The sequence below is a fragment of the Arcicella gelida genome (assembly GCF_034931025.1).
GTDB lineage: Bacteria > Bacteroidota > Bacteroidia > Cytophagales > Spirosomataceae > Arcicella > Arcicella gelida.
This window is the reverse complement of record NZ_JAYGIL010000013.1, coordinates 115,344-157,379: the sequence shown is the minus strand read 5'-3', so window position 1 is coordinate 157,379 and position 42,036 is coordinate 115,344. Positions and strand designations below refer to the sequence as shown.

Genomic DNA, 42,036 nt, shown 5'->3' with positions numbered 1-42,036 from the left:
ACTAAACCCATTCATAACTGGGGAATTATTATCAACCAATTTTACCTTATTTTTGACCAAAGAATCAAAAACAAATAATCAATACAAAAAACAACTTACACAAAATTAGGGATAGTGTCAAAAATGGCTTTTACTCTCATTGCTTATTCAATTGTTTAAAAATCTGTTCATCTGCATAATTCCAAGACTGCCATTGTTTGGCTTTATATTGTTTTTCAAAGGCATCAATTTGCTTCAAAATAAATACTCTTTGTGTAATAATGGGTGCAGATTTATAGTATTCATCTTCTTTTAAATAGATGTAATCGAACACTTTAGTATCAAGATTTGCTTTTGGATGTACTAATAATGTTTTTAATGCTGGCAAAGTATTGTCGCTGAGGTTCAGTAAATAAGTTACGTCTAACTGATTGGCTTTATTGATATTATAAGACGCAATGAGGCTATCCCAATTTGTGAAACTGCTAACAATTAATAAAAAGTAAGCAAACCAAGAATTGTTTCGCAACAAAAACCAAATTGTTTTTTGATGAAGTACTTTCCAAAAAGTGCTGATAAGTCCTGCCGTCGTCAATATCAAGAAAACATATACGCCGATTCTTTTATAGGTTAATCCGAATTCGCTGATATACAATTGGTTTTTAAAAATGACCCCAATAAGCAAAAGCGTATTTTGGAAAATCCAGACATAAGCAAGTCTTTTTAACCACTTATTTCTTGAGTAAAAATTCTGATTGGCTCTGAAATAATATAAAATAATGCTGATGGCGAGAATAGCACTAAAAATTAAAGTATTTACTCCTTGATGAACATAAGAAGAATAATGGATTCCTTTAGGTAATTTTTGGTCTGAAAAAATGACAGAGAAATCAACAAAATTGAAAAAAAGTAAGAGTAAATTCAGCATTGAAAAGACGATAATACCTTTTGTATTTTCAATTTTTAGAATTGTTAATTGGAAAATCTTTTTCTCTTTTTGTTTATTTCTGATTAAAGTATTGGGCAAAGAAATGTCCCATTCAGTTAGTTGTTGACCGAAAAATTGGTAGTAAAGACCAACACTCATCATCGTACCAACCAGAAAGAATAAGCAAAACTGTAAGGAAATAATATCTTTTGGTAATTGGAAATAACTGCCAAATTCAGGGTTTGCTGAGGCATATAACAAGTAAAATACAAAAGTGATTAACAGGGGAATAATGTAAAAAGCTGTAGTTTTTTGGATAGAAAAACCTTTCTTTTCCAGCTTTTTTTGACTTAAAATGTATTCATCAAAGTTTTCAAATAAAATTTTGAAAGAAGAGAAAGCAATGGAAACAAAACCCTTCAAGAGACCAACATAAATACTACTATCTTGATGATTACTTACTCCAATTAATAAGATTAAAGAACAAAAAAATGCTATTATAGAGAGATTTGAATGATGAAAAACAATCATTCCTGATGATAAAACACTTCCAAATGCTACAATTTGCCATGCTTTATTCTTGATTAAATCAGGTTGCGTAATTAACATTCCAACGATGACGATAATCGTAAAAATCAAGAAATTAATTCCTGCTGATTGTTGGTAAAACAAGTAGCTAAAAGCTATTGAAGTAAAGGCTAATAATATTTTTTTGTTGTTCATTGTACCTATTACTTAAAGATTTAAAAAAGCGAATAACTGTTATTGGATTTTTAATAATTTGTAGAAAAATAGACAGCTTACCTGTTTAAACAGGCAAGACTGTCCTGTATAGAACTATTCTTCTTTACCATTATAAGCACGATACCAGTCTATATTGCGTGTCAAATACATCACAACCCCTAAAATTATTAACAACCCTATACTTCCAAGTAGTAAAGAATAGTCTTCCAATTGTAATAAAGAGTAGAAGAAACCATAAAGTAAGGTGAGAATTCCATTGAATATCAGTGTGGTACGAGTATTTTTAAAGATGCCAATGGTGTAAAAAGTAACTAAAGTGAGAATAGAAACACATCCGATAAGATAAGCTATGTTGAATGAAAGATGTTCTGAAATTGCCAGTAAAAGCACATAAAATAGACAAATGGCGAAGCCAACCAAAAGGTATTGAATAGGATGGAGGCGTTTTCGATTGAGGATTTCTACGAAGAAAAAAGCAATAAAAGTGATAACAATAAACATCAAATTATACTTGGTTGAACGCATCGTTTTTTGATACTCATCCACGGGTAAAATTAGTTTTACCCCAAATGAACTTTGTAATTCGCCAGTCACTTTTGTAGCAACATTATCTGAAGAAGAAACTGAAGTACGGTCGTGAGTTCCGTTTTCTTGATGACTGGCATCGAAGCCTATAAAACTGCCAACTCCTTGTTGAGGATAATTTCTGTTTAAGTGTAATTCATTCCAAACAGCTTTAAAGCCTTTTTCAGTTACCTCTCGCTCGTCTGGTAAGGACGCTCCTACAAAACTTGGCGTTCCCCAAGCCGATTCGAGCGATACTTTAGTCGTTTTGCCAAAAGGTAAAAAGTCGATTTCTTTGCTACCGTTTAGGTTAATTAAAGCATCAAAATTGATAGTTTCCGCCGCTAAATTGATTGGACAATTGACACCCGAAGTAAATAAATCGTTTGATTCAATTCCAGAATTCATTTCAGCACTTACACCATTAATTTTTAACTGAATAGCTTCCTTAATTCCCTTCATGTCGGTAATGCCAAAAGAGATAAATGCTTCAGAAAACAAAAATCTTTCTTTTGGGATTTTCAACAGCGTAACATCAGGTTTTTTGAAAAAACCTTGCAGATGTAGTTGTGCATTGTAAAGCATTACTACATAAATTCCTCTGTATCTTTTTTCCGGAATTAGCTTCCCAGAAATGTTAAGTTGCTCAGGCAAAAAGTGAGCATATTTAATCACTGTTGATTTTTTTCCATTGTCATCTTCCTCAATAACAGTGTATGGAATCGTTATTACTGCTCCACCGATGGTTTGGTTACCTCCCCATTTAGAAGTAATTTCTTCTACGGCATTATCTCTGGTGGCTTGGCGTTCGAAAACCAAACTTTGTAGCATAGATGAAGGAATCATCAGTAACAAAATGAGGAAAAAAATGGTGATAAGCTTTAGCATTACTGAGCTTTTAATCCAATTATTGAAGCGTTCAAATAGCGATGTTTTTTCAGTTGTTTTCATAATTATTGTTTATTTTATTTACAAATTACTTTGAATTTCAAAGTTTAAATTGATTAAAAAACGAATCTCAAAATTCGTTGAATATTATTTATAAAGTACCTTTAATAAGTGCTTCGAGGGCGTTAAGGTGTTCTTGAAAAGCCTGTTTCCCTTCGGGTGTTGCTTGGAATGAAGTATTAGGTTTTTTGCCAATAAAAGCCTTTCGTACTTGAATGTATTTTTCTTTTTCCAAAGCCGTAATGTGCGAAGCTAAATTCCCATCAGTAACGTTGAGTGTCTCTTTGAATTCATTAAAATCCACCCAATCGTTTACCATCAAGATAGACATTACGCCCAGCCTCACACGGTTTTCAAAGGATTTATTTATGTTAGAAATGATAGTTTGCATAAGAGTCAATTTGATAATTTTACTCAGAAAATAATTACCAAATTTTCAAATCAAGATTCATATTTACGGTACATCACAATGCCGTAAATAATGTGTAATACCCCAAAACCAATTGCCCAAAATAATAAACCAAGCTTCCATTGGTCTAAAATACCGCAAATCAAGCCTAGTATAATTTCAATATAGCCTAAATATCGAATATCATCATAAGTATATTTTGAAGCATTCACAACGGCTAAACCATAGAAAACTAAGGTAGCAGCATCAATTAAATGTGGGGCATGTTTAAGTAAAATCAAGCAGAATAAACCACCCGTAACCAGTGGAATTGCCATATTGAGTAAAAGCCTTCTAGAAGTATTATCCCAAATTTTTAAGCCTTTACGTTTGGCATTTCTTAGACTAAAATAGATTGCAAAACTAAGCGAAAGAATTAAAACAACGATTCCATCAACAATAATATAATTTATCAGTGGGATATTGTCTTGTAAATTCAAATAAGTACTTGGGTGTTCATCAAGGATTCTTTGATAGGCTAAATAAGCACCTATCAAGGCAAAAGTACCTGCGAATATTCCCGATAGTCCACTCAGTGAAATAAATCGGCTTGAACGTTCCATCATTGAACGTATGTCAGAAATATCTTGAAGATGTTGGTTCATATTTTCAAATTACTTTGTAATGCAAAGTACATTTATAAAAAATAAAATTCCAAATGTTTTGTGGAATTTTATTTGAGATACTTACTCACACTTCCGACGAGTATCCGCTAAAGCAATGATTTTCCAGCCATTTTCGGTTTTGTAAAATTGAAAGGCATCTACGCCGCAATGTTGGCGTTTGCCATTTACATATAATTCGTAGGGCGTCCAAGCGGTTGCCATATTTCCATCAATTCTGATTTCGTAACTTAATACTCTTTCTTCAATTTGAACATTGGCGGGCAAAGAACCAATTTGTTTGATAAAACCATCCGCATTTTCTTCAGTAGTTAAAGTCATCAAATTAGTTTTGCGATTGATACCAATTGATTGCATTCTGATAGAAGGATGAAAAGTAGCACGAATCATCGTTGAATCATGTTTTTGCATGCCTGCAAACAATTGTTCAACGACAGCTTGAACAGCTTTTTCTTCAGAATTTTGTGCGGTAAGGGCGAAAGCAATGCCCAAGAAAAGAAGTAAAAAGGAAAGAGATTTTTTTAGCATTGTAGTATCGTTTAATACTGAAGTGAATAAGTAATTTAGAGCTTAATTTACTGAAAATAATCAAAAATTACTTATTCACTCAACACAACTATTAAAATTCTGCCGATTTTGGAGTACGTGGGAAAGGAATTACGTCACGGATGTTGGTCATTCCTGTTACAAACATTACCAAACGTTCGAACCCTATACCGAAACCTGAGTGTGGTGCTGTTCCGAACTGACGAGTTTCTAAATACCACCAAATCGTATCTTCGTGGATACCTACGTCTTTAGTACGTTGTAATAATTTTTCGTAATTATCTTCACGCTGAGAACCACCGATGATTTCGCCAATGCCTGGGAACAATACGTCCATTGCACGAACAGTTTTTCCATCTTCATCCAACTTCATATAGAAAGCCTTGATGTCTTTTGGATAGTTCGTCAAAATCACTGGTTTTTTGAAGTGTTTTTCTACCAAATAACGCTCGTGTTCTGATTGTAAATCAATGCCCCATTGTACTGGATATTGGAATTTACCTTCTTTATGACGTTTTGATGATAATAAAATCTGAATCGCTTCTGTATAAGTCAATTTTACATAATCATTATCAACTACAAAACGAAGTTTTTCAACTAAAGCCAATTCCGAACGTTCTTCAGCTTTTTTCGTTTTCTCTTCATCTTTCAAGCGATTTTCAAGGAAAGCTAAATCGTCAGCACAGTTTTCTAAAGCATAATTAATAACATACTTTGTGAAATCTTCTGCCAAACGCATATTGTCTTCTAATTCATAGAAAGCAACTTCTGGTTCAATCATCCAGAATTCAGCTAAGTGACGAGCCGTGTTTGAGTTTTCAGCACGGAAGGTTGGTCCGAAAGTATAAATTTTCGATAAAGCCATTGCTCCTAATTCGCCTTCCAACTGTCCAGAAACCGTTAAGTTAGTTTCTTTTCCGAAGAAATCTTCTTTGTAATTTACAGAGCCATCTTCGTTCAATGGCGGATTTTTTGGATCTAAAGTAGTTACATGAAACATTTCACCAGCACCTTCTGCATCCGAACCGGTAATGATTGGCGTATGTAAATAGAAGAATCCGTTGTCGTTAAAATATTTATGAATCGCAAATGCCAAAGAGTGACGAATACGAAGAATTGCCGAAAAAGTATTGGTACGTGGACGCAAGTGTGCAATTTCACGTAAGAATTCTAAAGAGTGTTTTTTGGGTTGTAAAGGATATTTCTCTGGGTCGGCTGTGCCATAAACCTGAGCCGTTTTTACTTGTAATTCTACTCTTTGTCCTGAACCTTTTGATTCAATAAGCGTACCCGTAACGGCAACACATGAGCCCGTAGTAATTAATTTAAGCGTATCTTCACCAATTACTCCCGGTTCTGCAACCGCTTGAATATTATGAATTACTGAACCGTCATTGATATTAATAAAAATTACATTTGGTTGTACACGTTTTGTTCTTACCCAACCTTTTACGGTTATTTCTTCGCCAACAAGGGCTTCGGCTAAAATTTGCTTGATTTGCATTGCTATAATTTCGGATTTTGGACTTTCCATTCGTTCTTCAACAAACAAAAATCACACGTACTAATCATTTTCTAAGATTCAAAATTACTTACAATTCTTACAATTACCGAATTAGCGTGTATTTTTCGTGGTTTAATAATTCAAGAGATAGAAATTTTCTTCTCGAACGTTCGTATTTTGAAGTATTTCCTTTTTTAATTTTTTCTTAAAATCGCTTAACAAAGACGGATTCTTTACATGAATGGAAAAGCTAAAAATATGATTGTTAGTATTTTATGTATTTTTGAAGGAAATAAATTAATAATTAGAACCAATTTGTCATTAAATTCAATAATTTTGGCAAGATAGTTGTTAAGAACATCTTCTTGTTTTTGCCAACTGTAATGCCTTACTGTTTTATGAAGCCCAATCACTTTTAATACTTTATGCAAAAACTTAGTCTTAATCAAAGTCTTCAACAAAGGTTATCTCCACAACAAATTCAGTTTATCAAACTGTTACAGATACCGACTTTTGAATTATCCGCTCGGATTGAGGAGGAGTTAGAGATAAATCCTGCTTTGGAAGAAGGTGCTGAAATAGAAGTAAAAGAAAGTGATGAATACGATGATGATTTTGATGATTATGCTGATGAAGAATTTAAGGAGTATGATGATAGAGACATTGATGTAGAGTCGTATTTGAGTGATGATTATAATGGATACAAAATGCAAGGCGATGGAAATTCGGATGATGAAGATAGAGAAATGCCAATAGCCATGACTTCAAGTTTGAATGATCATCTTATCTCGCAATTAGGTTATTTGGAATTAGACGAACAACAAGAAATTATTGGAAAACAATTAATTGGTTCGATTGAATCTGATGGATATATTCGCCGACCATTGCAAGCTGTTGTGAATGACTTGGCTTTTACACAAGGAATTTATACAACCATCGAAGAAATTGAAGTAGTTTTAAAGCAAATTCAAACTTTTGACCCTGCTGGTATTGCTGCTCGTGATTTGCAAGAATGTCTTTTACTACAATTAGATAGAAAAGATATTCACGACCCTTTCGTGCAAGATGCTATCAGAATTATTGAAGATAGTTTTGAAGAATTTTCTAAAAAACATTACGATAAAATTCAAAAACGTTTAGGAATTGATGATGAAGAATTGAAACAAACCATCAAGCTCATCACCAAATTAAATCCTAGACCTGGTGCTGCTGAAGAAGATGGAGGAGTAATTCAATACTTATTGCCAGATTATATTTTAACTAATTCAAATGGGAAATTAGAGCTTTTTTTGAATGCCAAAAATGCTCCAGAGCTAAGAGTAAGTCATTCCTTTCATGAAATGTTGGATACTTATGATAAAGGAGATAAAAATAACAAAGCCATTAAAGAAACGGTTACTTTTATCAAGCAGAAATTAGATTCGGCAAAATGGTTTATTGATGCCATCAAACAAAGACAAAATACTTTACTGAGAACAATGAAAGCTATTTTGGACTACCAAAATGAGTTTTTCTTGACTGGCGATGAATCTAAATTGAGACCGATGATTCTTAAAGACATTGCCACGCAAATTGATATGGATATTTCAACGGTTTCGAGAGTGGCAAGTAGCAAATCTGTTCAAACAGAATTTGGTTTGTATCCTTTAAAATACTTTTTTTCAGAAGGTATCGCTACAGATTCTGGCGAAGATGTTTCAAGCCGAGAAGTAAAAAATATTTTGAAAGAATTGATAGATAATGAATCTAAAAAGAATCCACTTTCGGATGATAAATTAGAAAAATTCTTGAACGAAAAAGGGTATAACATTGCCAGAAGAACCGTTGCCAAATATCGTGAACAATTAAATATACCAGTAGCTAGGCTTAGGAAGCAATTGTAGAGGATGCTTTCAGCTATCGGAAACCAGCCATCGGCTTTATGATTTCGGTAATATAAATACATTAAAAATTTCAATAGCTGAAAGCTGAAGACTGAAAGCCGAAAGCCTAATAAACAACAACCCCTTGAATACACGTTTTGCTCAATTTTTATCGGCTTTGCTTCATCCATTGTTGATGCCGACGATTATATTCTCAATACTTTTTTATGTTGCTCCTGAATCTATTCAGAACCTTGAGCTTTTTAATGGTACTTCAAGAGTAGGCATGATGAGCTTAAAAGTAGGAATTCTTTTATTGATGTTTCTTCAAACCTTTGTATTGCCTGTTTTTTGTATTTATGCACTTCATCGTTTCAAAATCATCAAAGATTTAAAGATGGAAACTTTGGCTGATAGGAGGGTTCCTTATTTGGTAACTGTAGCGATTTATACTTTTGTAGCCGCTTTTTTTACCTTGAAACTTCGTCAATTTCCAGAAATTTCGCTCATTCTTACAAGCATAGCCTTTTCAATTTCAGCGGTAGCATTTATTAGCCTTTACTGGAAAATATCAGCTCATGCAGTTGGTATCAGTGGAACTGTTGGTGCTTTAACCGGCATTGCTATCAAATTTGGAAGTATGACATTGTTCTATCCCATCTTAGCAACCATTCTTGTCGCTGGATTCTTAATGGCCGCTAGGCTTCATCTTAATGCACATACACCCGCACAAATCCTAGCTGGAACCGTACTTGGTTTAACAGTTAGCTTGTCAGTTGTTATCTTCTTTATTTAAAATGTTATGCTTGCATAATAAATAAAAAAATCCCAAATTGGTGCTGATAATCCCAAAAAGCAAATCTCATGTATCAGCATCTCATTTATCAAATTCAGAACGGCATTTGTACTATCACGCTGAATCGCCCAGAAGTTTACAATGCACTAAATACTTTACTTGTTCAAGAAATTACTCAGGCTTTTGAAGCGGCAGAAGTTGATAAATCTATACGAGTAGTTGTATTGACAGGTGCTGGGGAAAAAGCTTTTTGTTCAGGAGCAGATTTGAAAAGTGGAATGACTAACGCTACAAGTTTGGGCGATTCTCTTCGAAAAAATTATAACCCAATGATTTTGGCAATCAGAAATTTACCTAAACCTGTTATCTGTCGATTGAATGGTACTGCTGTTGGTGCAGGTTGTTCTTTGGCATTGGCTTGTGATATAATTATTGCTGCTGAAAATGCTAAAATGTCTCAAATTTTTGTCAGCATTGGTTTAATTATAGATGCTGGTTCTTCGTTCTTCTTACCTAAATTAGTTGGTTCGCAAAAAGCATTTGAGCTTTGTTCTACAGGAAGAGTAGTAGAAGCCCAAGAATGTTTGGCTTTGGGTTTGGTCAATTCGGTAGTTGCTCCTGAAAACCTAGATTTAGTCGTTTCCAACATGGCGAATCAATATGCCAATGCGGCTACTTCTGCCATAGGATTAATCAAAAAAGTATTGAACCAATCTTCTTTTTCTACTTTAGAAGAGATGTTAGAATTGGAAGCCATCAACCAAGATTTAGCTGGAAAAACTCAGGATTTTGAAGAAGGAGTAACCGCTTTTTTGCAAAAAAGAAAGCCAACTTTTAAAGGTTTTTAATAACAGATTGTCTAAAAAAGTAAAAAAGTCGTTAGCATAACCAACGACTTTTTCAATAACCCTAACCCATAAAAAAATCTGTAAAAAAACTAAAATATGTAATCAGCCAATATAATATTTCTAAAGAATAAGCATGAAAAATAATCAGGAAACGATTAAAAGGTTGATTTTGCCAAAGGAAAAGCATAAATCAATCATTAAGATTGATACTTTAATATGAATAATTATATTCAAAAGAATACGATTTAATTCATATCTTCAATCCATTTGACAGAATGTTTTGCTGATACTTAATTCTATTACAAGATGAAAAGGTTTTTTAATAAAAACAAGATAAGTGCGGATTATTTTTGATTTAATAAGAAAATACCTTTTCGGGTTTTTTAAATCGTGAAAGGTATTTCTACTTTAACCTAATTTCATCGTTTCAGGATTCCAAATTACAGGTTTCCCAATCTCTGCACTTTTATTACAAGCCAATGCTGGTGCTGCGGCTCTCAAACCAAAAGTAGCATCTTCCCACACTTTTTTTCCTGTACGGATTGATTCAAAGAAATTAATGAAATGGTCTAATCTCGAATCATAACCATCGGTAGCCTTAAATGTAATTTCTTTGCCATATTGCCATTTGGTATCTTCTTCAGAATACATGGCTTTGTAAGCTTTCATCGATTCTTCTTGCTGAGCTTGCGAAAAAGTAGCCAATGAATCATATCCTCCAATTTCTGGAGCTTTCGGTCGTTTAAAATTCTTTACTTTCAAACCTCCCCACGATAATTCTATTACGCCTTCTGTTCCAATCAAACGAGTTGGTGAGCCTCCACTTCCACCATCAGCTAAATTTACTCTGGTAAAAAATTGAAAAGAAGGATTGGTTTTAGAAGCTGGATAATTCATTAAAGCCGTTACAATATCGTAGGCGTCTCTGCCATCTTTCCATAAGTTTAAATCGCCCAAAGCAAATATTTTATCTGGACCAGTTGAGCCTGTAATGGTGTGTAAATTCGTGAGTAAATGCACAAATAAATCGCCAGCCACGCCTGTTCCATAGTCTTTATAATTTCTCCAACGGAAAAACCTTTTAGCATCAAAAGGTACTTTCGGAGCGTCGCCGATATAAGTATCCCAATCAACTGTTTGGGTAGAAGCGTCAGTTGGAATGGTATATTGCCAAGCACCATTGGCTGAAGTACGGTCGTTGGTAGCTTCTACATAAACTAATTCGCCAATAATGCCCGATTCGTAGATTTTTTTTGCTTCCCAAGTAACGGTACTACTCGCCACTTGCGAACCTACCTGAAATACTTTGCCCGTTTTTTTCTGTGCATCAATAACTGCTTTTCCTTCTTCAATATGATGAACCATTGGTTTTTCGCAATAAACATGCTTGCCAGCGTTCATGGCATCAATTGAAATTTTATCATGCCAATGGTCAGAAGTACAAACCAAAACAGCATCTATGTCTTTTCTGATGAGAATTTCTCGATAATCTTTTGTCGTGAAAATATCTTTTCCCCATTTTTCCTTCGCTCTTTCTAATCGTCCACTATACAAATCACAAACTGTTACGATTTCTACTCCTGGTACTTTTAAAGCTGTATCTGCATCATAATGACCAATGATTCCAGAACCAATCAATGCGATTCTAACAGTATCGTTAGCACTAATTTTTGCAGTTGATTCTAAAGTGAAAGTTTTTCCATAAGCATCACTTAGTGCTGTTCCACCGACGAGTAGTGCTGACGTTCCACTGATTTTTCTAATAAAATCTCTTCTTGAATTTGACATAATTAAATTGGATGTTTGTTTGATTGAATATTTTTAAGCGAGGAATTTCGTTAAATAAATTACTACTTTATTTGAACAAGCGTATGTTACTTTGTCCTGATGCCTAATTTGGCTTTTCGTCTATTTGGAGGTATCTTGCATTATACGTAGGCGTGGGCTATTATTAATTGTACAACAAAAAAATGAACGGGAATCTTAAAGATGGATTAAACTTACTTTCAAAACTTACTCCAAAACGCATTTGGAATGGGTTGAAAGTGGCTACTAGTTTTTATAATTCAAAGCTTTTAGGGAAGCCAACGCAGTGGGGAATGCCCATCAGTATTTCTTTTGAACCTACTACTTCTTGCAATTTGCGTTGTCCCGAATGTCCGAGTGGCTTGCGTTCCTTTACTCGCCCAACGGGAATGTTGGAAGGCGATTTGTTCAAAAAAACGCTCGATGAACTGGAAAGTACTTTACTCTATTTAATCTTTTATTTTCAAGGAGAACCTTATCTGCATCCGCAGTTTTTAGATTTAGTTGGCTATGCTGCTAAGAAAGGAGTTTATACGGCTACGTCCACTAATGCCCATTATTTAACGGATGCAAATGCTAAAAAAACAGTAGAATCTGGCTTGGATAGATTGATAATTTCAATTGATGGAACAAGTCAAGAAACTTACGAACAGTATCGTGTGGGTGGAAAATTGGAGAAAGTATTGGAAGGAACAAAGAACATTATTAAGTGGAAAAAGGAATTGAAATCAAGTACTCCCCATATTGTTTTTCAGTTTTTGGTGGTGAAACCAAACGAACACCAAATAGGAGAAGTACAGCAATTAGCCAAAGATTTGGGCGTAGATGAAGTAGGTTTAAAAACGGCACAGATTTATGATTATGAAAACGGCTCTGACCTGATTCCGACGATTGATAAGTATGCTCGTTATAAAAAACAAGCTGATGGAAGTTACAAAATCAAGAATGAATTAATCAATCATTGTTGGAAAATGTGGCATTCTTGCGTCATTACTTGGGATGGACTAGTTGTTCCTTGCTGTTTTGATAAAGATGCACATCATCGTTTGGGCGATATGAAAACCCAAACTTTCAGAGAATTATGGCATGGAAAATCATATCAACAGTTCAGACAAACCTTAATTCGCTCACGTTCAGAAATTGAAATGTGTAAAAACTGTACGGAAGGAACTCAGGTTTGGGCATAGAACTGTAACACGAGTTTCCAACTCGTAAAGTAAGCGTTAATTTACGAGTTGGAAACTCGTACTACCTTAAAAATCTTCTCTTTTACAAAAAGGAGAAGATTTTTTTGTTTAATTCAAAAAAAGATTTAAAATTTGCGTAATCACTTACGTAATTGATTACATATAATGGATTTAATATCAGAATTAGGCCCTTTGGCTTTTGGTAGTAGGCTTAAACGACTTAGTGAAACCATCATGCGTGGAGGCGAAGATGTTTATCGCTTTTATGGAGTTGATTTTCAACCAAAATGGTTTCCTATTTTTTATTTTCTTTCTCAAAAAAGTGAAGCGGGCATTATGGAAATCGCTGAGGGTTTGAATGTTACGCATCCTGCTGTGATTCAGATGTCGAAAGAATTAGAAAAAAAAGGCTTGATTGTTTCTAAAAAATCGGATGAAGATGCCAGAAAACGTAATCTGAAATTATCCAAAAAAGGAGAGGATTTATTGCCGACACTCCAGAAAATTTGGGAAGAAATAAAGTTAATGAATGCTGAAATTATCGAAAATCAGGAGCATAATTTACTGATTGCTGTCAAAGAAATTGAAGACGCTTGGGCTGCAAAAAGTTACTTAGAACGCTTTAAAGAATTCCATGGGCTATAGGCTATAAGCATTAGGCTATATGCCTTCAATTTTTTACAATCGCAAATTAGAAGACAAGTCAAAGTAAAATATAATACTAACCGCTTATAGCCTAAGGCATATAGCATAAAGCTTCAAAATATGACCCTAACAATCTATCAATTAGACGCATTTACAAGTACTGTATTTGCTGGAAATCCTGCCGCAGTTGTACCACTTTCGGAATGGATTTCGGATGAATTAATGCAAAAAATTGCTGCTGAGAATAATCTCGCCGAAACGGCATTTTATGTCGCCGAAGGAGAGCAATTTCATATACGATGGTTTACGCCCACGGTGGAAGTAAATCTTTGCGGACACGCTACGCTGGCAACGGCTTATACTATTTTTGAATACGCCAATTACCCCAAATCGCTCATTGAATTTACTTCAAAAAGTGGTATTCTGAGGGTAGAAAAGCAAGGTGATTTACTGGAATTAGATTTCCCTGTGGATGTTCCTGCACCAGCCGAAACTCCTGAAGAGTACTTTGAGGGATTGGGCATAAAACCCATAGAAACGCTGAAAGGAATTTCTGACTATTTCTTAGTTTTTGAGAATGAAAGTCAAATCAAGGCAATCAAACCAGATTTCAAAGCGATTGCCAAAGTGCCTTGTCGTGGTGTAATCGTTACTGCCAAAGGTGATGAAGTAGATTTTGTATCCAGATTTTTTGGTCCACAATCTGGGATTGATGAAGACCCTGTAACGGGTTCGGCACATACAACGCTAACACCATTTTGGGCAGAGAAACTCGGTAAAAGTAAGCTGTCAGCCAAACAAATATCAGCCAGAGGAGGAGAACTAACTTGTACTTTGGTAGGTGACAGAGTAAAAATTGCGGGCAAAGTTGCTCCGTATTTAAAAGGTGAAATTTTTGTTTAAAGAAGATTTGCGAATGATACATATACAATCCTTTGAAAATCAATATACTGACCAAGTAGTTGATTTAATTTTAACGATTCAACAAAAAGAATTTCAAGTTCCGATTACCATTAATGAGCAACAAGATTTATTAGATATTCCGAACTTTTACCAGCAAAATCATGGCAATTTTTGGGTTGCTTTGCACGAAAATCAAGTAGTAGGAAGTATCGCTTTGATTGATTGTGGCGAAAATATAGGAGCGATTCGGAAGATGTTTGTAAAGAAAGAGTTTCGTGGAAAAGAGTTTGGCATTGCTCAAAAACTACTGGATTTATTAACCAGCGAAGCCCAAAAAGCAGGAATGACCAATTTGTATTTAGGGACTTTAGAACGTTTGCAAGCCGCTATTCGCTTTTATATCAGAAACAGTTTTACAGCGATTGAAAAGCAAAATATTCCTTCTGTTTTTCCTTTTATGCCTGTTGATACACATTTTTTTGAAAAAAACATTCATCCAATTTCTTAAAATATTATGGACAATAATTTGCAAATCATTGAATACAATTCAGCATATAAAGAGGATTTTAAGAGAATCAATGTAGAATGGATTGAGAAATATTTTAAAGTTGAACCACACGATTTAGAGCAATTAGAAGCTCCAGAAGAGATTATTGCCAATGGCGGACAGATTTTTCTAGCAAAATTAGGCGATGAAATTGTGGGTACTTCTGCTTTAATTCATGATGGCGATGGCGTGTACGAATTGGCTAAAATGGGCGTTACGCCTAAAGCGCAAGGTTTAGGTTTAGGTAAAAAATTGTGCATTATCACCATCGAAGAAGCCAAAGCTCGTAAAGCAAAATCATTATATTTATTGTCGAATACTGCTTTGAAACCAGCTATTTCGATTTATAAAAGTATTGGCTTTGTGGAAGTACCGATTGAAAAGACTTTCTATGAAAGAACCGACATCAAAATGGATTATCCGCTATAAAATGGAAATAAGAGTAATCAAGCAAGAAGAAGATATTAAAACTTATTACCAATTGTTGCATAAAGCAATTACGGAAGAAGCACAATTTTTTAGGGTTTCGCCAACTGATATTGTTGGTGAAACTTTTCCAACAGAAGATACTTTTGATAGTTTTACGTTGGGAGCTTTTGATGAAAATGATGATTTGTTGGGAACAGTCGGTTTTAAAAGAGAAAGTATTTTGAAACTCCGACACAAAGGTTTGATTTTCAGAATGTACGTTGCTCCAGAAGCTAAAGGTTTAGGTTTAGGCAGAAAGTTGCTTCAAGCTGCTGTAGAAAGAGCCAAACAGGGCGAAGGGTTAAAACAAATTGTATTGACTTTAATTGCGGATAATCATCGGGCAAAAAACCTGTATCTTTCGGAAGGTTTTGAAGTATTTAGCTTTGAAAAAAATGCGATTCGGATGAGCGAAGAACTTTTTGTGGACGAAAATGCGATGGTGAAATATCTTTAGAATTTGAAAATTTGAAAATGTGTCAATTTGAAAATGAAGGTATTTTAATGGATAAAGATTTTAAAATGTAAGACGTTTTGACGGTTGATGAAGTAATCTTAAAAATTGTAGATTTACAAGAATCTGCGGATAGAAAGTATTTTCCTGATGGACTTTTTGAGTCGTATCGGGAGAATATTTTGTTACATTATCATCGTCCAGACACCAATGTTTTTTTTACAGCCATTACAGTTTTTACGTTAAATTCCATTAAAGAAAAGTTACCTATTACTTCAAAAATACTTGTTGATAAAATCACTGAAAAAGCCATTGCTACTTATCCACTTTTTCAAAATAAGGATGGCTTGAATACCTATAATTTCTTCCAAACAAAACCTTCTCAGCATTTTCCACATGGCAATATCCTCCACAAACTGAATCACTTTAAAATTCCAGATGATATTGACGATACTTCAATGGTTTTTCTGACCAAAAAACATTCTGATAAAGAAGCTATTTGGCTGAAAAACAAATTGATAATTCATTCGAATACTTATCAAAAAACTATTCAAAATACTTTTCAAGAGTACAAAAGCCTAAAAGCTTATTCTACTTGGTTTGGCAAAAATATGTATATCGAATTTGATGCTTGTGCTTTGTCGAATATGATTTATTGTTTGCTGTCATACAATTTGGAATTAGACGAACATGGACACGATTCAGTGAAATACATTCAGCGAACGATTCTTTCAAATCAGTATTTAGATAAGCCTTTTAAAGTAGCTCATCAATACGCTCGCACGCCTTTGATTATGTATCATGTAGCCAGACTGATGAGTAGATTTTCGATTCCAGCTTTGGAGATTTGTAGAGAGAAACTAGTAGAAGATATGTTGAACTATTTGAAGAAAGCAGATTTGGCTTTGATGGATAGAATACTGATAGAAACCAGTCTTTCAAGATTAAATATCTCCTTTGAAAAAAATAATCTTACTGATTTTTCAAAGGAGATGTTTAATGATTTTTACTTCTTTATTGCGGGTTTTCTGACAGCCTACGAAAATCCAGTTTTGTATAAAATGGCTTCTTCAAAACTCTTTCATATCAATTGGACTTGCGAAGCACATTGCTGGGCTTTGCTGGCAGAATGGATGACTATTTCTTCACAAAAGGATTCATAGCATTTCCTTCAATTCTGATACTTGCCGAATCGCTAAGATTAAAAGTTGGCGATACAATAGAAGTGTTTTTCAACGATAAACTTGCCTTTCCTTTCAAAGTAATATCAGTACTTGCCACTTTAGAATCAACTAAGTGAAAATGGTAATATCTTTGCCAAGAATCCATCCATTTATTCTCAATTACTGCATTTTCGGTAGAGATATTCATACTGGTCAAATCACAATTACTTAGGTTTAAATCTCCAGTAGCGTTGCTATTTACTTGTAATGTATTGTTCGCAAATTTATTGGCATTTCCTTTGATGTTTACTGTAATTTCATGACCTTTTAAAGTAATGGCTGGCAGTTTTGGCATCGTAATAACTACTTTCCCATACACATCTGTAAGGCTATCAATCTTCAAGGTTGAACCAATTACTTTTGCGTTTGGAGCATTTTTGATGCTATAAGTTGTGCCTTCTTCAATACTGATTTCAACACCATTTTCAGACTGTACTTCCAACTTATCAAAAGCCTTTAATTTGATTTCTTTATGAGAAATAAGCGATTTGGCTGCCGCTTTTTTATATTCAGCCTTCAACAAAATTGTGAAGGAAGTCATTCCGATAAAGATAATTATGGCTAAAGCCGCTAATAATTTATTTGATGTTTTCATAAGGTTTATTGCTTAAAAATTAGCTGTTTTATATGCCTCGTATTTCTCTTTAATAAAGTCAAAATCTAGTCCTAGCAAATGAACATTTTTAAAGAATACTGGTAGTTCATTGCCTAGAAATTCATCTTTTCTAAATGCCAATACTTTGTCTTCCGCTTCGTCTGATACAAAAAAGCCCATTCCTCTTTTGGTAAAAATGATTTCCTTTTGTTGTAAGAATTCGTAGGTTCTCACTACAGTATTCGGGTTTACTTCTAACTGAATAGCCAGTTCACGAACAGATGCGATTTTATCGCCAATCTTCCACTGTTTTAGTAAGATACGCTCACAAATATATTCTGCTATTTGGAGGTAAATTGCTTGGTTATCTCTAAATTCCATCTTAAACCTCCTTTTCTTTTAATTTAAAATAGGTAATTACTGCAAAAAATGGGGCCAAAAGATAATAGATATAAATTTTTAGAGTGTTATCTAAAAATTTATATGTACCTGAAAGACTATCTCTATCTGCATGACTCATTCTAATATTATAATCTTCTCCTATGATAAATTTAACTAATAAATAGCCAATAAAAATAAATATAGCAATTGTCAAAAATCCTGAAAATGCAGTCTTGATGTAAGACATTTTGCCAAAGTAAACAGCACCCAACATTGTAAAAATTTGTAGCGTAACCCAGAGGCTTATAAAAAAAGAATACCCTTGATAACTTTCTATAATCAAACTATAAAGTATTTCATTTGATTTATTTCCAGATAATGCTACAAAAGCAAAATCAACTACGCCGAAGACAAACAAGAAAGCAATCGGAAATGCAATAAGTGAATAGAAAAGTCCAACACAAAGTTTCTCAAAATGTGAGGCTGGTGTCATCAAAAAACTCATTGTTTGGATATTATTCCCAAAATCTTTGAAGATATAATTGGTAAAAAGTGTTCCTCCTGCAAAAAGACCCAATACAAACATGGATGTTTGCGCACCTTTATTCAACATAAAATGATTATCTGCATCAAAATTGATGGAATAAATGACAGCGACGATACTTGCGTAAACAACGACGCCCATCATCAATATAAAGTTGTTTTCCGCCCACTGCCGCTTGACAAGTAAAGAAAAACGCTCATAGCTAAAAAAGTTGTTCATAAGATGGTTGTTTAATTGGTTGATAGTCATTTTTTGAAATAACTATTGGGTTAAACAGATAAAGGTTATTGAAAGATGTCTTTAATTGCCTGACGATTCGTTAAAGCAGCGTTGAATAATAATTCTAAATCTACTTTATTGTTTTCGTGTCCGTTGTTGGGCATTACTATCGAAAACCCTCTGATAGAATGTTCTGAGTACAATACTTTTTCATGGTCTGTTACGACTGAAACTGTTTTGAACGATAATTTTTCAGCAATTTCTTCCGTAGTAGCATGCAATAATACTTCCGAACCATCCAAAATGATAATGGGGTCTATCAATGAATCTAAATCACGAACTTGGTGTGTTGAGATAACAATGATACGTTCGTCGGTTGCCACAGAAGCGATGATTTTACGAAACTGACTTTTTGAAGGAATATCCAAACCGTTGGTAGGTTCGTCCATAATCAATACTTTCGTATTTGTTGCCAAACCAAAACCGATTAAAGCTTTCTTCTTTTGTCCTAATGATAATTCTGTAAGCTTCTCGTTTTCAGAAATTTGAAATTCTTCCAAATACTCCAAAAATTGTTTTAAAGAGAAATTTGGGTAAAAAGGAGAGTAAGTCTTTACAAAATCCTTAATCTTTACAGGTGGCGCATAAAATTCTTCTGGTAAGAAATACATTTCCTGTAAAAAACTAGGCAAACGATCTTGGGCATTATATCCATTTACGGTACAAGTACCTTCACTTGGGAAAAGCAAACCTGCCATGTTTCTGAGTAATGAAGATTTACCCGCACCATTCTTTCCCAATAATCCATACACATTTCCAGCTGATAGTTTTAGGTTTAAATGACGGAATACAGGTTTTCGTTTTCCATAATTAAACGAGAGGTTGTTGATTGTTATCATATACTGTATTAGTTTAATAGTACACTACAAATATAGCACAATGACTTTTGTAAAAACAAATGTTGCAGAAAGGAAAAGTAGGAGTGGTTTTTAAAATGGATGAATGGAAAACGGCTTATGAAAAGATACTTGCGAGATAATCTTTCGAGGAGAAGACTTTACTAAATTTTGTAATTGTTTAATCGAGAGATATTTAAGGAGGATAAAAATTAATATCTTTAGTAAACCTTTAACTGTAAGATGTTTTTGTAAGATGTTTTCGGTTAATACTCGTTTAAAAACATTTTACTTACCAACGTAAACTAGAAAAATATGCAAAAGCATGGAGTACCAGCATTACTGTCTGCCTTTATTCCGGGTTTAGGACAATTAATCAAAGGACAAATCATCAAGGCAATTCTTATTTGGGTGATTGGAGGAATAGTATCATTCATTTTTATTTGGACATGGATTATCCCATTCGCCATTTGGGCATGGAATGTTTATGATGCTTATAATGATAATTAGAGCATGAAAAATCAGCTCTTTTTAGCAATTAAAATTAAGAGTTGCAATTAGGGGAATTCTTAACGTCATTGAAAAAAGGTCGTCAGGAGATTTTTCCTGACGACCTTTAAAAAATTAATCTAAAATTCTTACTTTTTGTATCTTAAAGTATCCTAAATAATTACTCTACAGTAACTGACTTCGCCAAGTTTCTAGGTTGGTCAACGTTGCAACCTCTCAACACGGCAATGTGATACGAAAGTAATTGTAATGGAATAGTTGCTACTAATGGAATCAAAGCCTCGTGCATTGCAGGAATTTCAATGGTATAATCTGCCATGGTTGGAATCAATTTGTCACCTTCGGTTACAATGGCAATTACTTTTCCTTTTCTAGCTTTTACTTCTTGAATATTAGAGACTACTTTTTCATAAGAACTATCTTTGGTAGCAATAAAAACTACAGGCATTTCTTCGTCGATTAAGGCGATTGGCCCATGTTTCATTTCTGCCGCAGGATAGCCTTCTGCGTGAATATATGAAATTTCTTTCAATTTAAGTGCACCTTCCAAAGCTACAGGGAAATTGTATCCACGACCTAAATAAATGAAGTTTCTTGAGTCTTTGAATTTTGCTGCAATCTCTTTAATCTTTTCATCAGTTTTCAGAACCGTTTCAATTTTAGAAGGAATTCTTTCTAATTCAAACAACAATCTTCTGAAAGTATCTTCATGTAAAGTTCCTTTTTTACGAGCAACAGCAATTGCCATCATTGCCAATACTGTTACTTGTGCAGTAAAGGCTTTGGTTGAAGCCACACCAATTTCTGGTCCAGCATGTGTATAAGCTCCTGCGTGAGTAGCTCTAGGAATTGATGAACCAACAGCATTACAAACCCCAATAATTGTTGCTCCTTTTGATTTTGCCAATTCAATAGCCGCTAAAGTATCAGCTGTTTCACCAGATTGTGAAATGGCAATCACAAAATCACCTTCTTTGATGATAGGATTACGGTAACGGAATTCAGAAGCGTATTCTACTTCAACGTTGATTCTGGCAAGTTCTTCAAAAATATATTCAGCCACCAAACCAGCATGCCATGAAGTACCACAAGCTACGATGACGATACGTTTTGTTTTTGCTAATTTATCAACGTAATCACGCAAGCCGCCTAATACTAAAAGTCCGCTATCAGCATTCACACGTCCACGCATACAATCTGCTACTGAACGAGGTTGTTCATAGATTTCTTTAAGCATGAAGTGTTCATAACCACCTTTTTCAATCGCTTCAAGTTCTAATTCTACTGTTTGGATATAAGGTGATTGAAGAATATTGTCAACATTTTTAACGGTTAATTCACCATCACGAACTACTGCTAATTCATAGTCGTTCAAATAGATTACTTCATTGGTATATTCTATGATTGGGGTGGCATCAGAAGCAAAAAAGAATTCATTATCGCCAACACCAATTACTAATGGAGACCCTTTGCGAGCCGCAATTAACTGTGAAGGATTAGTGGCATCCATAATAACAATGGCATAAGCACCCACTACTTCTTTCATCGCCAAACGAACAGCTTCTTCTAATAAACAGCCAGTATTTACTTGAATATCTTCAATGAAATGAATGAATACTTCAGAATCTGTATCAGAATAAAAAATATGTCCTTTTTTAATTAGGTTTTTCTTGATAGAAGAATAATTTTCTATAATACCATTATGAATGATAGCTAAATTTTTTGAAGCAGAATAATGTGGGTGAGCATTTACATCATTGGGTTCACCATGGGTAGCCCAACGAGTGTGACCAATGCCTATAGTACTTGTTAGATTTTCGTTTATAAGAGTCGCTTCTAGGTCAACAACCTTTCCTTTCTTTTTATAAATGTTTAGTCCATCGTTCAACAAAGCAATACCCGAACTATCATATCCACGGTATTCTAAACGTTTTAGTCCCTTAATAATTAAAGGATAGGCTTCACGATGCCCAATATAAGCCACAATGCCACACATATATTTATAGTTTATTTGGTTAGCACTATTTCTTTTAAATTGATGATTTAAATTAATAATCAAATCATAGAAGAAATAGTCAGTAATATATTGCCACAAAAATAGAGCGGAGAATCCATATTATGGTTCTCCGCTCCAGAATTATTTCGAGAAATTATATTTTATCTTGCAACGTAAGTATAATAGACTTTAAGTTTAATATTACTATGATCGAAAATTGCACGAGTAATATCAGGATTAATTACACTTTTTCCAAGTGCTGGTCCTCTTGTACCTGTTGTAGAATTGGTCGTAAATAAAGTTGGTGTAATAATCCAACCATTATTTTTGCCTCTACCAGCAATGATATTTTGTAAAGAACTTGTTATGTTGAAAGTAAATAAATTAGTTCGACTTGCATAAGAAGAGACTGTTCCTTCGCCAGTTACAAAAACAAAATTACCTTCACCAGTCGTTGTAGTTCTTAATGGTTGATTCGATGGAGTGGCTTCAACTAGGATTAAATCGCTAGGTAGCGTATAGCCTGCCGTATTTGATTTTGGTTCAAGCACTAATTCAGCTTTATTAATAGCAATGTCGTTACGTTCTTTTAATTTCAATAAATTAGGGAATTTAACTTTCATCGCAATACCTGTACCAGACTGAAGAAAAACTTGGTTATTCGCTTCGCTACTTGTTAAAACATCAGCAGGTTTAGTCAATTTACTCAATGCTCCTGTACGAGCTGCTGTAATTTTATTAAATCTAGCATTGAAATTTGTGCCATCTGCATTGGTAATGGCTACATAGAAATTGTTAGATTTGGTAGTATCTACAGTAATTAAACTATCAGCCGTGTTAGCGGTATTTCTAACAGTATAAGTATATTTATAATGATAGTACAGTTGCATTTGAATGCCACCAGCTGAAAAACCTACAACCGCCGCATTTTTATTACTTTCAGAGACTAATGCTAAACCTTTTACTACTCCTTTGAAACCCGTTCCAACAAGTGCTTCGCTTTTAGCGATGTCTCTTTGACTTTCTAAAAACTTAACAAAAGACGGTTCTGTGATTGGAATCCTTAGTGAATCAAACTTCCCGGCTGTTCCAGAAATTACTCTTTTATCTCGGATTGGGCGAATTTTTACATTGTTTAATTGTCCAATCGGGGTAGGATTCAAAGCAGGAGCTGCACTATTGTTATAATAAACAACTGTAGGGTCAAGACTTGCAGTTGATGCTAATTGATATAATTTGAACGATTGATTTTGAAGTGTATCGCCTTGAACAAAGCTATAAGGTAAAATCAAACGGATAGAATCATTTTTACTTGGATAAGTTATCCATTTTACATTACTTCTACCAGCAGTATCAACATTCGAACGAATGGTATCTGCGGTAAGGTTTGAAATTTGGAAATAACTTACAGCGTTTACATCTCCAAAAACTGGATCCGTAAAACGACCCACCAAAAGATTGCTAGTAGTATATGTTGCGATAGAGTCTAATAAAACGGTAGAAGCATCAACACTTAGCGTATCAGTATAGAGTAAGCCAATGTCTTGTACAAACACATCAGAACCTATTTCTTTAGGGTCTTCACAAGCCGATAAAATTGCGAAAAAAGAAAAGAAAACACCAAAAATGAATGCTTTACGCACTTGCCAACTCCGTGTAAATATTGTAGTAACTGTCAATACTCTCTTCTGGAACGTATTCCAATTTTTTTGCGGGTAATTCATTAAAAATAGTGTTAAATTTCTCTGATACTTCTTCTTCCATCGTAATTACGACGTCGGCATATTCTACGCCAATCTTAACAAAACCTTGATAATCTGCTGATTCTAAACTACCAAGCATATCGTCTTCAACATTTAACATTTTTACTTTGTCATACAGTCCTTCAAAGGCAAATTTATGTGCAAAGTCGTTGTTGAAAACAGAAAATACTGTTTTAGAATCTTTAAACATTGGATCATTTCTGTAAGTAGTCTTTAAATACAAAGGTATTAAAGCTGTCATCCAGTCGTTACAATGCACAATATCAGGAGACCATCCCAATTTCTTTACAGTTTCCAGCGCACCTTTACAGAAAAATATTGCACGCTCGTCATTGTCTGCATAAAATCTATCTTCTTTGTCGGTAAAAACGTACTTTCTTTGAAAATAGTCTTCGTTATCAATAAAATATACCTGTAATTTTGCCGAAGGCAAAGAGGCAACTTTGATGGTTACGGGCTTATCGTCGTCACCAACTGGTACCGTAAACCCAGATAACCTTACTACTTCATGAAGTCGGTTTTTACGTTCATTGATTAACCCAAAACGAGGTACTAAAATTCTGATTTCAAACCCTTTTTCCTGCATGGCAGCAGGGAGTTTTCTTACAAAATTAGCTACTTGAGTCGTAGAGAGAAAAGGGTCAACTTCACTGGCAACGTAAAGGATACGCAATTTAGACATTGTTGTCGTTGTTAGAAGCCTTGATGCTGTTAAAAAGTGTTAAACAACTAAAACAGACAATCAAAGCAAGAAGGATTCACATAAAAATTATGCAAAAATATAAAAAAAATACGGAAATTCCACAAAAAATTGAACGTGAATCTGTTTGGAACGAATAATAACACTTGTAGAGTTATACAAATACCATTCATATTTTACTCATTCAACCTTCAAGAAATTAAAGAATAGAACGTCATGCAAGTATTTTTTGAGATAAAGACTTTACAAGCATATTTACAAAATCAATGTCAGTTAGGTAAATCAGTAGGTTTTGTACCTACAATGGGTGCACTTCATCAAGGGCATTTATCTTTGATTGAAACCGCTAAAAATCAGAATGATATTGTTGTTTGTAGCATTTTTGTAAATCCCACTCAGTTTAATAATCCACACGATTTAGCAGTTTATCCTCGTACTTTAGAAGCAGATTGCGAAATGCTTCAAGGGGTAAATTGCGATGTTGTATTTGCACCAAGTGCTACTGAAATGTACCCAAGTTTGCCAACATTAAAGTTTGATTTTGGTACTTTAGAAAATGTAATGGAAGGGAAATTTAGACCCGGACATTTTAATGGAGTTGGAATTGTTGTTTCTAAATTATTTAACATTGTTCAGCCCAATAAAGCATATTTTGGACAAAAAGATTTACAGCAATGTGCCGTCATTAATTGTTTGGTGAAAGATTTAAGTTTCTCTTTGGACTTAGTGATTTGCCCAACTCAAAGAGAAAAAGATGGATTGGCGATGTCGTCAAGAAATAGAAATCTAAGTGAAGAACAAAGAGTAATTGCTCCAGAAATCTATAAATCGTTAACTGCCGCTGCCACATTACTCAAAAATCAATCATCGACAGCAGTAAAACAATTCGTCAAGGAGTATTTTGACGTAATTGAAGATATTGAATTAGAGTATTTTGAAATTTCAGATTTTGAGACATTATTACCCATCGAGGAACTTTCAGTTGGTAAAACTGCTTTGTGTATTGCAGCTTTCATGGGTAAAACCCGTTTGATTGATAACATAATTATTTGAAAAGCCCTGTTATTATATAAGCTTAAAAATAATCTATCTTTGCAACATAATTTTCAAATGGTGTCGTAAAACTGTTTGATATTCACGTTTATTAAAAAATTATTATGTTTCTTCATATAATGAAATCAAAACTCCATAGGGTAAAAATTACTCAAGCGGAGTTGAATTATGTCGGAAGTGTCACGATTGACGAGGATTTAATGGATGCCGCCAATTTGATTGAAAATGAAAAAGTACAAATTGTAAACAATAACAATGGCGAGCGTTTTGAAACTTATGTTATAAAAGGTGAGCGTGGTTCTGGAATGGTTTGTTTAAATGGTGCAGCCGCACGAAGAGCTCAAATAGGCGATATTGTTATCATTATTGCTTATGCAATGATGACTGAAGAGGAGGCTCGTACTTACAAACCAAGTTTGGTTTTTCCAGACGATAATAACAGATTGGTAAATTAGTACATTGTGTCTTTGTAGTTCAAATTGAGTATTGTTAAGATTATTGAAAATAAGATTCTTAGCAATACTCAATTCCTTTTTTTGAATTTATTATGAAAAAAATCCTTCAATACACCATATCGCTTGTTTTGGCGGGAGGCTTACTCTGGTTTGTTTTTAAGGACATTAGTTTGTCTGAAATGCTTGATGAATTCAAGAAAGCTGATTATAAATGGTTGATGCTTTCAGCTATTTTATCAATAACAGCCCATATTAGTAGAGCCGCACGTTGGCGAATTTTGATGAAGCCACTCGGCTATCAGCCTTCTACTTTCAATACTGCTTTAGCTATTTTTATTGGATATTTTGCTAATTATATCATTCCAAGAATGGGGGAGGTTTCTCGTTGTGGAAGCTTGAAAAAAACTGATAATATTCCTTTCGAAAAATCATTTGGAACAGTTTTAACAGAAAGAATTTTTGATTTAATCTCATTGTTGATTGTTCTTACTTTAAATTTAATTTTAGAGTTTGATAAACTTCAGCACTTCTTCATGGAACAGTTTGCTTCTAAAGTATATTTGATAATTGGTCTTTTAGTATTTCTGACGTTTGCTGGCATTTTAAGTATTTATTTTTTCAGAAAATATCAGGAAAAATTATCGAAAGTACCTGTTTTAAATAAAATTGTTGGCTTTCTGAATGGATTATTGGATGGATTGATGAGTGTAAAACATCTTGAAAAACCATTTGCATTCATCTTCTTCTCAATACTTATTTGGGTGATGTACTGGCTTTCTGCTTATGTACTTTTCTTTGCAATTCCAGAAACTGCTCATTTAGGTTTATTGGCAGGGCTTACTGTATTAACAATGGGCTCTTTTGGTATGGCGGCTCCCACACAAGGCGGAATCGGCCCTTTCCATTTTTTGGTAGGAAATGCTTTGGTTCTTTATGGTTTACCGCAAAAAGACGGAATTATCTTAGCAACATTTATACATGGTTCTCAGATGATTACGTTGTTGGCTTTAGGAGCGTTAAGTTTTTTGATTACTTTATTTATTAAACCGAAAACAAATGACTGAAAATAAAATTGTTAGTCTTGAGGAAGCTATTAAGCGAGCGGAAGACTGGCAAAAAGAAGGCAAGAAAATAGTTTTTACCAATGGTTGTTTTGATATTGTTCATCTAGGACACATTGATTATTTAGAGAAAGCTAGAAATTTAGGAGATAAATTGATTTTAGGATTGAATACTGATGCTTCGGTAAAAAGATTGAAAGGAGAGAGTCGCCCAGTTGTGAATGAGTACGCTCGTTCAAGAATGATGGCAGCTTTTGAATTTATTGATGCCGTAATTCTTTTTGACGAGCCAACTCCGCTTGAAGTGATTCAGGAAATTCAACCAGATATTTTAGTAAAAGGAGATGATTACGTTGTTGAAACTATTGTTGGGGCTGATTTTGTTATGGATAAAGGTGGGGAAGTAAAAACAATTCCTTTGGTAAAAGGTTATTCAACCACTTCGTTAATTGAGAAAATTAAACAAATTTAATAGCTATGATAGGCATATATTTAATTACTTTAGTTTTTGCAGGAATCGGGATGTTCGTGCAATGGAGATTGAAAAGTAAATTTCAGGAGTATTCAGAAATTGGTTTGGCAAATGGACTTTCTGGAAGGGAGATTGCAGACAAAATGTTAAGAGACAATGGCATTTTTGATGTGAGAATCATTTCTGTAGAAGGACAATTAACAGACCATTATAATCCAGCTGATAAAACAGTTAATTTAAGCCCAGATGTATATTATGGAAGGAACGCCTCTGCCGCAGCAGTAGCAGCCCACGAATGCGGTCATGCTGTGCAACATGCTACGGCTTATTCGATGTTACAATTCCGTAGTGCAATGGTTCCTGTATTGAGTATTGCTAATAACTTTATGCCAATTGCTTTAATGATTGGTATGATGCTTTTGTATTCTACAGGCAATAAATTGGTCTTAACAATTGGTGTGGCGATGTTTGCCTTAGCAACGCTTTTTAGTTTTATTACTTTACCCGTAGAATTTGATGCTTCAAGAAGAGCATTAGCTTGGATGAGCCAGCGTAATGTAGTAACCCAGCCAGAGCATGAAATGGCAAAAGATGCTTTATGGTGGGCAGCGATGACCTACGTAGCCGCAGCATTAGGTATGTTAGCACAATTGTTATATTATATGTCTTTACTTTCAGGAAGACGAAGTAATGATTAATGAAGAATATTTGAAATTATTATCACAATAAAAGGCTTTCAGAACGTTCTGAAAGCCTTTTATTGTATTTGTATTAGAAATTATTGAGCAAGTTTACTGTTTTTGTAGCCATATATAAAATAGATTACCAAACCGATTGCGAGCCAAATTAAGAAGATTGTCCAGTTTGTTACGCCCAATTCAGTCATTAAGTAAAGATTGGTCAAAATACCTAATACAGGAAGAATTGAAAACTTATGTTGATAAGCCAGTACAGATAAAATTGCCCAAACTAACCAAAAAACTGCCAAAAGTGGTTTCGCCTCAAGCTCTGAGAAAAAAGTATTGTTATAAATGACGAAACTAATTGCAACAAGTAATAATGGCCCCACAATAAACTGTCCATTTAAATAAGGAATTTTAAATTTAGCATCTTTCGATAAACCTTGATAGTCTAAATACAGAACACCACCACAAACCAAAATAAAGGCAAAAAATGTCCCAACACTTGTTAAGTCAACGAAAAAACCCATATCTAAGAAAAGCGAAGGAATTGCTACTACAAAACCAGTAACAATTGTTGCAAAGCTAGGCGTTTTGAATTTTGGATGAATTTTTGAAAAACGTTTCCAAAGTAAACCGTCTCTACTCATCGCCATCCAGATTCTTGGTTGCCCCATCTGATAAACTAATAAAGCACTGGTAATGGCAACTACCGCTGACACAGAGATGATTCCAGCCATAAAATCAAAATTTATTTTCTGAAAAACATAAGCCAATGGGTCATCTACTTTTAGTTCAGTATAGTTTACCATTCCTGTTAACACTAAAGTGATACAAACATAAAGTACCGCACAAATTACTAGGCAGTAAATCATCGCTCTTGGTAAATCTCTTTGTGGATTTTTACATTCTTCGGCAGTGGTTGAGATAGAGTCAAAACCAATGAAAGCAAAGAAAACAGATGCAACCCCACCCAATACTCCTTGCGCTCCATTGGGTGCAAATGGTGACCAATTTTCTGGTTTAACATAAAATGCTCCCACAGAAATTACCATTAATATTACCACCAATTTTAGCACAACCAAGAAATTACTCGCACTTCTCGATTCTTTCATCCCAACATATACCAAAGAAGTGACAAGCATGGTAATTACACCAGCAGGAAGGTCAATTAATAATTTTATACTTCCTAGCACGGGGGCGTGTTCATAAGCTTTAGCGGCAAACAAAGTGCTGTCAGTAAGTTTACTTGTTCCAGCTTGCATTTCTAAAAATGCTTCATGTGCAGTACCGTAATCTATGGTTAAGTAATCTGGGAAATTAATGCCGAAACCATGCAACATTCCAACGAAGTACTCCGACCAAGAAATAGCTACCACCATATTGGAAACGGCATATTCAAGAATCAATGCCCAGCCAATAATCCATGCAAAAATTTCACCAAAAGATACATAAGCATAAGTATAAGCACTTCCAGAAACTGGAACCATTGAAGCAAATTGAGCATAACAAAGAGCTGTGAAAATACAAGCAATAGAAACGAACACGAAAAGTAATGAAACGGCTGGTCCACCCTCAAAACTTGCTCTACCGATTGTACTAAAAATCCCTGCACCAATAATGGCAGCAATCCCAAATGAAGTAAGGTCTCGAACACCAAGAATCTTCACTAACCCCCCGCCGTGGGAGTCTTCACTTTGTTGTAAAACGTTATTAATTGATTTGCGTCTGAAAATAGAATTGTCTGACATTTAGTTTGAAGTTAAGTATTTGTCATTGAAAATATCCTTAAATCTAAACAAGTAAATTGATAAAGCCATAAATAATTAAGATAGATTAGTATTTCAAAAAATCAAATTATCTTTGTCAATAAGTCATTTTAGTATTTCGATAATTATTGAAATATGTTCAAATCTCATGAATCCAGTCTGTTATCAGCTTGAAGAAATAAGTAGTATTATCATCATTTTAATGATACACTTTTTCCTAAAATAGCTAAAATTCCTTTATGAATCAAATCGCAGTAGTCATTTTAAATTATAATGGTCAAAAACATTTAGCTGATTTTTTACCCTCTGTTATACAATACTCGTCTGATGCAACCATTTACGTTGCTGATAATGCTTCTACCGATTCTTCTTTGGAATTATTAAAATCAGAATTTCCTTCCGTTAAAATTATTGAACTCAAAGAAAATCATGGTTTTGCACAAGGATATAACGAAGCACTTGAATTCGTCGATGCTGAATATTACGTGTTGCTAAATTCTGATGTGGAAGTAACTCCTAATTGGATTGAGCCAGTGATTGAATTGATGAATAATGATAGAACAATTGCTGCCTGCCAACCTAAAATAAAAGCATTTTATCAAAAAAGCCATTTTGAATATGCTGGTGCGGCTGGTGGATTTATCGATCATCTAGGTTATCCTTTTTGTCGTGGAAGAATCTTTCAAGAAATTGAACAAGATTTAAAACAGTATGACGATAATCATGAAGTTTTTTGGGCAACTGGTGCTTGCATGTTTGTTCGGGCAGAAGTATTTCATCAAGTAGGAGGTTTTGATGGCGATTTCTTTGCACACATGGAAGAAATTGACCTTTGTTGGCGAATTCATCATGCGGGTTATAAAGTTTATGCTTGTGGAAGTTCTGAAGTATATCATGTAGGTGGTGGAACCTTGCATAAATCAAATCCTTATAAGACTTTTTTGAATTTCAGAAATGGATTAGCCATGCTCTATAAAAATCATCCCGACAAAGGTTTTTCATTAGCGATTTTTACAAGATTAATTTTGGATGGAGTAGCTGGAATTAAGTTTCTTTTGTTTGATAGTTGGGAGGATTGTTGGGCAGTAGCCAGAGCACATTTTGATTTCTATGCTCATTTTCTAAGCTGGTATAAAAAAAGGAAACAGATTCAACGAAAAGATGTCATATCAACTGTTTACAGAAGAAATATCGTATGGCAACATTTCATCGATGATGTACAAACTTACAACGAATTGCAGAGGTAAGTTTATAATTCCCAAACTGATGGGCTTTTATATTGACGTAAATAACGGCGGATATTCATCCAAAATGCCAATACTAAATAAATGATAATAGGAGAGCCAACAGTAATAAATGAAACATAAACAAAATACAGACGAATACTACTGGTAGAAATTCCTAATTTCTCACCAATTTTTGTACAAACACCAAAAACGTGGTGTTCAACAAAGTATTTTAATCTTAATGTGTTTGTCATGGCTTTAGGGCAAAATTCTGAATTTTAATTGGTTACAGTATAAAAACTGTATTAAAGTTACATTGTTTTGCTGGTTTATCAAAAAAAGAGAGTAATCTAAAACGTATTTTCAGAGCTTGTATTATATTAATACTAATTTGTATTGAAATGGTGTAATTGTTTATAAATATAGTTATATTTTTGTTTATTTTTTTTAAAAAATATTCATATAAAAATAGGAATACACAAAATTATACTTACATTTGGATATTAATAGTAAAAGAGTGACAAGTTTTTAGTACAAAGTAATTAGTTTTCAAGAGTCCGTTGGTTCCCTTAGATTCACATTCTCCTTGATTATCACATGCTTCGAATATCAATCTTAGACTTTTAGGGCTATTAATTTATCAAAAACTGCAAAGTTTTTTGGTAACTTTTGTCTCATTATCAACCATTCTTTTTTACGTCATGCAAACAGGAACAGTTAAATTTTTTAATGAAAGCAAAGGCTTTGGCTTTATCGTTGACAGTGAAAGTGGACAAGAAATCTTCGTTCACGTTACAGCATTAGGCGGAACACATTTACGCCAAGATGACAAAGTTTCATTCGATATTGTTGAAGGTAAAAGAGGTCTTAACGCCGCAAATGTTAAGAAATTGTAGTTAGTGTAAGTATTGTTTTAATGGGATTCAGTAACATGAATTCAAAGTGAAATTCAGTACAAGTATTTTGTGAATTATTTAAAGTTTTGGTTTCATTACAAATGTAGCAGAACTTATTTTAGACCTGATTGCTATGTTGTTTGGAATTAAATTCTAATTCTATTTTAAGGTTATTAATTACTTTTAAACCATTTAAGTTAAGAAGTAAAAGGCGAAAGCCGAGTTAGCTAGACAAATCTTATTCTTTTACGAGATTTAAACATATAAGTTTTGCATATATTGATAGCAGTATAATCAGAACAAACCGATAGTATTTTTATTTTTTTTTAATTTTTTTATATCAATTTTTATGCAAACTGGTAAAGTTAAATTTTTCAACGAATCTAAAGGTTTTGGATTTATCGTTGATGACGAGTCTAATGAAGAAATCTTTGTACACGTAACAGGATTATCTGGAACAACGATTCGTGAAAATGACTCTGTTTCTTTCGACGTACAAGAAGGAAAGCGTGGCTTAAATGCTGTGAATGTGAAGAGAATCTAATTTTTTTTAGATAGATAGTCATTTAAAACCCCGGCCTATAGGTTGGGGTTTTTCTTTTTTAGCTAATTTGGGATTTTAAAATCAAATAAAAAAGATGAAACAAGTTGAGCACATTGGGATTGCCGTAAAAGATTTGAATATTTCTAATGATTTATTTACAAAACTTTTGGGTGTAGCGCCTTTCAAACAAGAAGAAGTACCTTCAGAAGGTGTTATTACATCTTTCTTTCAAGTTGGACAAACTAAAATAGAATTGTTAGAGGGCACTCATGCCGATAGCCCGATTGCAAAGTTTATCGAGAGGAAAGGAGAGGGAGTTCATCATATTGCTTTTGAGGTCGGCAATATTTATGAAGAAATGGCTAGACTAAAGAATGAGGGTTTTACGCTTTTAAATGAAATACCAAAAGATGGTGCAGATAATAAGTTGGTTTGCTTTTTACATCCTAAAAGTACGAACGCTGTGTTGATAGAACTTTGTCAAAGTAAAAATAGCCCAATTTGACGAACACTAGTTGTCAAACTGAGCTATAATTTTAATATCTTTTTACTTTTAATTCTTGTAAACCACCATCAAAACTGATATTGATTTTCTTGCTAGATTTTTCAAAATTTGGTGTTTCCCAATGTCCATTTTTTTGAATGAAGCCATCAAAATCTTTAGAGTTTAGTCCACCATCAACATCAATTCTACAACCTACTGATTCTGGAATATTAAATTCAATTGAAGTTAAACCTGATTCTACTTGAACATCCAGGTTATCTACTTTATCGCCTAATTTAACGTCTGTTTCGGTTACGCCTGTCTTAATTGATAGTTTATTGATTTTGTATTCGCTCAAATCGAAATCTGCTTTACCTGCACCAAATTCAAAATTCATATCCCAGATTACATTAGGATTAAGCTTCAAATTGATTTTATTGTGATTATCGTCACCAAAATGAATATTATTTTTCTTTCCTTTTAAGGCAAAAATAATATTGGGATTAGTAGAATCTCCAGTTTTTCTAAGTGAAATATTTCCAAAATCTAAATCAGCGTCAGCTTCTACTAATTCCTTTGAAGTACCATTGATGATGAATTCAGCCGCACCGCCAGAAAACTCAAATTTAGCATTCTTCACGATTGGATTCATTGACTCCACAAGCTTTTGATTTGTTCCTTTGAAATGATAATCTTCATTATCATGGTTATCATTATCGTTGTCATCATCATCCATATCAATATGAATGTCATGGTCATTGAAAGCAGTTTCTACTTTTTCTTTACAACTTCTTACAATGACAATCGGAATAGCGACACAAAGTAGAATGATGGTAATAACTGTTGCCGAGCGACTACTTTTGCCAATAAAAGCTACAAGCCCCAAGTAGATTAGTAAAAGTGGCCAAAGCCTTGAAATTTCATGCCAATCGATATTAAACCAGCCAAATTCTTTTCCAAGAAATAGAAAGCCAATTAAGATTAAAAAACCTCCCGTAAATATATTTTTAGAATTCATTGTTAAAAAGCTTTAAGGTTAAAATCCGTTATCAAAAATTAGTATTGTATTTGATAACGGATTTCAACGAGTCGATTTAGAAGTTATTTTTGTCGTTATTGAAGTCAATCTTATCTTTTTCTTTAAAGATGATATAACCACCTACACCGATTAAAATAAGAGGCCAGAATTTACCAAAGTCGAAATCAGGAATCCATTCATCTAATAAGAAGATTGTACCTAAAACTATTAAAATAATTCCCCAAACTTTGCTTGAATCTTTTTTCATGTTAGTAAATGTTGAGTTAAAAGTTGAGTTATCCGGCGTTGCAGTTGTTTCCCATTGATGTTTCACTGGCAATGCTATCCACAAGATAATATACATCCAGAAAAAAATACCATGAGTAAACACTAAACCTAAAAATAAAAGTACTCGAATAATGGAAACATCAATGCCGAAGCGTTCTGATAATCCAGCTGCTACACCTCCTAATTGTCCTTTTGAAGGTATGCGATAAAGTGAATCGTTCATGGTTTTACTTGTTTAGTTTTCTTGTTTAGAGTTTGAAAAAAGTAGGTTTAAATGATACTTTTAAATAATTCTTTTCGTTTGATGGGTGAAATTTATCACGAGCTTCAAGATTATCAACCTGAAAATGAATAGACGGTACTTTTGACTTTATGAATGGATATTTTTGATGGCGAGTTTTAAAATAAAAAATCCTTTGAGCTTTTTACCCAAAGGATTCTTATTAGTTTAATTGATTATTGTTTCTTAGACCTGATTTTTGCTTCTTCCACTTTTTTTTGTTGATTAATCAAACCTTCGTTCATTAGCAATTGGTCTTTTTTATTTTGTTCTACTTCCATTTGCAGACGTTCAAGTTCTATTCTATTTTCTTCTATTTTTAATAAAAGCCTGTCTTTTTCTCTTTTATTATTTTCCAAAGCTCTTGTCAAACGGTCAGCTATAGAGACAGCTTTGATTTGTTTAGTTTTAATTTCATCCAAATTTTTTTCTTCTAATCTAACGTCTCCTTGTCGTTTAAGTTGGTCAACAATATCATTAAGTATTCTTTCTGCTGCCAAATATTTTGGATGTGAGCTATTGATATAGACTTCATCGCCAAAACCAATTGAAAGAAATATTTTATTTTTCCCTTTTTCTGAGCTAATCTTACTTACAACCATCAGTGGGTCAGATGAAATACTTGAAATTCTTGCTCCCGTAATTCTGAAAACATTACTTCTGCCTACTTCTACACTACCATATTTGGCTAGTTCATTTTGTAAAATTGGTTTGATGTACTTGTCTTCAATTGCTACGGTCGTATATAATCCTTCTTTTGTCGCTCTTTCAATTTCCTGGGTTCCTGTAAAAACTTGTGCATGAATACTTTGAATACTTAGCGATAGAATATAAATAATGAATAGCTTTTTCATAAAAAAAGATAATGTTAAATGATTTTGGAAAATGCTTTGCAAGATAAACTGCTTGATTTGTTTCAGCAAAATAAGACAAATTTTAATGAGAAATTATTATTAACGTTAATACGGATAAGCCAGTAGTTAAATTGTTTATTTTTAGATAGCTTTATCAAAAACAATCATTAATCAAGATAACTAATGAAATTAAAACTGCTCGTCTTTTTCTGTTTATTGGGGAATATAACGATAGCTCAAAACACAAATTGGGCTTTAACTGGTTTTTCAAAACCCAAGGAAAATCCTATACTAAGTGCAGATTCTAGTTATGAATTTGCTTGCCCGATGAAAGGTATTCCAGTAAAATGGCAAAAAGCCGATGTTTTTAATCCTGCGGCTATCGTTAAAAACGGGAAAGTTTATGTTTTATTTCGAGCAGAAGATACTCCTGGGACAAATATTGGCTTTCGCACTTCCAGAATTGGTTTGGCTGTTAGCAATGATGGAATACATTTTACTAGAAGAAAATCCAGTTTTATATCCTTCAAAAGATGAGTTTGCAAAATTTGATAACCCTGGTGGTTGTGAAGATCCACGAATTGTAGAACGTGCCGACGGTACTTATGTTGTAGCTTACACGGCTTGGAATCGTGATGTAGCCAGATTGTGTATTGCTACTTCAAAGGATTTGATTCATTGGAAAAAACATGGACCAGCTTTTGCTAAAGCACATTCTGGGAAATTCTTGAATATTTGGTCTAAATCAGGTTCAATAATTACTAAAATGGTGAATGGTAAAATTGTAGCTGCCAAAATCAAAGGGAAGTACTGGATGTATTGGGGAGAAAAAGGAGTGAATATTGCTACTTCGGATGATTTAATAAATTGGAACCCATTAGTTGAAGAAAACGGAGAACTGAAATATGTAATGAACATTAGAGCTGGAAAATTTGACAGTGACTTAACAGAACCAGGTCCGCCAGCATTATTGACGTCAAAGGGAATTTTGTTGTTGTACAACGGTAAAAATGCTAAAGAGGAAACTAGAGACCAACATCTTCCAGCTGAAACTTATTTGGGAGGACAAGTACTTTTTGATGCAAATGATCCAACAAAAATTATCAATAGATTGGATGAATGTTTTATAAAACCAGATTTACCCCATGAAATGCGTGGACAATACAAAGCTGGTACAACCTTTATAGAAGGCTTGGTATATTTTAAGAAAAAATGGTTTTTGTATTATGGTACAGCCGATAGTATGGTGGGTGTAGCGGTTAAAAATTCTTTATAAAATGTATGAAAATTTCATCTTTAATACTTGCAGCGGGCAGTTCTAGCCGCTTGGGAAGTCCCAAACAACTTGTTGAATATAAGGGAGAAATACTTGTAAGTAAAATTACTCAATTAGCATTAGCTGTTACTGATAATGTACTGGTTGTTCTAGGAGCAAATGAAAATATCATACAACCCAAGTTGATGGAGCTAGTTCAAGAGAATCAGCAAAAATTAAAAATAATGGTCAATGCAGACTGGAATGAAGGAATTGGAAGTTCCATCAACTTTGGCGTAAAACAACTTTATGATACTTCAGATGCTATTTTGATACTATTGTGTGACCAACCTTTTGTCAATTGCTTACTTTTGCAAAAAATGATGCAAGCTTTTGCAGAAGCTAAATATTCGATAATTGCCTGCCAGTATGCTAATCAATTAGGAGTGCCTATTTTATTTCACAAAAGACACTTTTCAGAGCTGATGAAATTAAACGGCGATGTTGGTGCAAAAGTTTTATTAAAAAAACATGCAGATGAAATTATGAGTATTGATTTTCCAGATGGAGTTTATGATATTGATACACAGGAAGATTTAGCGAAAATGTTGCTCAATTAGAAGCTTATTAAAACAAAAAAGCCGAAGGGTTAACTTCGACTTTTTGAAAAATAATCTACTTAATGACAACAGATACACTGGCGGAAGTACTGCACAGTCAGATTATTTTTACTAATGGATCAAGTTAAAGTTGTGGTTAAGCATTTTTGAAACGATTCTTTATAGTAAATAAAAGAAGCTGACATTTACTAATGACGGTTTTATTTATTAAATTACTTTAAGACCTATTTCTTGTGCAAAGTTATGCAATCTTGCAGTTGCATTAAATAGCCAAAGTGTCTATTTTACACAATTTATTAATTTATTTTAGTATAAAATACTCATATCAAATGTATTTACTAAAACCTTGTAAATTCTACAAATGTTATGGAATCGTTATCGAATAATTATATTGAACAATTGTTTCGTAAATGTTTAGATGCTGTGAGTCTTGTAGCAGGAAGTGCTTCAGAAAAAACCGTTGAAAAATATTTACAAGAACTAGGCTATTTTAGTATTAGCTCAACTTTGCCCAATGCAGTATATCAAATTCTGGATATGCGAACACTTACCTACAAATTTGTAGCGAATACTGAATTGGCATTGGGTATTCATCCAGATGCTTTTTTAGAGAAAGGGGTTCCGATGGTATTAAGTATGATGGTTCCTGAAATGAAGAATGTTTCAGCAATTCCTGAATTGTTGAAATTTATGTATAATTCTATCAAAGAGGCTCCACGTGAGGTTCGAGAGAATTTTGTAGCTTATGGATATGGTTTTCAATATTTGAGACCAAGCAAAAAGTCGTTTCATTCGATGGTACAGTTAATCGGATTAGAATTTGATGAAGAAGGCTTACCAACTTTATGTTTTCTGATTAATCAAGATATTGAACATTTAGTAAAGAAGTTGGATAATTATTTAGGAAGAACAAGTTTTAGAAATAGCGATTTTGTAACGACGTTTTCTTCAAGCGAAATGCAAATGAAGAAACAGGATATTTTCTCGGATAGAGAAATTGATGTACTCAAAATGCTTTTGAAAGGTTACGATTCTAAACAAATTGCTGAAAAGCTATTTATTAGTTCGAATACGGTTGACAATCACCGTAAAAATATGATTCGTAAACTAGACGCACGAGATACCACTGCTTTGGTACAACTCGCAAAACTTTTAGGTATTTTGAAATAAAAAATACAAAATCAAATAAAAATATTGCAATCGCTTTCTGAAAAGGAAGCGATTTTTGTTTATTCGTTGTCTGAAATATATTTACCTTTAACAAAATAAACCATTAGGCTTTCCGAGGTACAATAAGATATTTTTATAATCATTAAAAGACACTAAAAGTGGAACAACAAGAGTCTCGTCAAACGCTAGTAAGCCCATCAGTTGATGAAATGAATGAAGCCAAGTATTTCAGTATTGATACTGTAGAAGATGTAAATGATGATGAACTTGTATTAGTAGTAAAACATCTTTTAAGAACATGTTTCAATAAACAAGCTTCAAATCAAATAGAAAGTGAAGACAGCATGATGACGATTGATTTCAAAAATGATGGCGATTTGATTTACTTGATAGGCAATTCTAAAAATGACATTACTGCTTCAGCATACTTATACTCTTACAGAGGAATAAAATTGTCACCTTCATCAACTTTTCATTTAGAAGAAGAAAAGGAAGTTCAGGATGTGCTAGCGAAATTGATTTTAAACAAATCGATTCAATCTGCTCATCATTTATCTGTGGGTGGTTTATTTGTTGCATTGGCGGAGTCGGCAATGCCACGTGGTTTAGGTTTTAGTATTAAAACAAATTCAGCTTTCCGTAAGGATGCCTTTTTGTTTGGGGAAACACAAAACCGTGTTTTAGTATCAATCGCTCCTGAAAAACATAATGCTTTCGAAGCAATTATTGCTGAGACAGATGTTAAATCAAGCTTTTTGGGGAAAGTAAAGAAAGAGAACTTTGTTATTGATTCTGAAATAATTATTTCAACAGCAGATGCAAAGAATTTATTAGACAAGGCTTAGTTTTTTACAGAAGAGGTTGTGTTAAAACATTTATAATCATTGTGTTTTTCAACAACCTCTTTTTGTTAAAAATGATTAAGGGTCAATTAGTTTATGCTTTTTATTATATTCTACAATAAAAACGATTACTTCGCCAATAATACCTACAGTCGCTGTGAAGGTATCTCCAAGCCAAATAAGTAAAGTAGCAAAAACAATAAACAGAACAATCAATTGAGCAGTTGAAAGTTCATTTTCTTCTGAATGTTGTGTTGAATTTGACATAGTTAACAATTTTGTAATTTAGATAATTTATTACTAAGATATGAAAAAGTATAAAAAAATCAAGCTGATTCTTGTGTTAAATTGTGTTTTTTTTCTGTTGATGTTACAAACTACTGCTTATGCACAAGAGAAAGTCATTTATTTAGGAAATACGACTGTTAAATTAAATAACAATAATTTTTACTTGTTGAAAATTATCGACGAGCGACCTGATAAACGTAGAATTGGAATTGTCTATAATGAAGCAAAAGAAGATGTTTATTTGAAATTATTAAATGGGACAGTAAAGACAAGTAATGAATTTCTGACGAAATTTTCCAGGAAGAATAATGCTTCTTACCCAATTGTACTTACAATAAAAGAATTGAAAATTGCAGAAAAGATAGTCAACTCAAAAATTGTGAATGGTTCTAGCGAAATTAAAGTGGAGTTTAGTTTCATGCGAGATTCTACCTTGATTGCCCTAACGCCTTTTCAAACGCAAATTACTTTTACTCGTAGTTTTAATGTAACCGACCGTTATCAGTATTTGATTGGAAGGTTATTAGATAAGTCACTTCTTTATTTCGACCAATGGATGACTGTCAATTTTGATAAAAACCCTTTGTTAATAAAAGCTGTTCAATTGAATATTAAACCTGATTATGGAATTGAGGAACCTGTAAGTGGCGATACCGTTTTTTGGTCAAACAAGTATAAACTTTCTTGGAAAGATTTTGAAGGTCGTAAACCTTTGAGTACTCAATTTGCGGCACAAGTTTTTACCAATTTTGAATATAATGCACTGGCAAATCTTAAAAACGGGGTTTTAATCATCGATTTACAATTAAAAGCTTATATGCTAAAAAGTGCATCTTGGACTTCTCATGCACTTTCAGAAGAACATCTTGCTCATGAACAATTACATTTTGACATTACAAAAGTGATAGTAGAACGATACAAAAAGAAAGCTTCAAAAATGTTGACTATTGATGATTACGACAGCGAATTACAGCTTTTATTTATCGAAATGTATCGAGAATTGAATCGTTTACAAAAAGAATATGATGCAGAAAGTAATCATAGTATTAATTTTGTAGGACAACAAAAATGGCAATCACTCATTTCGGATGAATTGAGAGTAATCCGATAATCATAAAATTATAATTTAAAATGCGCAAACTGTCAATGGATGACCTTAACCGCCTTTCAGCGGAGGAGTTTCAACAGGTAGAAAAATTTCCTTATGTTTTAATCTTGGATGACATTAGAAGTATGAATAATGTAGGTTCTGTATTTAGAACCGCAGACGCTTTTAAAGTAGATAAAGTATTTTTGGGCGGTATTACGGCAACGCCTCCACACCGAGAAATTCAAAAAACAGCTTTAGGAGCTGATGAAACCGTAACTTGGGAACACGTTGAAGATGTTTTAGCCTTAGTTAAAACATTACAATCAGAAGGTTATATCGTAGCCGCTGTAGAACAAGTTGAAAATAGTGTATCTTTATTGGGTTTTGAACCAGAACTTGATAAAAAATATGCTTTTGTATTTGGAAACGAAGTTTTTGGTGTAAGCCAGCAAGTGGTTGAGCAAGCAGATTTTTGTTTAGAAGTACCACAGTTTGGCACAAAGCATTCTTTGAACATTTCAGTAACAACGGGGGTAATTTGCTGGGATTTTGTAAGTAAATATCTAACAGCAAAAAATAATTAATATCAGTTATTTGAAAACTTAACACAAAAAATTTTTTTGCTTTCAAGCTTATTGATACCTTCGTTTCAATTAAATAACAATAATTTAATATTAAATTAATATTGATCATGAAATCAAACAATAAGACTCTTACCAACGAAATCTCAGCCCTTATTTTAGGAAAACTCCACGGGTTAAATGCAAAAAGTGCTAAAAAATTAGTGAAAGCGGTTGATGAAACAGCCAAAGAAATTGTAAAGAAGTACGCTAAACTTCAGAAAGAAGAAACTGAGGAGAAAGAGAAAGAAGCTAAAAAAGAAGCAAAGAAAGCGAAAGAAAAGGCTGAGAAAGTTGAAAAAGAAAAAGCAAAAGCAGCTGCGAAAGCAGAATTAGCTGCGAAAATTGCTATTGTTACTGAAGATGAAACAGTTGTTGAAAAGAAAGCAAAATCGTCAAAGAAAAAAGTAGTTGAAGCTTCAGAAGAAGTAATAAGCACTGAAG

Annotated in this window: 48 protein-coding genes (1 of these 48 cut by a window edge); 28 read left to right on the top strand and 20 right to left on the bottom strand. The window is 33.6% G+C overall.

What is annotated here, in order from left to right:
* Positions 1–136: 136 nt before the first annotated feature.
* The 6 genes from VB776_RS12640 to asnS all read right to left on the bottom strand — a co-directional run bounded on the left by VB776_RS12640 (position 137) and on the right by asnS (position 6,284).
* Positions 137–1,630 (bottom strand): DUF4153 domain-containing protein, encoded by a 1,494-nt coding sequence (locus VB776_RS12640; RefSeq protein ID WP_323330179.1) that lies wholly within the window; start codon positions 1,628–1,630, stop codon positions 137–139.
* Between the two features lie 114 nt (positions 1,631–1,744).
* Positions 1,745–3,166, bottom strand: coding sequence for a cell envelope integrity protein CreD (gene creD, locus VB776_RS12635; protein WP_323330177.1), 1,422 nt, complete (start codon positions 3,164–3,166; stop codon positions 1,745–1,747).
* Between the two features lie 88 nt (positions 3,167–3,254).
* Positions 3,255–3,554 carry a winged helix-turn-helix domain-containing protein gene (locus VB776_RS12630; protein WP_323297993.1) on the bottom strand — a complete coding sequence of 100 codons (300 nt, stop codon included), beginning with the start codon at positions 3,552–3,554 and terminating at the stop codon, positions 3,255–3,257.
* Positions 3,555–3,604: 50 nt separating this feature from the next.
* Positions 3,605–4,216 (bottom strand): hypothetical protein, encoded by a 612-nt coding sequence (locus tag VB776_RS12625; protein WP_323330175.1) that lies wholly within the window; start codon positions 4,214–4,216, stop codon positions 3,605–3,607.
* An 81-nt stretch (positions 4,217–4,297) separates the two neighbouring features.
* Positions 4,298–4,762 carry a nuclear transport factor 2 family protein gene (locus VB776_RS12620; RefSeq protein ID WP_323330173.1) on the bottom strand — a complete coding sequence of 155 codons (465 nt, stop codon included), beginning with the start codon at positions 4,760–4,762 and terminating at the stop codon, positions 4,298–4,300.
* A gap of 91 nt (positions 4,763–4,853) precedes the next feature.
* Complete coding sequence (gene asnS, locus VB776_RS12615; protein WP_323330171.1) at positions 4,854–6,284, bottom strand: asparagine--tRNA ligase; 1,431 nt, start codon at positions 6,282–6,284, stop codon at positions 4,854–4,856.
* Positions 6,285–6,709: 425 nt separating this feature from the next.
* On the opposite strand from asnS, the gene rpoN reads away from it, so the two are divergent.
* The 3 genes from rpoN (at position 6,710) to VB776_RS12600 (ending at position 9,790) form a co-directional block, all read left to right on the top strand.
* Positions 6,710–8,167 (top strand): RNA polymerase factor sigma-54, encoded by a 1,458-nt coding sequence (rpoN, locus tag VB776_RS12610; protein ID WP_323330169.1) that lies wholly within the window; start codon positions 6,710–6,712, stop codon positions 8,165–8,167.
* A gap of 124 nt (positions 8,168–8,291) precedes the next feature.
* Positions 8,292–8,942: a hypothetical protein gene (locus VB776_RS12605; protein WP_323330167.1), complete on the top strand. Its 651-nt coding sequence runs from the start codon at positions 8,292–8,294 to the stop codon at positions 8,940–8,942.
* Between the two features lie 68 nt (positions 8,943–9,010).
* On the top strand, positions 9,011–9,790 hold the full coding sequence (locus VB776_RS12600) for an enoyl-CoA hydratase/isomerase family protein (protein ID WP_323330164.1): 780 nt from the start codon (positions 9,011–9,013) through the stop codon (positions 9,788–9,790).
* Positions 9,791–10,198: 408 nt separating this feature from the next.
* On the opposite strand, the gene VB776_RS12595 is transcribed toward VB776_RS12600, so the two are convergent.
* Positions 10,199–11,578, bottom strand: a complete 1,380-nt coding sequence (locus tag VB776_RS12595) for a Gfo/Idh/MocA family protein (protein WP_323330162.1) — start codon at positions 11,576–11,578, stop codon at positions 10,199–10,201.
* 182 nt (positions 11,579–11,760) lie between these two features.
* On the opposite strand from VB776_RS12595, the gene VB776_RS12590 reads away from it, so the two are divergent.
* From VB776_RS12590 to VB776_RS12560, 7 genes are all read left to right on the top strand, one after another.
* Positions 11,761–12,783: an SPASM domain-containing protein gene (locus VB776_RS12590; protein WP_323330159.1), complete on the top strand. Its 1,023-nt coding sequence runs from the start codon at positions 11,761–11,763 to the stop codon at positions 12,781–12,783.
* A gap of 165 nt (positions 12,784–12,948) precedes the next feature.
* The gene (locus tag VB776_RS12585; protein WP_323330156.1) at positions 12,949–13,428 is read left to right on the top strand and encodes a MarR family winged helix-turn-helix transcriptional regulator; all 480 of its coding nucleotides are present in this window, start codon (positions 12,949–12,951) and stop codon (positions 13,426–13,428) included.
* A 120-nt stretch (positions 13,429–13,548) separates the two neighbouring features.
* A complete protein-coding gene (locus VB776_RS12580) occupies positions 13,549–14,331 on the top strand; it encodes a PhzF family phenazine biosynthesis protein (protein ID WP_323330151.1) in 783 nt (260 codons plus the stop codon).
* A gap of 13 nt (positions 14,332–14,344) precedes the next feature.
* On the top strand, positions 14,345–14,839 hold the full coding sequence (locus VB776_RS12575) for a GNAT family N-acetyltransferase (protein WP_323330147.1): 495 nt from the start codon (positions 14,345–14,347) through the stop codon (positions 14,837–14,839).
* A 6-nt stretch (positions 14,840–14,845) separates the two neighbouring features.
* Positions 14,846–15,307, top strand: a complete 462-nt coding sequence (locus tag VB776_RS12570; RefSeq protein WP_323330141.1) for a GNAT family N-acetyltransferase — start codon at positions 14,846–14,848, stop codon at positions 15,305–15,307.
* Positions 15,270–15,803: a GNAT family N-acetyltransferase gene (locus VB776_RS12565; protein WP_323330138.1), complete on the top strand. Its 534-nt coding sequence runs from the start codon at positions 15,270–15,272 to the stop codon at positions 15,801–15,803. Before VB776_RS12570 ends, VB776_RS12565 begins: the two co-directional genes overlap by 38 nt.
* A 77-nt stretch (positions 15,804–15,880) precedes the next feature.
* Positions 15,881–16,963, top strand: a complete 1,083-nt coding sequence (locus VB776_RS12560) for a hypothetical protein (protein WP_323330135.1) — start codon at positions 15,881–15,883, stop codon at positions 16,961–16,963.
* Here the strand turns inward: VB776_RS12560 and VB776_RS12555 are convergent.
* From VB776_RS12555 to VB776_RS12540, 4 genes are all read right to left on the bottom strand, one after another.
* Positions 16,938–17,618: a hypothetical protein gene (locus VB776_RS12555; RefSeq protein WP_323330133.1), complete on the bottom strand. Its 681-nt coding sequence runs from the start codon at positions 17,616–17,618 to the stop codon at positions 16,938–16,940. The genes VB776_RS12560 and VB776_RS12555 overlap by 26 nt on opposite strands.
* A 12-nt stretch (positions 17,619–17,630) precedes the next feature.
* Positions 17,631–17,999, bottom strand: coding sequence for a GntR family transcriptional regulator (locus tag VB776_RS12550; RefSeq protein WP_323330130.1), 369 nt, complete (start codon positions 17,997–17,999; stop codon positions 17,631–17,633).
* A 1-nt stretch (position 18,000) separates the two neighbouring features.
* The gene (locus tag VB776_RS12545; RefSeq protein ID WP_323330125.1) at positions 18,001–18,762 is read right to left on the bottom strand and encodes a hypothetical protein; all 762 of its coding nucleotides are present in this window, start codon (positions 18,760–18,762) and stop codon (positions 18,001–18,003) included.
* Between the two features lie 65 nt (positions 18,763–18,827).
* On the bottom strand, positions 18,828–19,661 hold the full coding sequence (locus tag VB776_RS12540; RefSeq protein WP_323330120.1) for an ABC transporter ATP-binding protein: 834 nt from the start codon (positions 19,659–19,661) through the stop codon (positions 18,828–18,830).
* Between the two features lie 312 nt (positions 19,662–19,973).
* On the opposite strand from VB776_RS12540, the gene VB776_RS12535 reads away from it, so the two are divergent.
* Positions 19,974–20,168, top strand: coding sequence for a DUF5683 domain-containing protein (locus VB776_RS12535; protein WP_323330116.1), 195 nt, complete (start codon positions 19,974–19,976; stop codon positions 20,166–20,168).
* A gap of 160 nt (positions 20,169–20,328) precedes the next feature.
* Here the strand turns inward: VB776_RS12535 and glmS are convergent, their stop codons facing one another.
* The 3 genes from glmS to VB776_RS12520 all read right to left on the bottom strand — a co-directional run bounded on the left by glmS (position 20,329) and on the right by VB776_RS12520 (position 24,609).
* Positions 20,329–22,164: a glutamine--fructose-6-phosphate transaminase (isomerizing) gene (gene glmS, locus VB776_RS12530; protein ID WP_323330113.1), complete on the bottom strand. Its 1,836-nt coding sequence runs from the start codon at positions 22,162–22,164 to the stop codon at positions 20,329–20,331.
* Positions 22,165–22,325: 161 nt separating this feature from the next.
* Positions 22,326–23,888, bottom strand: a complete 1,563-nt coding sequence (locus VB776_RS12525; RefSeq protein WP_323330110.1) for a DUF4270 family protein — start codon at positions 23,886–23,888, stop codon at positions 22,326–22,328.
* Entirely contained in the window at positions 23,800–24,609 is an 810-nt protein-coding gene (locus VB776_RS12520) for a glycogen/starch synthase (RefSeq protein ID WP_309919185.1), read from the bottom strand. The genes VB776_RS12525 and VB776_RS12520 overlap by 89 nt, the downstream gene beginning before the upstream one ends.
* A gap of 234 nt (positions 24,610–24,843) precedes the next feature.
* Between VB776_RS12520 and panC the strand changes: the two genes are divergently transcribed.
* The 5 genes from panC (at position 24,844) to VB776_RS12495 (ending at position 28,366) form a co-directional block, all read left to right on the top strand.
* Entirely contained in the window at positions 24,844–25,680 is an 837-nt protein-coding gene (gene panC, locus VB776_RS12515) for a pantoate--beta-alanine ligase (protein ID WP_323330106.1), read from the top strand.
* A gap of 104 nt (positions 25,681–25,784) precedes the next feature.
* Positions 25,785–26,135: an aspartate 1-decarboxylase gene (gene panD, locus VB776_RS12510; protein ID WP_323260116.1), complete on the top strand. Its 351-nt coding sequence runs from the start codon at positions 25,785–25,787 to the stop codon at positions 26,133–26,135.
* 92 nt (positions 26,136–26,227) lie between these two features.
* The gene (locus tag VB776_RS12505; RefSeq protein ID WP_323330104.1) at positions 26,228–27,199 is read left to right on the top strand and encodes a lysylphosphatidylglycerol synthase transmembrane domain-containing protein; all 972 of its coding nucleotides are present in this window, start codon (positions 26,228–26,230) and stop codon (positions 27,197–27,199) included.
* Positions 27,192–27,668 carry a D-glycero-beta-D-manno-heptose 1-phosphate adenylyltransferase gene (gene rfaE2 / locus VB776_RS12500; protein ID WP_323330102.1) on the top strand — a complete coding sequence of 159 codons (477 nt, stop codon included), beginning with the start codon at positions 27,192–27,194 and terminating at the stop codon, positions 27,666–27,668. Before VB776_RS12505 ends, rfaE2 begins: the two co-directional genes overlap by 8 nt.
* Positions 27,669–27,673: 5 nt before the next feature.
* Positions 27,674–28,366, top strand: a complete 693-nt coding sequence (locus VB776_RS12495; RefSeq protein ID WP_323330100.1) for a zinc metallopeptidase — start codon at positions 27,674–27,676, stop codon at positions 28,364–28,366.
* Positions 28,367–28,446: 80 nt separating this feature from the next.
* On the opposite strand, the gene VB776_RS12490 is transcribed toward VB776_RS12495, so the two are convergent.
* On the bottom strand, positions 28,447–30,099 hold the full coding sequence (locus VB776_RS12490; RefSeq protein ID WP_323330096.1) for an amino acid permease: 1,653 nt from the start codon (positions 30,097–30,099) through the stop codon (positions 28,447–28,449).
* Positions 30,100–30,356: 257 nt separating this feature from the next.
* Between VB776_RS12490 and VB776_RS12485 the strand changes: the two genes are divergently transcribed.
* On the top strand, positions 30,357–31,364 hold the full coding sequence (locus VB776_RS12485) for a glycosyltransferase family 2 protein (RefSeq protein ID WP_323330094.1): 1,008 nt from the start codon (positions 30,357–30,359) through the stop codon (positions 31,362–31,364).
* A 2-nt stretch (positions 31,365–31,366) separates the two neighbouring features.
* Here the strand turns inward: VB776_RS12485 and VB776_RS12480 are convergent, their stop codons facing one another.
* Positions 31,367–31,597, bottom strand: coding sequence for a PspC domain-containing protein (locus VB776_RS12480; RefSeq protein ID WP_323330092.1), 231 nt, complete (start codon positions 31,595–31,597; stop codon positions 31,367–31,369).
* Positions 31,598–32,044: 447 nt separating this feature from the next.
* Here VB776_RS12480 and VB776_RS12475 point away from each other — a divergent pair, with 447 nt between their 5' ends.
* From VB776_RS12475 to mce, 3 genes are all read left to right on the top strand, one after another.
* Positions 32,045–32,239 (top strand): cold-shock protein, encoded by a 195-nt coding sequence (locus tag VB776_RS12475; RefSeq protein ID WP_184132985.1) that lies wholly within the window; start codon positions 32,045–32,047, stop codon positions 32,237–32,239.
* Between the two features lie 349 nt (positions 32,240–32,588).
* On the top strand, positions 32,589–32,783 hold the full coding sequence (locus VB776_RS12470) for a cold-shock protein (RefSeq protein WP_184132988.1): 195 nt from the start codon (positions 32,589–32,591) through the stop codon (positions 32,781–32,783).
* A gap of 94 nt (positions 32,784–32,877) precedes the next feature.
* Complete coding sequence (gene mce, locus VB776_RS12465; protein ID WP_323330090.1) at positions 32,878–33,288, top strand: methylmalonyl-CoA epimerase; 411 nt, start codon at positions 32,878–32,880, stop codon at positions 33,286–33,288.
* Between the two features lie 31 nt (positions 33,289–33,319).
* Here the strand turns inward: mce and VB776_RS12460 are convergent, their stop codons facing one another.
* From VB776_RS12460 to VB776_RS12450, 3 genes are all read right to left on the bottom strand, one after another.
* Complete coding sequence (locus VB776_RS12460) at positions 33,320–34,285, bottom strand: LiaI-LiaF-like domain-containing protein (protein ID WP_323330088.1); 966 nt, start codon at positions 34,283–34,285, stop codon at positions 33,320–33,322.
* Between the two features lie 76 nt (positions 34,286–34,361).
* A complete protein-coding gene (locus VB776_RS12455; RefSeq protein ID WP_323330086.1) occupies positions 34,362–34,796 on the bottom strand; it encodes a PspC domain-containing protein in 435 nt (144 codons plus the stop codon).
* A gap of 233 nt (positions 34,797–35,029) precedes the next feature.
* The gene (locus tag VB776_RS12450; protein ID WP_323330084.1) at positions 35,030–35,707 is read right to left on the bottom strand and encodes a hypothetical protein; all 678 of its coding nucleotides are present in this window, start codon (positions 35,705–35,707) and stop codon (positions 35,030–35,032) included.
* A gap of 183 nt (positions 35,708–35,890) precedes the next feature.
* Between VB776_RS12450 and VB776_RS12445 the strand changes: the two genes are divergently transcribed.
* The 5 genes from VB776_RS12445 (at position 35,891) to VB776_RS12425 (ending at position 39,597) form a co-directional block, all read left to right on the top strand.
* The gene (locus tag VB776_RS12445) at positions 35,891–36,244 is read left to right on the top strand and encodes a glycoside hydrolase family protein (RefSeq protein WP_323330082.1); all 354 of its coding nucleotides are present in this window, start codon (positions 35,891–35,893) and stop codon (positions 36,242–36,244) included.
* Entirely contained in the window at positions 36,189–36,983 is a 795-nt protein-coding gene (locus tag VB776_RS12440) for a glycoside hydrolase family 130 protein (RefSeq protein WP_323330080.1), read from the top strand. Before VB776_RS12445 ends, VB776_RS12440 begins: the two co-directional genes overlap by 56 nt.
* A 5-nt stretch (positions 36,984–36,988) precedes the next feature.
* Entirely contained in the window at positions 36,989–37,582 is a 594-nt protein-coding gene (locus VB776_RS12435) for a nucleotidyltransferase family protein (RefSeq protein ID WP_323330078.1), read from the top strand.
* 366 nt (positions 37,583–37,948) lie between these two features.
* Positions 37,949–38,752: a response regulator transcription factor gene (locus VB776_RS12430; protein ID WP_323330076.1), complete on the top strand. Its 804-nt coding sequence runs from the start codon at positions 37,949–37,951 to the stop codon at positions 38,750–38,752.
* A gap of 158 nt (positions 38,753–38,910) precedes the next feature.
* Positions 38,911–39,597 carry an AIR synthase-related protein gene (locus VB776_RS12425; RefSeq protein WP_323330074.1) on the top strand — a complete coding sequence of 229 codons (687 nt, stop codon included), beginning with the start codon at positions 38,911–38,913 and terminating at the stop codon, positions 39,595–39,597.
* A 75-nt stretch (positions 39,598–39,672) separates the two neighbouring features.
* Here VB776_RS12425 and VB776_RS12420 read toward each other — a convergent pair whose 3' ends face one another.
* A complete protein-coding gene (locus tag VB776_RS12420; protein ID WP_323260144.1) occupies positions 39,673–39,861 on the bottom strand; it encodes a hypothetical protein in 189 nt (62 codons plus the stop codon).
* Positions 39,862–39,901: 40 nt separating this feature from the next.
* Here VB776_RS12420 and VB776_RS12415 point away from each other — a divergent pair, with 40 nt between their 5' ends.
* From VB776_RS12415 to VB776_RS12405, 3 genes are all read left to right on the top strand, one after another.
* Positions 39,902–40,993 (top strand): hypothetical protein, encoded by a 1,092-nt coding sequence (locus VB776_RS12415; protein ID WP_323330072.1) that lies wholly within the window; start codon positions 39,902–39,904, stop codon positions 40,991–40,993.
* Positions 40,994–41,013: 20 nt separating this feature from the next.
* The gene (locus tag VB776_RS12410; RefSeq protein WP_323330070.1) at positions 41,014–41,556 is read left to right on the top strand and encodes an RNA methyltransferase; all 543 of its coding nucleotides are present in this window, start codon (positions 41,014–41,016) and stop codon (positions 41,554–41,556) included.
* A gap of 107 nt (positions 41,557–41,663) precedes the next feature.
* Positions 41,664–42,036, top strand: the 5' portion of a protein-coding gene (locus VB776_RS12405; RefSeq protein WP_323330068.1) for a hypothetical protein. The gene runs 23 nt beyond the window's last position; only the first 373 of its 396 coding nucleotides appear in the window; the start codon lies at positions 41,664–41,666; its stop codon lies beyond the right edge, outside the window.

Bases quoted from the DNA above. Each gene is read 5' to 3' on its own strand.
- VB776_RS12640 (WP_323330179.1), bottom strand. From the start codon at position 1,630: ATGAACAACAAAAAAATATTATTAGCCTTTACTTCAATAGCTTTTAGC.
- creD (WP_323330177.1), bottom strand. From the start codon at position 3,166: ATGAAAACAACTGAAAAAACATCGCTATTTGAACGCTTCAATAATTGG.
- VB776_RS12630 (WP_323297993.1), bottom strand. From the start codon at position 3,554: ATGCAAACTATCATTTCTAACATAAATAAATCCTTTGAAAACCGTGTG.
- VB776_RS12625 (WP_323330175.1), bottom strand. From the start codon at position 4,216: ATGAACCAACATCTTCAAGATATTTCTGACATACGTTCAATGATGGAA.
- VB776_RS12620 (WP_323330173.1), bottom strand. From the start codon at position 4,762: ATGCTAAAAAAATCTCTTTCCTTTTTACTTCTTTTCTTGGGCATTGCT.
- asnS (WP_323330171.1), bottom strand. From the start codon at position 6,284: ATGCAAATCAAGCAAATTTTAGCCGAAGCCCTTGTTGGCGAAGAAATA.
- rpoN (WP_323330169.1), top strand. From the start codon at position 6,710: ATGCAAAAACTTAGTCTTAATCAAAGTCTTCAACAAAGGTTATCTCCA.
- VB776_RS12600 (WP_323330164.1), top strand. From the start codon at position 9,011: ATGTATCAGCATCTCATTTATCAAATTCAGAACGGCATTTGTACTATC.
- VB776_RS12595 (WP_323330162.1), bottom strand. From the start codon at position 11,578: ATGTCAAATTCAAGAAGAGATTTTATTAGAAAAATCAGTGGAACGTCA.
- VB776_RS12590 (WP_323330159.1), top strand. From the start codon at position 11,761: ATGAACGGGAATCTTAAAGATGGATTAAACTTACTTTCAAAACTTACT.
- VB776_RS12585 (WP_323330156.1), top strand. From the start codon at position 12,949: ATGGATTTAATATCAGAATTAGGCCCTTTGGCTTTTGGTAGTAGGCTT.
- VB776_RS12580 (WP_323330151.1), top strand. From the start codon at position 13,549: ATGACCCTAACAATCTATCAATTAGACGCATTTACAAGTACTGTATTT.
- VB776_RS12575 (WP_323330147.1), top strand. From the start codon at position 14,345: ATGATACATATACAATCCTTTGAAAATCAATATACTGACCAAGTAGTT.
- VB776_RS12570 (WP_323330141.1), top strand. From the start codon at position 14,846: ATGGACAATAATTTGCAAATCATTGAATACAATTCAGCATATAAAGAG.
- VB776_RS12565 (WP_323330138.1), top strand. From the start codon at position 15,270: ATGAAAGAACCGACATCAAAATGGATTATCCGCTATAAAATGGAAATA.
- VB776_RS12555 (WP_323330133.1), bottom strand. From the start codon at position 17,618: ATGAAAACATCAAATAAATTATTAGCGGCTTTAGCCATAATTATCTTT.
- VB776_RS12550 (WP_323330130.1), bottom strand. From the start codon at position 17,999: ATGGAATTTAGAGATAACCAAGCAATTTACCTCCAAATAGCAGAATAT.
- VB776_RS12545 (WP_323330125.1), bottom strand. From the start codon at position 18,762: ATGAACAACTTTTTTAGCTATGAGCGTTTTTCTTTACTTGTCAAGCGG.
- VB776_RS12540 (WP_323330120.1), bottom strand. From the start codon at position 19,661: ATGATAACAATCAACAACCTCTCGTTTAATTATGGAAAACGAAAACCT.
- VB776_RS12535 (WP_323330116.1), top strand. From the start codon at position 19,974: ATGCAAAAGCATGGAGTACCAGCATTACTGTCTGCCTTTATTCCGGGT.
- glmS (WP_323330113.1), bottom strand. From the start codon at position 22,164: ATGTGTGGCATTGTGGCTTATATTGGGCATCGTGAAGCCTATCCTTTA.
- VB776_RS12525 (WP_323330110.1), bottom strand. From the start codon at position 23,888: ATGAATTACCCGCAAAAAAATTGGAATACGTTCCAGAAGAGAGTATTG.
- VB776_RS12520 (WP_309919185.1), bottom strand. From the start codon at position 24,609: ATGTCTAAATTGCGTATCCTTTACGTTGCCAGTGAAGTTGACCCTTTT.
- panC (WP_323330106.1), top strand. From the start codon at position 24,844: ATGCAAGTATTTTTTGAGATAAAGACTTTACAAGCATATTTACAAAAT.
- panD (WP_323260116.1), top strand. From the start codon at position 25,785: ATGTTTCTTCATATAATGAAATCAAAACTCCATAGGGTAAAAATTACT.
- VB776_RS12505 (WP_323330104.1), top strand. From the start codon at position 26,228: ATGAAAAAAATCCTTCAATACACCATATCGCTTGTTTTGGCGGGAGGC.
- rfaE2 (WP_323330102.1), top strand. From the start codon at position 27,192: ATGACTGAAAATAAAATTGTTAGTCTTGAGGAAGCTATTAAGCGAGCG.
- VB776_RS12495 (WP_323330100.1), top strand. From the start codon at position 27,674: ATGATAGGCATATATTTAATTACTTTAGTTTTTGCAGGAATCGGGATG.
- VB776_RS12490 (WP_323330096.1), bottom strand. From the start codon at position 30,099: ATGTCAGACAATTCTATTTTCAGACGCAAATCAATTAATAACGTTTTA.
- VB776_RS12485 (WP_323330094.1), top strand. From the start codon at position 30,357: ATGAATCAAATCGCAGTAGTCATTTTAAATTATAATGGTCAAAAACAT.
- VB776_RS12480 (WP_323330092.1), bottom strand. From the start codon at position 31,597: ATGACAAACACATTAAGATTAAAATACTTTGTTGAACACCACGTTTTT.
- VB776_RS12475 (WP_184132985.1), top strand. From the start codon at position 32,045: ATGCAAACAGGAACAGTTAAATTTTTTAATGAAAGCAAAGGCTTTGGC.
- VB776_RS12470 (WP_184132988.1), top strand. From the start codon at position 32,589: ATGCAAACTGGTAAAGTTAAATTTTTCAACGAATCTAAAGGTTTTGGA.
- mce (WP_323330090.1), top strand. From the start codon at position 32,878: ATGAAACAAGTTGAGCACATTGGGATTGCCGTAAAAGATTTGAATATT.
- VB776_RS12460 (WP_323330088.1), bottom strand. From the start codon at position 34,285: ATGAATTCTAAAAATATATTTACGGGAGGTTTTTTAATCTTAATTGGC.
- VB776_RS12455 (WP_323330086.1), bottom strand. From the start codon at position 34,796: ATGAACGATTCACTTTATCGCATACCTTCAAAAGGACAATTAGGAGGT.
- VB776_RS12450 (WP_323330084.1), bottom strand. From the start codon at position 35,707: ATGAAAAAGCTATTCATTATTTATATTCTATCGCTAAGTATTCAAAGT.
- VB776_RS12445 (WP_323330082.1), top strand. From the start codon at position 35,891: ATGAAATTAAAACTGCTCGTCTTTTTCTGTTTATTGGGGAATATAACG.
- VB776_RS12440 (WP_323330080.1), top strand. From the start codon at position 36,189: ATGATGGAATACATTTTACTAGAAGAAAATCCAGTTTTATATCCTTCA.
- VB776_RS12435 (WP_323330078.1), top strand. From the start codon at position 36,989: ATGAAAATTTCATCTTTAATACTTGCAGCGGGCAGTTCTAGCCGCTTG.
- VB776_RS12430 (WP_323330076.1), top strand. From the start codon at position 37,949: ATGGAATCGTTATCGAATAATTATATTGAACAATTGTTTCGTAAATGT.
- VB776_RS12420 (WP_323260144.1), bottom strand. From the start codon at position 39,861: ATGTCAAATTCAACACAACATTCAGAAGAAAATGAACTTTCAACTGCT.
- VB776_RS12415 (WP_323330072.1), top strand. From the start codon at position 39,902: ATGAAAAAGTATAAAAAAATCAAGCTGATTCTTGTGTTAAATTGTGTT.
- VB776_RS12410 (WP_323330070.1), top strand. From the start codon at position 41,014: ATGCGCAAACTGTCAATGGATGACCTTAACCGCCTTTCAGCGGAGGAG.